The sequence below is a fragment of the Bacterioplanoides sp. genome, from assembly GCF_965219715.1.
Taxonomy (GTDB): domain Bacteria; phylum Pseudomonadota; class Gammaproteobacteria; order Pseudomonadales; family Oceanobacteraceae; genus Bacterioplanoides.
This window is the reverse complement of sequence record NZ_OZ244785.1, coordinates 4,127,394-4,185,064: the sequence shown is the minus strand read 5'-3', so window position 1 is coordinate 4,185,064 and position 57,671 is coordinate 4,127,394. Positions and strand designations below refer to the sequence as shown.

Below are 57,671 nucleotides of genomic sequence, written 5' to 3'. Positions count from 1 at the left end.
ATCCGGAATATGAATAGCAACATCACGATCTCCACTGCGGGTTTTGGTTAATACCAAGTGTTCGCAGCCAGCTGCACGAGCAACGGTTTCAGCCCATTGCTCACTTTCTTCATCCGGCCCAACAACCAATAATTTTTGCTGCGGATTTTTTTCCGCCAGTTTTTTCAGGTATTCACCAATAATCCGGGTAGCGTGTAAAGTTCGTGTAGGAATCGAATAAATTTCATTTAAATGATGATAACGGTGCAGATGTGGATCAATAGTCACCAGATAATCAAATGCGTCACTGATTAATTCAGCAAAATATTTGGAGGTTAAACATTCCCCCGGCTGAAAACGAATATCCTGGCGCATATACGCAAGATACGGCGCCACCAAACCAACACGCCTGGCTCCCATATCCTTAAGGTGGCGTGCCATAAATAACAATCCCATGGCTTTATCATTGGGTTGGTGCAAATGACACAAAACCACTACATCTTCGCCGCGCACATCAGCAGGCAAATTAAAATAGTGTTCACCATCGGGAAAATGTCGGCTTTCCAGTGGCAGAACGTCAGCTTGCAATGCCTTTGACATCGCCTTAGCTAATTGCTGGTGACCATCCAGACACAGAATCAACATCAGACCAGTTCCTCTTCAATGCGGACAACGTCTGTATGTCCATCCAGAAAATCCAACGCATAAGCCAGCTCACCAGCCGCTTCTGCGTATAACGTAAACAGTGCGTCGCCAGGCTTTACTCTGTCACCAAGACGAACATGAATATCGAGTCCGGCTGCCGCGGCATTTGGAGCACCAGCCAGTGACGCCAGGCGTGCAATAAAACGATTATTGAAATAGGCCACGACCCCGTTTTTTTCGGCACGCACACAGTGATTAAATTGCGCAACTGGCGGTTTATTAAATCCGCCCTGAGCTTCACAAATAGCCCGGAACTTTTTCATCGCCAGGCCACTCAGCAACGTTTTTTCAGCCAGTTCATAGCCTTTTCCGGTCTGCGCTTTATCCGCCATTTCCAGCATCTCACCCGCCAGCAACAAGGATTTTTGGCGTAAATCCTGTGGTGCATCGGCTTCGTTGGCCAGTACTTGTAATACATCCCGGGCTTCAAGCGCGGGGCCAATACCACGGCCGACCGGTTGACTGCCATCGGTAATCACAGTGCGGACATCCAGCCCCAGTGCTGCTCCGGTTTGCTCCAGCAAGCCGCGCAGCTTATGCGCCATTTCATCGGAACGGACTTTGGCGGTGGGTCCAACCGGAATATCAATCAACACCTGGCGCGAACCGGCAGCAACCTTCTTCGAAATAACCGACGCCACCAGCTGGCCTTCACTATCCAGATCCAGGGCTCGTTCAACACGGATAACAATATCGTCGGTTGGACTAAGCGATACGGAACCGCCCCAGGCAAGACATGCTCCCTGCTGCTCAACCACTTTGCGCATCTGATCGAATTCCAGCTGCACCGGAGTCATGGTTTCCATGGTGTCGGCGGTTCCGGCAGGAGAGGTAATTGCACGACTCGACGTCTTCGGCATGGTCAGGTCGTTAGCAGCCACAATGACGGTAACAATGGGTGTTGTGCGATTACCCGGCAAACCACCAACACAATGTTTATCGAGGACCTTTTCTTTACCCCAATCAAAGCGCTGACCGCTGGCGACCATCGCCTGAGTTATCGCAATGGTTTCATCAAGATTCAGACGATCTCCGGCGCAAGCAGTCACAAATGCAGACAACTGAATGTCACTAAAGCGGCCACTTTTAATATCATTAATAACCGCCGCCGCAGAAGCTGCGTTTAACCGCTCGCCGTATAATTTTCCCCGGACAAACGACATCGAATCGACGGGCAATGCATGATGAAAGCGAGCCTCACAACCCTCTTCCGGCTCCCCCAACAAGCGCCACGCCGCTTCTGATAATCCGGCTTGCTGATGAGACAAGAGGTCGTTTGAAACCAGCGCTAGCGTCGCAATCGTACGGTATTCACCGGCATGCACCTCAACCCGGCTCTGAGCATTAAAACCTTCGGCAATGGCGACGTGACAATCCTGGCGCATGTACACCACCGGTTCCTGGTGTGTATCAACGCCAAGACGTTTTAATTTAAGGAAATCAAAAGTTGCTTGCATGGCTGCTCTGATCGTCAATGAATCTATATTTGCAACACAGTGTAGAAAGCCTGAGACGGGAATGTATTGCCGTAAATCAACGAGACGCGAGACTTAATCTTCTAAGCTCATCAGGTAATCTTCTGATGGAATAGCCAGGGAGTAACCATTATGCAGGCCCCGTTTCAGGTTCAGTTTATTGGCGCAACCGGTACCGTAACCGGCTCTAAATATCTGCTGAAGTACGATCGTTATAAAATACTGATCGATTGTGGATTATTTCAGGGAATCAAGAATGTTCGCCGTCGCAACTGGAGCGATCTACCCTTCTCCGCCAGCGATATCAATGCCGTATTGTTGACCCATGCCCATATCGATCACTCTGGTTATTTACCGGCTTTGATGAAACGCGGATATCACGGGCCGATTCATTGCTCCGATGCAACCAAAGCACTTTGCAAAGTATTATTGCCCGATGCCGGTTTCTTACAGGAGGAAGATGCAAAATACGCCAACAAAAAACGCTTTTCCAAACACGAACCAGCCGAAGCGTTGTATACCGAAGAAGACGCACGCAAAGTCCTGAAGCAATTTAAATCTCTGCCTTTTCATCAAAAACTGGAATTGCCGGGTGGCATGACAGCGGAGTTTTTTCCGGTTGGTCATATTCTTGGGGCCAGTGCAATCCGACTGGAGTATCGGGGTAAAAGCATCACCTTTACTGGTGATGTCGGGCGCAGCAATGACGTCGTGATGTATCCACCAGAGCCACTGCCACAAACCGATTACCTGGTGGTGGAATCAACCTACGGCGACCGCTTGCATGAAGAAACAGATGAGGAAGCCGTTATTGCAGATGTCGTAAACCGCACAGCACAGCGCGGCGGTATTGTCCTGGTGCCAGCGTTTGCTGTAGGTCGTGCCCAAATGGTTTTACACGTACTGCAAAAACTCCGGGCACAAAATCGCATACCTCATATGCCAATTTACCTGAACAGCCCGATGGCGATTAAAGCCACCGAAATCTTTTACGACTTACATGACCTGCATAAACTCAATAAAGAAGACTGCGAAAAAATTGATTCAATGACCCACTACGTAAAAACTGTGGAAGAATCGATAGAGCTGAATGGCAGGAAATACCCGTCTGTCATTATTTCTGCCAGTGGTATGGCCAGTGGTGGTCGTGTTTTACACCATCTGAAAACCCTCGTTGGCGACCCCAGAAACAGCATTCTGTTTCTTGGATATCAGGCCGCAGGCACCCGTGGTGATGCTATGACGCATGGTGCTGAACGCATAAAAATTCACGGGTTGTATTTCCCGATCAAAGCCGAGGTCCATAACCTCACCGCTCTATCCAGCCACGGCGACTACCGTGAGATTCTCGATTGGCTGAAAGACATGCCGGGCAAGCCAAAAAAAGTATTTGTGACGCACGGCGAGAGCTCGGCGGCAGACTGCATGCGCTTACATATTCAGGACGAATTAGGCTGGCATGCAACGGTCCCAGAGTATCTGGATTGTGAGATTCTGAATTAACCGCTGCACAGTGTTATCTAAGAGCGATCATTTTTCACTGCGAAAAATGATCGTAAATCAGAACGCAACAACGGTTTTCTGATTACCTTAGTCTTGTTCTTTAATACTTGCGGAACATGTTGACCGGGCCATAACAACAGAGACAACTGAATATCATGGCTTAACTGAGCCAAGGGAATCAGTACCTCATCATCAAGGCTGGCATCAACAATCAAATGACTGACTTCAGTTTGTTTGTTGATAACCTCTTCTACAGACGAGAACGGCTCAACATGGGCTGAGCCCAACTCATATTCCAGCCACTGCTGATTAAAATCACTTAACGAACAATATCCGATGTGAAGCTCAGAACTAATGGCAACACGATTGATTACTTCGTCACCAACCGCTGGAACATCCACCGAAAAAGCAAACACTGAACCACTGCTGTCAGAGTGCTGCAACCTCAGTTCACCTTTCATTAACTCGCAGATTTTTTGCGCGATGGATAAGCCCAAACCGCTGCCGTCATGGGTACGGGAGTGAGAAGTATCCAACTGGTGGAATATTTCGAAAATTTCCTGCTGTTTGCTTGGAGGTATACCGATGCCACTGTCCTGTACTTCAGCAGTCAGGCGATTATCTTTCCAGGCTAGCGTCACTTTTACGCCACCGACGCTGGTAAACTTTAACGCGTTGGCAATCAGGTTGATTAACACCTGACGAAAACGTACAACATCAACCGAAATCGTTGCCGGCAAATCGCTGGCCAGATGAAACACCAGATCCAATCGTTTGGCACCAATCTGAGAGCCGAACATTTTGCTGATTTCTTCAATCAACGAAAGCGTATCCACAGGTTCGGGATGAAGCACTAATCCATTGGCCTCAATAGCTGCAGTATCGAGAATCTGATTCACAGTATCGAGCAATACCAGTGCACTTTGTCCAGCCCAGTTAACGTATTCGTCCTGCTCTTCGCTTAGAGGTGTATCAAGTAACAACTGATTCACACCGAGAATACCGTTAATTGGCGTTCGTAACTCGTGGCTCATATTGGATAAAAACTGACTTTTAACCCGGCTGGCCGCTTCTGCAGCACTGGTTGCCTGCTTCAGTTCTTCTTCAAGAATTTTCGCCTGATCAATATCCTGCTGTAACTTGCTATTCAGACCGCGTAACTCACGGTTCATTTCGGAGTAAGTCTTGTGGTACGCCCAGATCAGTGGAGCAACAATAAATGCTAATAGCAGACTCAGTCCGAAAACATACAACATATCGTCGACCAAAGCCTGTTCGATCACGGTGATATCCATATCAGCCGCCGCGACATAAGGTAATCCGGAAGGAGATGTCATCGGCATTAAAATAGTACGGAATAAACCCCAGCGGTCGCCTGCAGTAACGTACATAGGCTCAGTCGCCGTCATTGCATCAAAGTATTTTTGATCGCCTTCCGGGTAGCCGGTCCAATATGTAACTACCTGACCCCTTTTGACATCGTCTTCGGTGTAGTTACAGCTGGTGAAATAGATCTGACCATCAACCATGACATAACTGTAGATATAGGTCATATCCGCACTTTTAGCATGACTGGTTAATAATTCGAGATTATGAAGATCCTGCTCTTCTGAAATGGCATCTGCCGAACGGGCAATATCATGAAAGTCTTTCGGCAGAATCTCACTGAGGTTACTCGCAGCCGCCAGCAAGCGAGCATCAATATCTTCCAGGTAGCGCTGCTTTTCGAACAGATAACTTGCAAAGGCAACAATGGCAATGCCTACCAGGTAAATCAATACCGCAGCAACCAGCCTTCTGGAGGGCGCTTCCATTTTCACTCCTTGTTAACGATCGCTCGAATGTTATAAAAATATTGCATCAATCATAGTTTGTTATTTATTTGCAGCAACTGTTTTTACAGAATGATCAGTACTGATATCACCATATAACCAGCCAGCTGAATACAGACATTCTGATGTCTGCTTAGTAAATAAAACCCACCGATAATATTTACCGGATAAATCGTAACTTTTGATGGTAAATCATTATCTGGATTTACCAACGAAATCACATTTCGTATTCACGTATCCAGAAACAAAAAACGCCCGTTGCATGGCAACAGGCGTTTTGTGATCAGAAGCGACTGCGATAAAGCTTAACGCATCATAGGTGGCATTCCACCAGGCGGCATACCACCACCTGGGCCACCCATTCCGCCAGGGCCGCCCATGCTACCCATAGCACGCATCATTTTGCGCATGCCGCCTTTGGCAGTGACTTTTTTCATCATCTTCTGCATTTGTTTGTGCTGTTTCAGCAGACGATTGATATCCTGAATCTGAGTACCAGAACCACGGGCAATACGCTTTTTACGTGAACCGTTAATTTTGTCTGGGAAACGACGCTCATCCGGGGTCATGGAATAAATAATCGATTCCATTTGTTTAAACTGACCTTCAGCTGCGTCAGTCTGTTTGCCCATCGCACCTAAATTACCCATGCCAGGTAATTTATCCAGCATACCTGTCAGGCCACCCATCTTTTTCATTTGTTGCATCTGGTCGAGGAAATCTTCCAGATCGAAGCCTTTGCCTTTTTTAATCTTCTGAGCCAGCTTGTCGGCTTTGCTCTTATCGATTTTACGTTCGGCTTCTTCAATCAGGGTAAGAATGTCACCCATGTCCAGAATACGGGAAGCAACACGATCCGGGTGGAATGGCTCCAGGGCATCGGTCTTTTCGCCAATACCCATAAATTTGATTGGCTTACCAGTAATCTGACGAACCGATAACGCAGCACCACCACGAGCATCACCGTCCGCTTTGGTTAAAACGACACCGGTTAATGGCAGAGCGTCATTAAAAGCTTTGGCAGTATTAGCAGCATCCTGACCTGTCATGGCATCGACCACAAACAGGGTTTCAGCTGGATTGATGGCTGCGTTTAACGCCTGGATCTCAGCCATCATGGCTTCGTCAACGGCCAGACGACCGGCGGTATCCACCAGCAGCACATCCGCTTGAGCACGCTTCGCCGCTTCAATAGCACCGTTGGCGATATCGATTGGCTTCTCATCCGCGGTAGAAGGATGGAACAAGGCGCCCACTTCGCCCGCCAGTGTTTCCAGCTGTTTGATGGCCGCCGGACGGTAAACGTCAGCAGAAACCACCATCACCTTTTTCTTTTCACGTTCCGCCAGGAACTTGGCCAGCTTACCCACGGTGGTGGTTTTACCGGCCCCCTGTAGACCGGCCATTAATACGACGGCAGGTGGCTGAACTGCCAGGTTCAGAGCTTCGTTCGACGAGCCCATAACTGACTGCAGTTCGTCGTGAACAATCTTCAGGAAGGCCTGGCCCGGGTTCAGGCTTTGCAGAACGTCAGCACCGATGGCGCGTTCTTTTACCTGATTGGTAAATTCCTTAACAACCGGCAGCGCAACGTCCGCTTCCAGTAACGCCATACGTACTTCGCGCATGGTGCCTTTAATGTTTTCTTCGGTTAACTTGGCCTGGCCGGTGATACTTTTTAACGCACCGCCCAGGCGATCGGTAAGGCTCTCAAACATCGTCGATGACTCAAATACAGATAAAAATTGCCGCCAGTATAGCCCGAGCCTGCCTTGATCCCCAACAGTCAGGCTATGAAAAAGCGCGACAAGGTGATGATTTCAAATATAAAAAGTGCGACACTCCGTTGCTTTAGCCTGTACACCTTCGTTCTGTTCAATCTGTTCATCTGAACGAAGCCATGAGGAAGTGATATGTCAGGACTTGCCCTGGCGCTGCCCGCCGCCGCGTTTTATTTGTTCAGCGCCTTTCGTCAATGGTTAACCGTTAGTGGTAAACAGCCAGCCAATCGTGGTCTGGTACTGGCCGCGGCAATGGTTGCTGCGCTGCTGCACCTTGGCTATCTCGGTACCGATATGCTGGTTGGCCAGCACATTAATTTTGCTTTCTTTGAAGTCGGCTCGCTGATCAGCTGGGTAATCACTCTGCTATTGCTGTTCTCAAGCTGGCGCAAACCCATCGATAACCTGCTGATTGGTTTATTGCCAATGGCTGCCATTATTTTGTTGTCAGCCTCGCTGTCCGATCAGCAAGTGCCTCTGGATAAAGTCAGCTACGGTCTGGCCTGGCACATCTTATTAGCCATTCTGGCGTACAGTGTTTTCACCATTGCTGCGGTGCAATCAGTATTGCTTTACCTGCAAGACCAGAGTCTGAAGAAACATCATTTCCGTGGCTTAGTGCAGAACCTGCCGCCGCTACAAACTATGGATCTGCTGCTGTTTGAAATGATCTGGCTCGGCATGATTCTGCTGACTGCCGCCTTTGTTATTGGCATGCCCAGCGTCATCGACCTGAAAGCCCAGTTTCTGATTCACAAAGTCGCGTTTGCAGTGATTGGCTGGTTGGTGTTCGCGACCTTGCTGTTTGGTCGTTATCAGTTTGGCTGGCGAGGTGTCACTGCAAGTCGCTGGACCATTATTGGTACCGGCTTCCTGATTCTGTCGTACTTTGGTTCAAAGTTTGTTGTAGAAGTCCTGCTGGGTAAGGGCTGAAACGAAAAAGATTCCTTGCTTTGCAAAGCAGCAACAGGATGTTGCGGTAGCTCAGCAGGTACAGGGATGTACCTTCTGAGCGGCGGCTGAAAAGTAAGGTTTCTTTGAAGTGCTGCCCTGTGAATTATCCCAGGCCATTGACACCACACCGCTCCTGCCTATGATGGGCACATATCAGTAACCCTTTTTTACAACCACTCCATAACGACAGGACCCCGTCTTGAACGACGTTCCCTTAAGTGTGCTTTTCGGCATACTGGCTCTTCTCCTTGTTTTCTCAGGATTTTTCTCCAGCTCTGAAACCGGCATGATGTCGCTCAACCGCTATCGGCTGCGCCATCTGGCAAAGAATGACCACAAAGGTGCCAAACGTGCCTCCAAGTTACTGGAAAAACCCGACCGCCTGATAGGCACCATTCTTACCGGTAATAACCTGGTTAACTTCGCCGCTGCGGCACTAGCAACTATTATCAGCCAGCGTTTGTGGCCGGATAACCCGGATCTGGCGGTGTTTGTAAATACCATTCTGTTTACCCTGGTCGTTCTGATTTTTGCCGAACTGACACCGAAAACTCTGGCAGCCATTGCGCCAGAAAAAATTGCCTTCCCTGCGTCTCCGATTCTGGCAGGTTTGCAGTGGATTCTTTACCCCTTTGTCTGGTTCGTAAACACCATTGCCAATGCATTACTGAAGCTTGGCCGGGTTGATGTGAATAACCCTACGCCAGACAACTTATCCACCGAAGAACTGCGCACTGTGGTACGTGAAGCTGGCTCCATGATTCCGCAACGCCACCAGCACATGCTACTGAGCATTCTGGACATGGAAAAGATGATGGTAAATGACATCATGGTGCCGCGTAACGAAGTCTATGGCATCGATCTGGATGAAGATCTCGACACCATTCGTAAGCAACTGGAAGGCACTCAGCATACCCGTATCCCGGTGTATCGCAGTGAGCTGAATGAAGTAGTGGGCATTCTGCATACCCGTAATATCAGCCGCTTCCTCGCATCCGGCGGATATATGAAAGAAGAACTGGAAAGTGTTGTGCGTGAGCCTTACTTCATTCCGGAAAGTACGCCACTGCATACCCAGTTGTTTAACTTTCAGAAAAACCAGCGTCGCATGGCTCTGGTAGTCAATGAATACGGCGATGTTCAGGGCATCTGTACACTGGAAGACATCCTGGAAGAAATTGTTGGTGAGTTCACCACCGACGTTGCCACTGCCAGCTCTCCGGATGTTAAACCGATGAAGGATGGTTCCTTTATTGTTGATGGCACCGCGTTTGTTCGCGACGTCAACAAAACCATGGTCTGGTCACTACCCACCGATGGCCCAAAAACCATCAGCGGCATGTTAGTTGAAACGATGGAGCATATTCCGGAAAGCCCGGTGTGTGTGCAGATCGACAACTATCGCTTCGAAACCCTGCAGGTTAAAGACAACACCATTAAAGTGGTGCGGGTTACCTTGGTGCCTGGCAGCAAACCCAAAGCCGACGACTGACCTCCAACAACCGGAGTTCCGACCGTTACATAATAACCACAGGAACTCCGGTTGAACTGCAACCACTCCCCCTCGTACAATGTCGCCCTTTCTTTTTCAGCGCATAGATACGAGTCTCATGACAGATCAATCAAGCAACAACCGCAAAATTCTGGTTACCAGTGCCCTGCCGTACGCCAACGGCTCTATTCACCTGGGCCATTTGCTGGAATATATCCAAACTGATATCTGGGTTCGCTTCCAGAAATCCCGTGGCAACCAGTGTACATACGTCTGCGCTGACGATGCCCACGGTACTGCGATTATGTTGCGTGCAGAAAAAGAAGGCATCAGCCCGGAAGAGCAGATCGCCAAAGTAAAAGCCGAACACGAAACCGACTTTGCCGATTTCCAGATCGCCTTCGACAACTTCCATTCAACGCATTCGGAAGAAAACCGCGAGCTGAGCGCTGCTATCTACAAAGCTTGTCGCGACAAAGGTCATATCAACGTTCGCAAGATCAAGCAGCTGTACGATCCAAAGAAAGAGCTGTTCCTGGCAGACCGTTATGTCAAAGGCGAATGCCCGAAATGTGGCACTGAAGATCAGTACGGCGATAACTGCGAAAGCTGTGGTGCGACCTACAGCCCGGCAGACCTGAAGAACCCGTTCTCCACCATCTCTGGTGCAACACCGGTTGAAAAAGAATCTGAGCACTACTTCTTTAAACTGCCGGACTTCGACGGCTTCCTGAAAGAGTGGACTCGTTCCGGCACCTTACAAGACGAAGTGGCTAACAAGCTGGCTGAGTGGCTGGATGCTGGTCTGCAGGAATGGGATATCAGCCGTGATGCACCTTACTTCGGCTTTGAGATTCCGGATGCGCCAGGCAAATACTTCTATGTGTGGCTGGATGCACCGATTGGCTACATGGCCAGCTTCAAAAACCTGTGTGAGCGTCGTGACGATTTAGACTTCGACGAATACTGGAAGCCAGGTTCAGAAACCGAGGTTTACCACTTCATCGGTAAAGACATCATCAACTTCCACGCGCTGTTCTGGCCATCGATGCTGACCGCGGCAGAATACCGTACTCCGACTGCGGTTAACGCTCACGGTTTTGTCACGGTAAACGGTGCGAAGATGTCGAAGTCACGTGGCACCTTTATTAAGGCACGTACCTTCCTGAACCATTTAAGCCCAACCTACCTGCGTTATTACTTCGCAGCAAAACTGGGCGCCAGCGTTGATGACTTTGATCTGAACCTGGAAGATTTCGTACAGCGTGTTAACACTGACCTGGTGAACAAGCTGGTGAATATCGCCAGCCGTACCGCCAACTTCGTTAAAAAGTCTGGCGGCAAATTAAGCGACAACTGCGTTGAACAGGACATGGTTCAAAGCTTTATCGATCGCGGTGACGTTATTGCTGAACTGTACGAGCAGCGTGAATTCGGCAAAGCTATGAAAGAGATCATGACGCTGGCGGATCGTGCCAACGAATACATTCAGGAAAAAGCCCCGTGGGCAATGAACAAAGAAGAAGGCCGCGAGCAGGAAGTGCTGGAAGTTTGCTCCGTTGCCATCAACCTGTTCCGTCAGCTGATTACCTACCTGGCGCCTGTTCTGCCGGAAATCGCAGAAAAAACCAAAGCCTTCCTGAACCTGGAATCTCTGGATTGGGATGCACGCAGCACCATTTTGGTGGGTCACGAGATCAACAAATTTAAGCCAATGCTGGGCCGCGCTGAAATGGCCAAAGTAGAAGCCATTCTGGAAGAAACCAAAGAAGAGCTGGCCAAAGAAAACGGCGAAGCACCGGCGAAAACTGAAGCTAAAGCGGCTGAGAAGAAGCCTGCGAAAAAAGAGAAAAAGGCCAAGAAAAAAGGCCCTGAGCTGCGTGAAGACGGCAACGAAGTGATCGCGCCGGAAATCCAGTTCGATGATTTCGCAAAAGTTGATTTACGTGTCGCTAAAATCGTCAATGCACAACACGTTGAAGGCGCCGATAAGTTATTACAGCTGACGCTCGATATTGGTAATGGCGACGTGCGTAACGTTTTCTCTGGCATCAAGTCCGCTTACGCACCGGAAGACCTGATTGGCAGCCTGACCGTGATGATTGCTAACCTGGCCCCACGTAAGATGAAGTTTGGCATGTCTGAAGGTATGGTGCTGGCAGCGGGCCCGGGTGGAAAAGATATCTGGCTGTTGGAACCGGATGAAGGTGCTAAGCCAGGAATGCGAATTCTCTAAGGAATCCACAGAAGCCTGCAAAGGATATTTTTCAGCCGCACCCGCCGTAAGGCACATCCATGTGCCTGCGCCGGGCCCGCAACATCCTGTTGCTGCTTTTGAAAAACATCCATTACAAGCTTTCTACCTCCCCTAAAGGGGTAGAAGCAGTGACATCAAAACGCCCGAACAGTATGCTGTTCGGGCGTTTTTTTGTTTAAGCTGTGGTTTCCTGCAATGCGTTATTTACTCTGCCTCCTCCCGTTACTTGCCGCTCTTACTGCTCATGCAGAATCCTTTGTATGGAAAGTCAGCAAAGGAGCCAACCATATTTATCTTGGCGGCACCTTTCACTTATTAAAAGAAGAAGATTACCCACTGCCAAAAGAGTTTGAGCAAGCTTATGAGAAAGTGAACTGGCTGGTGTTTGAAACCGATATTGGCAAGTTGGAAACGGCTGAGTTTCAGCAACAATTTCAAGAAGCGTTTTTGTTACCCGAAGGCCAGACATTAAAATCCAGCCTGTCAGCGGAGGCATTTCGTAAATTAAAGAATTACTGCATGCTGAATGATATCGATATGCAACAATTTATGGCCTTTAAACCACAATTTATTACTCTGATTATTACCGTACAAGAATTGCAAAAATATGGCCTGACTGCTGAAGGCGTCGACAGCTACTTTTATAAAAAGGCAAAAACCGACGGCAAGTTAACCAGTCAGCTGGAGAGCATGCAGAGCCAGATTCAATATCTGGCGAACATGGCGCAGGGCAATGAAGACAATCTGATCGAACAAACTCTGGCCGATGCGCAGGAGCTGGAAGTTATGATGAATGGTATGCGCGATGCCTGGCGTACAGGAAATGAAGAGAAGCTCAATAAGCTCGGTAATGCACCCATGCTGACGGACTACCCTGCAATTTATCAAAGTCTGTTGGTTGAACGTAATAACAATTGGATGCCACGCATCAAAAATCTGATTAATCACCCTGAAGCCAAGTTTGTCTTAGTGGGTGCGTTACACCTGGCTGGCAAAGATGGCTTACTCAGTATGCTGGCCCGGCAGAATTACCAGATCGAACAATTACAATAAGCAGCAGTATGAATAACAATAATCAAAAAGAACTCACCGATGGCCATTCCCCGTATTTATTGTATAAATCGGATATTTCCTATTTTTCCGGGAAAATCGAAGCCTACCTGAAATACAAGGGGATTCCCCATCAGGCTCAGGATATCGACTATTTCAACCTTAATGAAATAGCCCACGCAACCGGGGTTAAAAAAGTTCCGGCAATTAAGACCCACGACAACCTGTGGCTATACGACAGTACGCCGATGATGCAGTGGTTCGAAACTCGTTATCCACAAGTTCCGATATTACCGCAGGACCCGGCACTTCGTTTTTTAACGCTGCTGCTGGAAGACTATGGTGACGAATGGTTATGGCGCCCGGCCATGTGGTGGCGCTGGGTACCTAAAGCGTCGCGCTTATCCGTTGGCTGGGGTTTAGGCAACAGCTTATTTAATCGTTTTATTGCCCGCCCGGTCGGCTGGTATTTTGGTTTTCGCCAGCTCCATGAATGGTTGTGGCATGATGGTGTGGATAAATCGAACGCTGATACCGTTCGCGATATGTTATTCCGTGAATTTGAATTTCTCGAACCGCTACTAGAACAACAGCCGTATTTAATGGGCAGTCATCCTTCTGCGGCTGACTTTGGCTTCTTTGCTTCAATGTTCCGCCACTTTGGTAATGACCCGGTGTCTGCCGAAGTCATGCGCCGCCAGGCACCAAATACTTATGAATGGACGGCCAGATTGTGGAATGCCAAACCTCATAAGCTGGCGTCACAACAACAATGGGCAGAACCTGCTGCTGAATTTTGGCAGCCGTTGTTCAAGCGTATTACTGAAGACTATCTTCCATATCTGCACGCTAACGCCCAGGCCTGGCAACAAGATAAAAAACAGTTCAGTTATCGTGGAAAAACCCTGACGCTGAAGAACACCAAAACCACTCATTACCGGGTGTATTGCTTAGAGGTGCTACAGCAGGAATATGCGAAGCTGGACAATACAGCGAAGCAACGTTTAGAAAGCTGGTTTGGCAATAGTGAATTACAGAAGCAACTTCAAAGACAGGTCATCGAATCCGGCTTAACCCAGGAACTGATTCTTCCGCGTAACCCGGTGACGAATCCGCCCGCCAAACCATCACTAAAAACCTTATTATTTGGCCAGGCCAGGAATTAATCCTGGCCTGAACACCTGATGTCAGTAGGCAATACGTTTAGTGTTTTGCAGATGCTGGTAGCTGACATTATCGCTGACTGAGCCACCACCTAAGGTTCCGCACCCTAACGTCCAGGATAAATTCAGGCCGTTTTCAGCGCCGATACAGCCCTGGGTTCCGGCAGTAGCAACCAATACCCGACTAACCTGAGCAACAATACTGAAGGCATTAATACGCTCTTTGTTCTGACTGTGGATAATAGCGGTATGCCCTTTACCTTCCAGTTCCAGAATTTCATAAACATGATCCAGAGCTTCGCGCTCGGAATTAACGGTCACCAGTGATAACACAGGCGCCAGCTTTTCCCGTACCAGCGGTGACTCAAAATCATAAGCAGCAACGTCAGCAACAATCAGCTTGATGTCATAATCACGCACTACGTTAATCGCCAGACAAATATCTTCTGCCGACTGACCAATAAACTCCGGAGCAATACGACCATTGGCAGAGAATACGATCTCCAGCAATCGTTCTTTCTCTTCTGCGGTTAACAAGGCTGCACCATGCTGGATTGCATGTACTTTAAACTCATCAACAATAGCCTGGTTGACCAGCAGGTTATTTTCACTGCCACACACCACACCATTATCGAACGACTTACTGCTAATGACTTTTTCTGCAGCAACAGCAACATCACAGTCATCACAGATCCATACCGGCGCATTGCCTTTACCCACACCAATTGCCGGTGTACCGGATGAATAGGCACTTTTCACCATCGATGGACCACCCGTCGCGAGAATCATGCTGATGTCATCATGACTCATATAAGCCTGAGTAACTTTGCGATTAGCTGGTAATAAAGGAGTTTGCACCAGGTTTTCAGGAGCACCGGCTTCTTTCAGTACACTGCGAATTAACTGCACCGTGTAATCACCAACATTTCTGCCCTTACGGTGAGAGCTGATCACAATTGCGTTACGGGACTTCAAAGAAATCAGCGTTTTGAAAACAATGGTTTCAACCGGGTTAGTAATTGGAATCATGCCGAATACCACACCAACCGGCATCGTCATCTTTTCAACGCCATTTGCTTCCAGTTCAAGAACACCATTTCCCGGCTTATTAATTAATGACTGAGCCACATCTAATGAACCCAGCTTAATTTTTAACATTTTATGATCAACAACACCCATACCCGATTCTTCGCGGGTTTTTAACGCCAGTTCAGCAGCCTTGTCGTAAATTAATTTAGAAATTTTTTCGATTATTTGATCAACTTTTTCTTCCGGCCAGCTGATAAATTCTTCGTGTGCAGATACGGCTGCAGCAATCTGTTGATCAACCGCGGGCACCTTTGTGCGCAATACCGCTTCATTTTTTATCAGACTTTGATTGTTTTTGAAGCGTTTGATCAGGCTGTTATTGACTAAAGCCAGAAACTCTTTGTGGGCTTCTGTATCGTTTAAAGAAATATTATCGATACAGTCCTGAGTCAGGCAGCGGGTTTTCACCGGAGTGCGCGCAACCGCAGTCACAGAGCGTGTTTCGTTGCTGATAATGCTGATTGCACCAATAACGTCACCCGCTTCATGAGTACTCAGATCGACCATTATTCCCAGGTCGTCATCGTAATATTGTAAGACAACAACGCCCTGTTCGATGTAATAACAATCCGTTGCTTGTTCATTCTGATAAAAAACCACATCGCCATTATCAAATACTTTATCAATAAAATATTTTTTCAGGTTTTCAAAATTATTAATGGTTTCTGATAGGTTTACTGCTGACTCTATCATTTACTACTTTCCTTATAGTCTGGCTTATCAAATAGTTGGTTATTGTGATGAGAACCGTTATCATGCTTACACACATTGAATGTTATTGACAAGAAACTAGTTACAAATTTTTAAAGCTTTGTGACACGCTTAAAATTCATACAGTTTTATTTCACTCAATGCTCACCAGGAAACTTTTTTAGCGGAAGAAATACATGGATAAACTACGTTTAAAGGATGTAGAAAACCTATTAGGGATATATCCTCCTTTCTTCATCAAAGAAATAGGAATCGATGAAAACAAGGAAAGTTGTTTAATCAGAATTGATGAAGAAAACAACAAATCAAAGCTGTCCATAAGGTCAAGATTCAGAGATGACCCAACAGCAAAAACTTATCGATGGAAGCACACTCAATTAGGAAGATTTGCAACTCTGATAGAATTCAGAACAACATCCTCTAATTTCAAACGGTTAACCACTCCCGTTTTCCCCGCCTTTTTAGGCAAACCTGATTCAGAATATACCGCCCAACTTTGTGACTCAGTATTATTAGGACATTCAAAGAAGCTTGATCCGAAAACGATTTCCGAACTGACAGGAAGCCAGGAAGAAATTGTTAAGAAAATAATCCTGTCGGCAGAAAGTGCCAAACTGGACAATCAGGCAAGCAGTTTATTACCACTGGAAACTGATCCGATCTGGATTCGTATTATCAAAAGCGAATTTCCACTTAAAACCAAGTCCAACCCTTTACGTATGTTATTGCATAAGCTCGAGCTGGCTGAGCTTAAAGGTGAAGGATCATTACAGGAATCGGTTTCAACACTGCGTGCATTCTTTATTAAGAATAAGGCACGGTTAAAGTCGGAATATCAGCAAATCGGTGCCAAGACGGATTCTGTGCCACAAGCTCAGTCCCGTCAGAAAGCACTTAAACCCGATCACCCGGTTTGGGAAAGCATTCTTAATGGCAGTGTATCGATTATCTCATCAAACCTGGCATTTAACCTGTACATCACCCGCTTAAAAGATTTGTATAAAGATGACCTTCCGCTTTCAGAGAAGCGCGAAATCGTTATCGATATGATGAAGTATCTGAAAAAGAATATGGCGAATCTGAAAGCAGAACTGCTTTCTATCAAACGCCTTTCTCAGAGCCTGGAACAGGAAAGCCGTGGAGCCGAAATTCCCGATGCCCGTCACAGCATCTGGCTCGACATTCTTGACGATAAAGTCAGCATTAAAACACAACGTATCAACCTGAGTTTATTGCTGGTGAAGATTAAGAGCCAGCGTGGCCAAATCAGCAATGAAAAATGTGCGGAAGAATTACGTCAGTTCTTCGTTGAAAACCAACGCACAATGAAAACGGAAGTTGCACAGATTAACCAACTGGTACGCCAGGCGGTTTAACAGGATTTAGAAGTAATGAGCAAAGTTAGTATCCGTTCCGAGTTATTGGACCTGGAAACCCTGATCGAAAGAATCAATCAACGTGATTACCTGGTAATCGCTGCTGATGAAAAAGTATTATCCCAACTGCCAAGCGGTAACTGGATTGCAGGCACCATCCCATACTTTATGGGAGAAGACGGTGGCGAGGTCAGCCAGAACAAAGCGTTCGTCAATACCATCGAAGGCGTCAGCGGCAATAACCCACCACGCATCACACCTTACGATGTGCATTCTATTGAAAACATTGCCAGTGACGCACCAGACAATGGTTTCACCATTACCATTTTACCGGCGGGCTCCGATATCCATATTAATTATGCTGATAATGCGCCGTCGTTCCCGAATATGTTCTTTACTCCGGTCGTCGGCTGGATTGCTGGCTCTCACCTGGCAGAAGCAGACGCCACCGCCAAAGTTGGCTTTGGTACAGCCAGCATGCTGATGGAAGATAAAGGCATCGCGATGCATGTGCCGCTGCCGGAAAATCAGTTCGCCAATATTAATATTGTGAACTTGTTCCAACAGGGTAGTGGTGCAGAAATCAAATTCCCGCAGAGTGGCTTTAACGTTAACAACTGCGAAGTCGATGGTCAGCCAACCAATCTGGCCAGCTACCTGAAAGAACACAACATCGACACCCGCCTGCCTCTGGTAGCCGATTACAACGGTGTAAATGTGAACGTGTCGATTAAGGAAGCCGGTTCCGATTCCGTGGATTTATACGCTCCGGTATTTGAAGGCGTGAGCTATCGTTTCGCCAACCCGGTTGGTGATTACGTTGCCAGTCTGGAAAGTGCCATTGCCACGGAACAAACTGACCAGGCCGCTTTGTCGTTTAACTGCATTCTTAATTTCCTGTATGGGGAACTGGAGAGCCGTAAAACCTCAACACTGACCGGGCCATTCACCTTCGGTGAAATTGCCTATCAGCTGGTGAATCAGACACTGGTTTACCTGACTCTCGAAGAAGCCTGATTTACCGAGTTCTTTTCGTCAGCTTCTTCTGGCAAAAGTATCACTGCCTGGGTTATCAGGCAGTGATATACTCCCTCCATCAATAACACTAACGATGGATGCCTTGATGAAAGCCTTTCTGACCTTTCTGACTTCCTTTTGTCTGATCTTTGCCTTTGCTGGTGAAGCACACGCCAAACGTTTTGGCGGTGGTGGCGGTTTTGGTAAGAGCCATAAAACCACGCCATTTTTTAAGAAAAAATCTGAGCCACAAAAACAGCAACAGCAAGGCCAGAATGCTGCACAGAAAAAACGCGGTGGCATGATGGGTGGTTTACTCGGTGGCTTGTTGGCCGGCGGTCTGTTTGCAGCCTTGTTAGGAAGCGGAGCATTTGAAGGTATCCAGTTTATGGACATTATTCTGTTCGCCCTGCTGGCCTTTATTGCGCTCAAGATATTCCGTTCAATGGCAGGTGCCCAACGTCAGCCCGCGGTTCAGGGAGCAGGTTATGGCCAGCAACCGCAGCAGCGTCAAAGCTTTGAAATGCCAAAAGATTCTCCGGCAGCAGGTCATGCTTTTGATTCAACACCAGCGCAGGAAGAATCGCCTTACAACCTGCCACAGGGTTTTGATGCCGACGGTTTTGTTCAGGGTGCACTGGAACATTACCGCACCGTTCAGCAAGCCTGGAACGACGGTAAGCTGGAAGTCATCGAAGAATACGTATCTGCACCACTGTTCGCTGGCCTGAAGCAACAACGCGAACGTCTGATGGTGCCGCCACAAACTGAAATCCTCGATTTAAATGCCGAAATTGTACGCGCCGACCAAAACGGTTCGGTGGCGGAAATCAGCGTATTGTTCCGCGGTTTGTGCAAAGACGAGCTGGAGAAATCCGAAGACGGTATTTTTGATACCTGGCACCTGGAACGTGACACTGCAGTTGAAGGTTCAAGCTGGGTGATTGTCGGAATCGAAGCCGAATAAACACTTACGTTCGACGCATCATCACCTGGTCGGCACATCGCAGGCTGGGTGACTTGCGGTTATCAAGTTGAGCTGCCCTGCTACTGTCTACCTCCTTTTACCTGCCTGCTACCTACCTCCTTGTCCTCCTGACTGTTACCCTGTTCTCCCGTCGATTGCGCTGCCCTCTTCTCTTTTTGGTAGCGATACCTTTCTTCCGGCATCCGATACTCCCCAGACAAGCCAAACATCTGGTTTTCCATGGAAAAATCCCTCCCCCGAGTCATGCCTTAATTTCAGCTTTGTAATTCCATAAATTACACAAAAAACACAATTAGTTACATTTTGGCGTAATTCATCCTGACATAATCCGCCACCCTGGCGCTCCATCTACGCCATTTTTATTACAAAAACAGAAATACCCAAGGATCACTTTATGTTGAAGCAAAGCTCAGTATTGGCTGCGGCTGTTATGCTTGCGTCCCAAAGCATGGCATCCGGTTTTAAAATCAATGAACAGGCTGCCAGTGGTGCTGGCCGCGCATTTGCCGGCAGTGCAGCTGTCGCTAAAGATGCCTCTGTTGTCTTCTTTAACCCGGCAGGTATGAGCCGCCTTGAGCGCTCCCAGGCATCATTCGGTTTCACTTATCTGAACCTGGACGGCGAATTCAGCGGTGAGCGCATCGACGGTGCTGGCATGAGCAGCAACCTGCCAAAAACCGCCCAAACACCATTTGGCGAAGCGGGTGTTTACAACGACGGTGGTAACTTCCTCGACAATAAACTGATTCCATTTGGCTACTACGTTCATAAACTCGACGACAAAGCAGCTGTTGGCCTGGGTATTTTTGCTCCGTTTGGCACCTCAACCAATTACGACCAGGGCTCACTGGCCGGTGGTTTTGCCGATGAAACACAACTGTCGGCTATCGACATTCAGCCAACCTTTTCATACCAGGTAACCGACACCTTCTCGTTTGGTGTGGGTATCGACATCGTTTATGCCAAAGGTCTGTTAAGCAAAGAGCTGGATCTGGTGCCATTAGCCGGCGCTTACAAAGCGGCACAAGCAGGCCAGCAGATTAACCCGGAAGACTACCGAGGTTACGAGAACAAGTTTGAAGTATCCGGTGACGACATTGGTTACGGCTGGAACTTCGGTCTGATGTGGGACGTTACACCAAGCACCACACTGGGTTTTGCTTACCGCTCAGATGTGGACTTTGAACTGGAAGGAAAATCGAAGTTCGAGAAATCAGAAGGTGTCGTGGCTTACTCGGCTTCTTCCAACAAAATTGTGCCAGCCGATACTGACGCAGCACAAACCGAACTGAACGCACTGCGCACAGCCATCGCTGGTTCTCCAAGCACCACACCGCTGAATGCCGCAGGTCAGCCAGCAACCGGGAAAATTGAGAAGCAGGATTCCCGCGTACCATTAACCGGTCCACGTTCTGCGACTATCAGTGTTGCTCACGACTTTAACGATCGTCTGCAGTTACTGGCAGGTGCCACCTGGACTGACTGGTCTTCATTTAAGTACTTCGACGTAATTGCTACCGATGAAGGCGTTATTGATGACATCGCGGGCCTGGGTGAAAACTACATCGGCCACATCGTAGAAAAATGGAACGACACCGTTTCTTACTCGGTTGGTGCCGAATACCTGCTGAACGAAGACTGGACGCTGCGTACCGGCTACGCCTTTGATGAGTCGCCGGTTAACAGTGAACACCGTACCGCTCGTGTACCGGATAATGACCGCCAGTGGTTAACAGCCGGTGCAACTTACACGCTGAATAACCACTGGAGCTTCGACGCCGGTATCGCGTATTTATTCATCGATAAAACCAAGATTGATGAATACAACTACGACCTGAATGACCAGCAAAAAGGCAAAGACAACCTGAAGGGCGAATACGATGTTAACGCTCTGGGCCTGTCCTTCCAGATGAATTACCGTCTGTAATTCTGGTTGCCCTTAGTCGTTCAGAAAGCCCGGATTTTTCCGGGCTTTTTTGTCAGCTGTGCCAGGTGCAACGCCAGCATCAGCGTTAGTAACAACACAAGCAACGAGCCAATTACCACGCCACTCCAGCCAAACGGCTGCCAGAATATTCCCAGATAAGCGCCTCCAACACTGGCACCGCAGTAATAGCTGACGAAGTACAAAGCGCCGGCACTGGCACGATGTTGATCACTGCAGCGACTGACCCAACCGCTGGCGGCGGAGTGAGCGGAAAAAAATGCCAGTGCGTTGAGTAATAATCCCGCGATAACCACCACTAATTCAGAACTCAGCGTCAGCAATGTCCCCAACATAAACAACAGAATGGCCAGCGCCATCAATGCCGGAGGAGACCAGCGCCTTAATAAGCGGCCGGAATACGCAGCCCCAGCAGTACCGGATAAATAGGTGAGAAATAACAGTCCCAACCAGCGACTGTCTAACTCATACGGCGTGGCACTCAATCGGAATGTGATATAGCTGTACTGATTCAGAAACACCATAAAGTTAAGCCCACCGATCAGGTAAGCAGGCCACAACAGCGGATTCTGGCAATGACTCAGGTAGTTGCCAATGATCCGGTTAAGGGATTGCGGTTGAGATTGAAAATGACGACTTTCAGGTAGCAGCCAGATAAACAGCAGCAACAGCACAAAGCTGAAGCAGGCCATCAGAGCAAAGGTATCATCCAGCCCGTACAGGTCCGTAATCAGGCCTCCGAATAATCGTCCACCGATACCGCCTAAGCTGTTGCCACTGATGTAGAGCCCAACCGCGGCCGCCAGCGCTGCCGGTGACATTTCTTCCCCCATGTAAGCCATCGCAATAGCTGGTAGTGCCCCTGCGAAAAACCCGGTCATCGCCCGTAATGTCAGCAGCTCAGTGAAACTATCGGCCTGACTGACCAGGCCGGTTGAGGCACAGATTCCAGCCATGCTGACAATCATCAGCCACTTACGCCCAACCGCATCCGATAAAGGCCCAATCATCAACAAAGCCAGCGTTAACGCAGCCGTACTGACACTTAATGCCAGACTCGCCTGGGCGCTGCTCAACGCAAAATCCTGTGCCAGTACCGGCAACAAAGGCTGAGGTAAGTACAGATTGGCAAATACCAATAAAGATCCAATCAGAAGTGCTATCGATGCACGCCAATAGCGGCGACTGCCTGCCTCGATCATAACGCCCTCTTTATCCACAGTTAAAACCGGTTCGAGGGTAGCAATCTCAAATGAATCAGTTAAATATATAGTAATCACTATATCCATATACTTTTCTTATGAATCTGAAACAGCTGAAATATTTCGCCACCATTGCTGAGCTCGGAAGCTTTACCCGGGCCAGCGAACAGCTGCACATCGCCCAACCGGCGTTAAGTATGTTGATCCGAAAACTGGAGGAGCAGTTGCAGCTCACCCTGTTTCACCGTCATGACGAGCGCATTACCCTCACAGATGAAGGACGACGACTGCTGGCTCATGCCCGACGTATTGTTCAGGCAACGGACGATGCATTAATTGAGATGCAGGAATTAAAGGGGCTGGAGAAAGGGGAAGTCCGGGTTGGCATTCCCGGTATGCTGGGATCGTTTTATTTTCCGCCAATACTGATGGCGTTTCGCGAACGTTACCCCAACCTGCGATTGGAGGTCATTGAAGGCGGCGTTTGGGAACTGCAACAATTATTAGAAAAAGGCGATATTGACCTGGCAGTTGTTGCCGAAGCTTTTCTTCGCCCGCAGCTGGAAGCCGAAGTTTTTTTACACGAACAAATGAAAGTAATACTGGCGGAAGATCATCCGTTAGCGAGCAAAAGCAGCATCAGTTACGACGAATTTTTTAGTCAGGAACTGGTGCTTTTTAAGCCCGGTTATTTTCACCGTAAACTGGTCGACCAACTCGCCAGCGATGGCCAATATCAACCGGTAATTGGTTTTGAAACCAACCTGATTGCATTAATCAAAGCTATTGTTCAGCGCGGCTATGCAGCGTCAACACTGTTGGAAATGGTTATTCAACCACAAGACGGCCTGGTCGCCCGACCGTTTTCCAAACCGGTTGAACTGAATCTGGCATTAGCCTGGCGCCGCGACGGTTATCTCAGTAAAGCCAATCGTGCTTTTGCTGAGTTTGTTCTGGAACACGCCAAAAAATAGCGCTCAGACTTCCGCTTCCAGCGAACGCCCCTTCATCTGTTTTTCCTGCAACGCTTTCACCAGATGGGGGTAGGCTTTATCCACAGACTCCACGATAAAATCCATCGGTACATCGGCGAAGGTGCCATGGTCAGCAAGGTATTCCATATGTTGTCCGCCGTTTTCGTCGAATTCCTGGAAGATAGAATCGTTGTAACCATCAAATTCCAGTACATCAACTTTCATTAAACGGCACAATCTTTCATTAAAAGCAGGCGTGGCTTTTACCCAATGCATTTCACCTTGCTGATCCGGTAAATACAATTCAATAAAACCGTGCATCACAAAAATATCGCTACGCAGGAAATCGATTAACTGCTGCGACGATAAATGATTTTTTACATCGGCTAATCCTAAGCGCGATGGAATACTGTATTTACGCGCCAACGCACCTAATAACACCGCTTTTGGAATGCAATAACTCTGGCCGTCTTCAAGACAATAACTGGCCGACAGAGTTTTCGGGATAATCTGGAAAACGTATGGGTTATAAAGAATATCATCGCGCACACCGAGGTACAGTGCTTTGGCTACGGCAATTTTGTCATTCAGATCCACATATTCAAGCAGCTTATCGCCATAAGCACTGACTTGAGGATTATCGAAATCGAAAAATTCCGTCGCTTGCAGGTAGTCGTTCAGAGAGTCGTTTAACTGGTCGCTGGTCATACGTTTTCCAGATCATGGCAGGTGTCAGGCAAACCTTAACAGGCAAAATCCGGGATAAGAATGGCTCAGCAGAGCAAGATAATTGATCTATCTGATCAGCACGATGGCCGATCAGATAGCTTGATTTCAGACGTTAAAACGACTGACCATAGAGGATAACTCACCAGATACACTGCTCAGACTTTCAGCACCCGCTTTTAACTGCTTAGAACTTTCGCTGGCATTCACAGCTTCGTTATTAATGCTGATGATATTTTGATTGATTTCCTCCGCAACCAGATGCTGCTCTTCAGCTGCGGCCGCAATCTGAGTCGCCATATCACGGATGCGAGAAACCGAATCCTGAATCGAAACAAATACATCCCGTGTTTGTTCAGTTGCATCAACCGTTTCGCGTGAATGCTCAAGACTGCTGGCCAATTTATCCGATACGGCACTGGTACGGCTGATCAGGGATGTAATCATAGAATCAATTTCTTCCGTCGATTCTGCTGTACGGCCCGCCAGTGTACGCACTTCATCGGCAACCACAGCAAAACCCCGTCCCTGCTCACCGGCACGTGCGGCTTCGATTGCTGCGTTTAATGCCAATAAATTCGTTTGTTCAGCAATTCCGCGGATAGTATCGAGAATGGTCGTGATATTTTTAGATTCTTCAGCCAGTGCGGTCATAGCCTGGTTTGAATCTTCAATAACCCGTTCAAGCTGCTCAACCGATCCGGTCGTTTTCTGAATAAAGGTTTGCCCCTGCTCCACATGATGCTGGCTCTGGTCTGCTGCCTGCGCCGTTTCGCTGCAGTTTTTTGCCACCTCATTGGAGGTAGCCACCATTTCATTAAATGCCGTTGAAACCTGCTCAATGGCGTTGGATTGTTGGTCGGAAATATTCATCAGCTGATCAGAAATATTACGGCCACCCTGAGACTGTTTCTGAACATCCACTGCACGTTGATTAATATCAGATACCAGTGAATGAATCATGGTGACAAAACGATTAAATGCAGACGCCATTTGCCCCGATTCATCATTGCTGACTACTTTCAGGCGGCGCGTCAGGTCTCCTTCCCCAGAAGCAACTTCTTCCAGGCCTTTGGTCACAACCTGAATCGGGCGAGAAATCAGGTTACTAATCCACATTGCCAGCACAGCAAAAGCCGCCAGCAGCACCAGTGCGATAACAATAATGGTATTACGCAAACGAGCCGCACTGGCAAACACTTCATGCTCAGGAATAACACCCACAAATTTCCAGCCCAACTCTGGCGAGGTATAAACCGTTGCAAACCATAATTCGCCATTCAAAGTCACTTCAAGCAGTCCACTGGCATTAAACAGCTGCTGGTAAACGTCGCTCACCTCGTTCACTTTTTGAAAATTGTTTTCAGGAACACCACCATCGGCTAAAACGGTGCCGGTTTCTTCTATCAGAATCAGATATCCTTGCTCACCAAAATGCACCGATTTCACCATTTCAGTCAGCTTTGCCAATGTAACATCCACACCCACAACGCCCGTCAAACCACCGTCAGTCGTAAAGGTATGCAAATAATCCAATAAGGGAGCACCTGTATTCAAATCTTTATAAGCAGGTGCACGAACTGGCACGCCGGGGCTTTCTTTCGCAGTAATATACCATGGGCGTTTACGATGATCATAATTGCCCATTTCGCCTGCCGGCCACTGTATATAGCCCCCATCATCCAACCCTAGAAAAACATAAGCCAGGTCGGGTCTTGAATTTCCGAAGTCATCCATCAGGGCAAAGGCTAATGCCTCAGGACTACCCTCACGTTGGGCGAATGTCATCTTAGGCGCATCAAGATAGCGAGTAACATTACTGTCAAGCCCTTTGATCGCCTGGGTACTGGCCAGAAAAGCTGCATCCTCAGCAAGGCCATTCAGATAAAGACTGAATGCCTTATCGATATGGCGAATTTCAGCATTACTGCGATTTTCAAACTCTCTGACCGCACTGTCCTGCAGCTCAAGCACAGCCAGCATGGTAATGACCGCTAACGGGATGATGACCGCTGACAACATGGCAGCAGTTAAACGAGTACGAATATTCATAGTGATCTCACACACAACATTTTGATTAAGATTAGTCTGTTTTTTGGTAAACAAAACTATCAATACTGATGAATATTCGACCTCTGGCGTATATTTACAAAGCCCCTTGCCTTCCGTATTATTCGTCCTCCGAGGGCAGCAACAGCTGCCTTTTTGCGTTTTTAAGGATTCAAACCTATGCATGCCATCATGAACACCTACGGGCGTTTACCGGTGACTTTCACTTCTGGCCAGGGCAGCTGGCTGAACGGTGAAGATGGAAAGCAGTATCTGGATGCACTCAGCGGAATCGCTGTGTGTGGTCTGGGCCATGCTCATCCTGCAGTTACCAAAGCGCTGTGCGAACAAGCAGACAAGCTTATTCATACCTCCAACTTATACGGTATTGAACGTCAGCAAGCACTGGCGGAAGCACTGCGACGCGTGTCTGGCATGGACAATGTGTTTTTCTCCAACTCAGGTGCTGAGGCTAACGAAGCGGCGATTAAAATCGCCCGTAAATACGGCCACGATAAAGGCATTCATGAAGCCAAAATCGTGGTGATGACTCAGTCATTCCACGGCCGTACTCTGGCGACTTTGTCGGCCACCGGTAATGCCAAAGTGCATGAAGGTTTTGGCCCGCTGGTCAGCGGTTTTGTCCGTGTACCCTACAACGATATCGCAGCACTGGAAGCTGTGATCAAAGCCGATCCACAAATTGTTGCGGTATTAATGGAACCGGTTCAGGGCGAAGGTGGTTTAGCGACCGCTTCTGCTGACTATTTGCATGCGGTACGTGCACTGTGTGATCAGCACGAACTGTTAATGATGCTGGATGAAATCCAGACCGGTAACGGTCGTACCGGCAGCTACTTCTGCTACCAGCAATTTGGCTTTATGCCGGATGTATTAACCACCGCCAAAGGCCTGGGTAACGGTGTACCGATTGGTGCCTGTTTAGCACGCGGCAAAGCGGCAGAGGTTTTACAGCCAGGTAATCATGGCTCTACCTACGGCGGTAACCCGCTGGCCTGTGCTGCTGCTTTTACAGTGGTTGAAACCATCGAACAGGACAAGCTGAGCGAACACGCCGCAGAAATGGGCGAATATTTACGCGCTCAATTTACTGAAAAACTGCAAGGCACGGGTAAATTAAAAGAAATCCGTGGTCGTGGTCTGATGATTGGTCTGGTGATGAACCAGGATTGTCCACAGCTGATGGCTCAGGCCGTTACCGAACAACAGTTATTAATTAACGTCACGGCGGGCAATGTGATTCGTTTATTGCCGCCATTAAATCTGAATAAAGAAGAAGCCGATCAGATTGTTGAACGTGTCGTAGCTTTAGTTTCGACACTCGGCTAAGAGAGAATTATTGTGAGACATTTTTTAACCCTGCTGGATCTCTCTCCGGAAGAATTAGACTGGGTAATTAATCGCGCGATTGAGCTGAAAAAAATTCACCGCTCCGGCGAGATTCATGAGCCACTAAAAAATAAAGTACTGGGCATGATTTTCGAAAAATCATCGACCCGTACCCGTGTATCCTTTGAAGCGGGCATGGCACAGCTGGGCGGCAGCGCGATTTTCTTATCGCCACGTGACACTCAGTTAGGCCGTGGTGAGCCAATCGAAGACAGCGCACGCGTTTTATCCCGTATGGTCGACGTGGTGATGATCCGTACATTTGATCACGAAACCGTCGAGCGTTTTGCCGCGTTTTCTCAGGTACCGGTAATTAATGCCTTAACCGATGACTTCCACCCATGTCAGCTGTTGGCCGATGTACAGGCCTATGTTGAACACCGTGGCAGCATCAAAGGTAAAACTGTTGCCTGGATTGGTGATGGCAATAACATGTGCCATTCCTACATCAATGCCGCACGCCAGTTTGGCTTCACCTTAAACGTTGCTTGTCCGGAAGGTTTTGAACCTGCCGAGCATCTGGTGAACGAAAACGCTGATCGTGTAAACGTAATGCGTGATCCGAAAGAAGCGGTTAAAAACGCTGACCTGGTAGTGACCGACGTTTGGGCTTCTATGGGTCAGGAAGATGAGCAGGATGATCGTCTGGCTAAGTTCCAGGATTATCAGGTTTCTCCTGCTCTGCTGGATCTGGCGAACGACGACGTTGTCTTTATGCACTGTTTACCAGCACACCGTGGCGAAGAAGTCAGCGAAGATTTGCTGGACGACAAACGCTCTGTTGTTTGGGATGAAGCGGAAAACCGCTTACACGCTCAGAAAGCTCTGCTGGAGTTTTTGCTGTGCCAGGAAGAAGAATAAAATTTCTTACTGCGCTAGTTGATACAGGAAACCGGGCTCTTTAGCCCGGTTTTTTCTAATTGGCTTACTGTTCTTTCCTCGAAAAATGACAAAGAGGGTTAACGACGGATAATGATTATGATGCAAGAAAAATGGAAAGGTCTTGTTTTTTTGGATGTCAAAGAGGATCTAATCGAAAACGACACCGATTTAGGCCATGGCCTTTTACTCAGAAAAGCAACCATGGAAGAGCTATCCAATGAAGGTTCTGAGTGGCATTTTAGATCCTTCTCAGAAAGGAGAGGAACGCTTGGTCTCCTCAATCAGCGCCTTCCCCTAACTGGCAATCGACCAGGTGGGCATCCAATTTCAGACCCAAGCCAGTGGAGGCATGCAGTTATTGAATGCTCCGACCCGAATCTTTTCTACTGGAATGTAAACATCGCTTTTTCAATAGCTGAAGTCGATTTGCGAATGGGTTACGTTACATTAGAAAGCGGCGCAACAAGCACACCATACTTGGAGTTCAGCATGCTGAACATTCGCAATTCTCTTGGAGCGATGTTTGTCGATCATGAATTGCCGTCGGCGTGCAAAGTTAACTTGCTAAAAAAAGATCTTAACTTAATCATCCCAAAACTAAATATGGAATTCCCCAGTGAAGTTAGAAAAATTATTTCACTGTACTTATCCCTAGACAATTTGCCTGACTCTTCACCATTTAAAGTTTTGGGTTACTTTTCAGTAATCGAAGGCTTGCTATCCCACTCCCCTCAACCAGAAGATAGGATGGACTCTATCCAACGTCAGCTAATCAGAAATATAAATCTTCTTAACAATCGTTTGAAACTAATAGATAGGGATATTAACTTTTCTGCATTTGGTGAAACGAATATCACAAAAGTGCTTAAGCTACTTTACGCATATCGCAGTGCTGTTGCTCATGGTGGAAAGATAGAAACTCCTATCAAAGCTATAAGTAAGCTCCGTCAAACCAAAGAAGAAACTGACCACCTGTGGGTTCACGACTGGTTAAGACTTATGACAAAGAGATTGATACTGGCAGCAATCATCGAACCAGAACTGGTCATGGATTTAAAATAGCTAATAAGCATGGTGAAAATCTACTCAGCTATCATAAAAAACAACTTCTTCAGTTCTTCGCCCGGCTCTTCAGCGCGCATAAAGACTTCACCGACCAAAAACTTTCAAGCTGACATTCTCGCTATCCCATCCCACAGACTTGCTCATTTCTTAACCATATGAAATGATCATAATGATCAATTTAATCATTCAGGTTGCACGCATGACCACTTACACCGCTACAGATGCCAAACGCGAGTTTGGCGAGGTACTGCTGAAGTCTCAGAGTGAGCCTGTCAGTATCACCCGTAATAACAAGCCAGTAGCTGTTGTTGTCTCAGAAAAAGACTATCAGGAGCTTAAACGCCAGGCTTTACAGGCTGCACTCATAGAGGGCGAGCAAAGTGGAGATGCAGGAGTGCTTGATATGGAAGCCATCAAGCAAAAAGCCAGACGGAAGGCGGAATTAGTTATAGATGCTCAGGATTCATAAACAAACCAAAGCCGAAGAAGACCTGGTCAACATCTGGCTTTATTCCATGGAGCATTGGGGAGTAGTTCAGGCTGATCAATATCTGGATCAACTGAATACAGCGCTGACCTCTATTTCAATCAATCCTGAGATTGGTATCGATTGCTCCGAATTACGTGCAGGATATCGAAAGTTACACGTCCGGGAACATTACATCTTCTACCGGCTTAACCGAGACTTCATTTCAGTTATTCGTATTTTGGGCGATGAAATGAATTATCAGCCGATTCTGGAAAATGATTAACAGGGTTATGAAATGTCGCGGACAGGGTCCGCTCCTACGGTACAAATATCTTGTAGGAGCGGACCCTGTCCGCGACCATAAAAAATTTAGAAAAACAACTTCTGCAGCTCTTCACCTGGCTCTTCAGCACGCATAAAGGCTTCACCGACCAGGAAAGCATTCACGTTATTATCACGCATCAGCTTCACATCATCCGGAACCAGAATACCGCTTTCAGTGACTAACAAGCGGTCAGAAGGAACCTGATCCAATAAGCCCAGCGTGGTATCCAGCGTCAGCTCAAACGTATGCAGGTTACGGTTATTGATACCCACTAGCGGTGTCGACAGTTTCAGAGCTGATTGCAGCTCTTCGCCGTCGTGTACTTCTACCAGCACATCCATACCCAGCTCTTCTGCCAAACCAGCCAGATCCTGCAGCTGCATATCGCTCAGGGCTGATACGATCAGCAGAATACAATCAGCGTTTAGCAAACGCGCTTCATATACGTGATACGGGTCAATCAGGAAGTCCTTGCGGATAACCGGTAATGAACAGGCATTACGGGCAGCGATTAAATAATCTTCATGGCCTTGAAAATAATCGCGATCGGTTAATACCGATAAACAAGCCGCACCACCCTTTTCGTAGGATTCAGCGATTTGCTCAGGAACGAAGTTTTCACGCAGCACACCTTTGGACGGTGACGCCTTTTTAATTTCAGAAATAACCGCTGGCAAGCCTGCATCTACTTTCGCTTTCATGGAGCGGTAGAAACCGCGCAGCTCGGAGGGATCACGATCAGCCGCCTGTGCCTTAATTTCTACTAAAGGTGCAGTTTTGCTGCGCTCTGCAATTTCCTGTTCTTTGGTCGCCAGGATCTTTTTTAAGATGGTTGGTGTGTTCATTATGTTCTGCTCTGTTTCGGCAGTTAATTTTTAAAGTGTTTCGAAACCTTTTGAGTCGACTCAGGTTTCTGTGGAGGGAAGCTATTTGAATATTTTCACAGCAGCCGCATGGATGCGGCGGTAGGATCGTGGTTCATGGACGAACTTTCGATCCTGCGACTGAAAATAATCAGATGGCTTCGCTCGTTCCGGTCTGACAGGCTAATCAGCCCTGACCGTCTTCAGCAATATATTTCGAGAAGCTTGCCAGCTCTTTAATTTTTTCCAGCGCCATACCGCTATAAATTGCGTCTTCCGCCATATCAACGCCGTCTTTAAAGCTTACCGACAAACCGGCAACATAAATCGCGGCGCCGGCGTTAATCGCCAGCATATCTGCAGCTTTTTTACCGGCATCAGTATCACGCTTGCCTAACGCATTTTTGATCAGGGCTAAACTTTCATCAGCGCTATCAACACTTAAACCGGTTAAGTCCTGACGCTCAAGACCCACATCTTCCGGCTTAATTTCGAACTCGCGAATTTCGCCATTTTTTAATTCACAGGCGTACGTTTCAGTCGCCAGAGAAATTTCATCCAGACCATCTTTGGAGTGAACCACCATAATATGGCCTGCACCCAAACGCTGTAATACTTCAGCAACCGGACGCACCAGCTCTTTACTGAAAACACCAATTAACTGGTTTTTAACACCCGCCGGATTAGTCATAGGACCCAGCACGTTAAAGATGGTACGCAGACCTAATGCTTTACGCGGGCCAATGGCGTGTTTCATCGCGCTGTGATGCTGAGGAGCAAACATAAAGCCCACCCCCAGCTGATTAATGCATTCAGCAACTTGATCAGAGTTTAACGCCAGATTCACACCGGCCGCTTCCAATAAATCAGCACTGCCGGAACTGGAAGAAACACCACGGTTACCGTGTTTAGCGACGTTACCGCCAGCCGCTGCAACAATAAACGAAGACGCAGTAGAGACATTAAACAGGTTAGCGCCGTCACCGCCAGTACCCACGATATCAACCGCATTATCAGCTTCGACTTTTACGCCACTCGCCAGTTCACGCATTACCGTTACCGCACCAACAATTTCGTCGATGGTTTCACCTTTCATTCGCAGTGCAACCAGAAACGCGCCGATTTGAGCATCGTCACATTCACCGGTCATAATCTGGCGCATAACGGCCGTCATTTCTTCGGTGGCTAAATCCTGCTGCTCAACCACACGGGCCAACGCTTGTTTAATATCCATGTTATTCCCCTGTGATCAGATTTTGGTTTTTAAGAAGTTCGCCAATAAATCATGGCCATGTTCGGTCAGAATAGATTCCGGGTGGAACTGCACACCTTCGATGGCCAATTCTTTATGACGTACACCCATAATTTCTTCCATACTGCCGTCTTCATTTTCAGTCCAGGCAGTAATTTCCAGACAATCCGGAATAGTATCTTTATCGATGACCAAAGAGTGATAACGGGTAGCGTTATAACCTTCGGTTAATCCGGCAAACACACCTGAATCTTTATGATGAATCGGCGAGGTTTTACCGTGCATCACCCGACCGGCGCGAATAATATCGCCACCAAATGCCTGGCCAATACTCTGGTGACCTAAACAAATACCAAGAATCGGTAATTTACCGGCAAAGTGTTTAATCGCCGCCATGGAAATACCCGCTTCATTCGGAGTACATGGCCCTGGCGAAATCACTAAATGATCCGGATTTAATGCTTCAATTTCTTCGATGGTAATTTCATCGTTACGGAACACTTTTACATCAGCGCCCAGCTCAGAAAAATACTGAACCACGTTGTAGGTAAAAGAGTCGTAGTTATCGATCATGACTAACATAGTGTGTACTCCTCTGCCTTATTCCTGATCCAGTCCGGCTTCCGCCATGGCAACCGCGCGGAACATCGCACGACCTTTATTCATGGTTTCTTTCCATTCCAGACGCGGCACAGAGTCCGCCACCACACCGGCGCCAGCCTGAATATTCAGCACGCCGTCTTTAATTACCGCAGTACGGATCGCAATTGCGGTATCCATATTGCCATTCCAGCTTAAATAACCCACAGCGCCGCCATAAACACCACGCTTGGTTGATTCAAATTCGTCGATAATTTCCATCGCCCGGATTTTTGGCGCACCGCTTAAGGTGCCCGCCGGATGAACCGCACGTAATACATCCATCGCGGTAATGCCGTCTTTAACTTTGCCTTTGACGTTAGAAACAATGTGCATCACATGGCTGTAGCGTTCCACCACCATCTGGTCCGTCACTTCCACTTCACCGGTTTGCGCAACACGACCCACGTCGTTACGGCCTAAATCGATCAACATTAAATGTTCGGCAATTTCTTTTGGATCACCTAATAATTCGGCTTCCAGCGCCTGATCTTCTTCTTCGGTCTGGCCACGATAACGGGTGCCGGCAATCGGACGAACCGTCACTTCACCATCTTCTAATCGTGCAAGAATTTCCGGAGAAGAACCCACCACGTGGAAATCACCCAAATTCAGGCAATACATATAAGGCGATGGGTTTAAGGTGCGCAGCGCGCGATAAATATTCACCGGGTCACCGGAATACGGCACCTGCATACGCTGTGAAATCACACACTGCATAATGTCACCGGATAACACGTATTCTTTGATGTTATCCACCGCATCCATAAATTCCTGCTCTCCAAACATAGAGCGGAAATCACTTTCAGCGACTTCTTTAGGCTCCGCCAACGGCTGACCTATTTCGCCCTGATATGGCGTGCGGATTTGCTGACGCAGTTGTTCAATGCGCTGCTCAGCGGCTTCTAACGCATTTTCAGCCGCAGGGTTGGCCATCACAATTAAATGCAGCTTGCCGCTGAGGTTATCGAACACCACCACTTCTTCCGACACCATCAATAAAATATCCGGTGTCTGTAAATCGTCTTGCGGGCAAGTGGCTTTTAATTTGGGTTCGATATAACGAATGGTGTCGTAACCAAAGTAGCCCACTAAGCCGCCATCAAATTTTGGCAGACCATCAAGGGTAGGCACTTTAAACTGCTGCTGAAATTCGCTGATGTATTGCAGCGGATCTTCGACATCAAACTGTTCGACAATGTCGCCGTCTTTTTCGATCTGAATCTGCTGACCATAAACCTTTAAAATTTCACGGCATGGCAAACCAATAATGGAGTAACGCCCCCATTTTTCGCCGCCCTGAACCGATTCAAGCAAATAGGTGTAAGGCTGAGCAGCCAGCTTTAAAAACGTCGTTAACGGTGTATCAAGATCAGCCAGTACCTGGCGTGCGACCGGTATACGGTTATAGCCCTGTTCAACCAGGGTATGGAATTGTTGCGGTGTCATATAAAACCTTTGGAGACTCGTTTGGTTAACACTGTGGCAGCCAGTTTTCAGGCACAGGTCCACATCACAGAAAAATTACTGTGTTAACACCATCGCTGGGTCAGATGCTGACCCTGCTGTAACGGGCGGTTATATTGGAAAAACACCGCGATCTCCGATAATCAGGGGAAATGTGATTGGGTAGCCGAACTATACCAGATAAGGGACTGCCGACAAGCATAAGCAGGAATGGAACACTTTATTCGCGCCAATCCAGGCAGGGCCAGCGTTTTTCACGAGCTATCAGACGTAATTCGTCATTCGGATTCAGTACCACAGGCTGAGCAACCGACTCCAGCAACGGCACATCTGAATGACTATCCGTGTAAAAAGCGGCATCGGCAAAGGTCAGATCACGCTCTTGCAGAAACTGGCGGGCCAGCGCCACTTTACCGTCGCCATAGCACATAGGTTGCTGCAAGCCACTGATCTCGCCGTTTTCTTCAACCAAACGGTTACTGATTACGTGGGGAATACCCAGCTCTTTTGCATACGCTTCAGCAACCACGTTGTCAGAGCCGGTAATCATGACCAACTCGGTCCCTTGGCGTTGATAAGCAAACAGTAAGGAAGCAGCCTGAGGATAAATATGAAAATTGCCGCGTTCGAGGAAGAAGTCATCAACCCTCTGGCGGTATTCAGCCAGAGTCATTCCCCGGGTTCGGGTACGGTAGTAATTGGAGAGGCGAGCATGTGTGACGGTGCCCTTTTTATACGCCCGATACAGCGATGCCAAAGCCTGGAGCGCTTCAACCATCGCCCAGCGCTCGTGTTTGAAGCGCCACTTAATCCAAAGACTGTTGGCATCCTTGTTAATCAGAGAATCATCGAGATCAAAAAACACAACCGGAAGGTCAAAAACCTGCATAGCAATGCTCGTTATTGGTCAGACCGACAGCCTATCATAAGGAGTCATCGACCCCCAGCGCTGCCAGGCGCCAATGGGTAATAGTGGCGGTTGATATCGCTTCAGGATTGGCCAGTGCCAGCTGTTGCAAGCCCTGCCACAAAGCAGTGACATGGGTATCGAGACCAAATAGTTTCAGTGATGCCAACATCCGGCTCAGACGTTTGTGATTGTGATTATCCGGCGTCATCCAGTGAAAATCGTGAACATCCTTTGGTGCCAGCAACTCAAAACCCTGTGGCGTCTCTCTTAATACCACGCCGTAAAACTGCAACATACGCAGCAATACACGGTGTACCGTGATCTGAAGCTCATGATCCTGACGAAATTCTACCGCCACCTCATCCGTGACAACCGGCGCCTCCGGGTTGTACGGGCTGGGTTTGCGCAGAGGAAATAACCACTGGATATAATCATGGCAACTCTCTAACTCGCTGTCTGAGAAAGCCAGAATACCGCTGAGCGTTCTGCCGCGGTGATCGGTGCCCGTACCTTTGTAAAAAGCAATGAGTGAATGCATAACACGCTCATTTATTCGTTAACTGAATCAGTATAGGCCTAAATTTCCTCACAGACGGTTACCAAAGTCTCAATCAAAAGGAAGTTGCTTTCCGTTATAAATAGTTGACCTAAGGCATGGTCAGAGTAACCTGAATCATCCATCCTTAGTAGGCAACTAACAAAAGGAGCGACTATGAAAGGTTTGGAAATCAGCTTCCGCGACATCGAACATTCTGCCGGTATTGAACAAACCATTCGGGAGAAGGCCGACAAGCTGACCTCAACATTTGACGGGATCACCGGGGTCAGAGCCGTTGTAGCCATGCCCCACAATCACAGCAACAAAGGAAAACTAGCTCACGTCTCGCTGGAAATCGGTTTACCCGGAGAGACGGTTGCGATCACCAACGACAATCACGACAATACTGACCACGAGGACATGTATGTAGCGGTACGCGATGCATTCGATAAGGCATCACGTAAGATTCGTAAAATCCATGACAAACGTGTCGACAAAAATCGCCGTGCTGGCGTCGCCTGACGTCACCACACAGATATAAAAAAGGCTCCATCAGGAGCCTTTTTACGTTTTCGGGCTGAGTCGAACAGTCAGAATCGACCTTTCAGCATCACCTGCAACAACCCAGGTCGTACCAAATCAGCGTATAGCTGTCCCATTTCCTGCGGCGGGATGGGGAAGTCTTCTTTAATCCAGCGCACAATCACCATAAAGGACGCTCCGGTTAAGAAGTCGACAACGTAGTTAACCTGACTGCGATCCTTAATCAGCGCTTCGTGGGCGTTGATATACCCTTCCATTACCCGGCCAACATACAATTTGAATTCCGCCAGCATCAGCGCCTCAACATCAGCTTCCACCAGCAACTTGGCAAAACGCGCGTTATCCGACCATTGGCGGAACATAATTTCAGCGATCTGTGGGTCAACATTTGGTGATGCCGTCAGCGAAGGCTCAACTTCCGCATAAAATTGCAGAAACATGCGCTCAATATAGCCACGCAACAAATCATCTTTTGAGTGGTAATGCAGGTAGAAGGTTGGTCGTGCAACCCCGGAATGCTGGCAAACATTCGCGACTGAAATTTTTCCATAAGGCTTTTCAGCCATCAGCTCCAGCAGAGAATCCATTAATAAACGTCGGGTGCGCTCCACCCGCTTATCAACGTCTTTAGACATAACTTCAGTTTCTGACAAATTTTAGACACCAGTCTATTACAAGCATGTGACAGATGTCAGCCCCGGCGCATTAGCCTTTTGGCCAACAACACAGTGTTTCACTGTGCAAAACCTGCAATACCGTATCACAGGCATAAAAAAGCCACCCGAAGGTGGCTTTTTTAACGTTCAGAAAACAGCGATTAAGCCGTTTCAAACATGTCTTCTTCCAGCTCGAACAATGGCTCTGCACCACCTTTAACGGCAGCAGTCAGACCAATGTAACGTGGCAGCAGACGCTTAACGAAGAAACGTGCAGTACCCAGTTTCGCTTTGTAGAAAGCTTCGTCAGCGTTGTTCAGAGCAACAGACGCCATCTTCGCCCACATGTAAGCGAATGCGGTGTAACCAAATACCTGCAGGTATTCAACAGAAGCAGCACCCACTTCATTCGGGTTGCCCTGAGCACTGTCGATTACCCACTGAGTCAGGTCATTCAGGTTTTCCAGCGCAGCTTTTAACGGCTCAATGAACTCAGCCATGGCTTCGTTATCCGCCTGAGTCGCGATGAATTCGTTGATGTCCTGCTCGAACAGCTTGTAGAACGCGCCATTGTTACCAACAACTTTACGACCCATCAGATCCAGTGCCTGAATGCCGTTAGTGCCTTCGTAGATCTGGGTGATACGGATATCACGAACGTATTGCTCCTGACCCCATTCACGGATAAAGCCATGACCACCAAATACCTGCTGACCAGCCACTGCAGATTCCAGAGCGTTGTCAGTCAGGAAGGCTTTAGCAACCGGAGTTAACAGTGCCAGCATTGCATCAGCGTGCTTACGGTCTTCTTCGTTGTCGGTGAACTTAGCGATGTCCAGCCACTTAGCAACGTAAGTAGAGAATGCACGACCACCTTCAGTGAACGCACGTGAAGTCATCAGCATACGACGCACATCCGGGTGTACGATGATTGGATCAGCCGCTTTGTCTTTCGCCTGAGCACCGGTTGGCGCACGAGACTGAATACGGTCACGAGCGTATTCAACAGCATTCTGGTAAGACGCTTCAGCCGCGCCAATGCCCTGGATGCCTACACCCAGACGCTCGTAGTTCATCATGGTGAACATAGCCGCCAGGCCTTTGTTCTCTTCACCAACTAACCAACCTTTAGCGCCGTCAAAGTTCATCACACAGGTAGCAGAACCTTTGATACCCATTTTGTGTTCGATAGAACCACAACCCATGGTGTTGCGCTCGCCCAGAGAGCCGTCTTCGTTCACCAGGAACTTAGGAACCAGGAACAGGGAGATGCCTTTAGGGCCAGCTGGTGCATCCGGCAGTTTTGCCAGAACCAAGTGGATGATGTTCTCGGCCATATCATGCTCACCCCAGGTGATGAAGATCTTAGTGCCGGTTACATCGTAAGAACCATCAGCGTTTGGAGTCGCCTTGGTACGGATAATACCCAGGTCGGTACCTGCGTGTGGTTCAGTCAGGTCCATTGCGCCCGACCAAACGCCAGAATACATATTTGGCAGATATTTCTCTTTCAGTTCCTGAGAACCATGAGCATTCAGAGACAGACATGCGCCAGCAGTCAGCATCGGAGCCAGACCGAACGACATGTTAGAGCCCTGAACCATTTCTTCCATCTGACCAACCAGAGTTTTCGGCATACCCATGCCACCAAACTCAGGGTTGCCACCCAGACCGTTCAGGCCGGCTTCGGTGTAAGTCTGATACGCTTCTTTGAAGCCTGGAGCCGCAGTGACTTCACCGTCGTTCCAGGTAGAGCCTTGCTCATCACCTTCGCGGTTCAGTGGTGCCAGAACCTGACTGGCGATCTTGCCGCACTCTTCTAGGATGGCTTCGGCGGTTTCAACATCAACCACGCCTTCTAAACCAGCTAACGAACTCCACAGTTTGTCAGCTTCAAAAACTTCATTCAGGACAAAGCGCATGTCGCGCAATGGGGCCTTATATTCTGCCATGATTCACCTCGTGTATATTGTTCGTTCTGTCATTGGCTCCAGCGACAGACCAATAAACAAAACGCCGCTATTGTAACGGCTGAAATTAAATTGCCTATACCAGAACGCAAAAAACCGCGTCAACACTGTCGTGAAGCGCGGTTCTTTGTGTCAGATCAAATTAGAACGCAAAGTGTTCTTCATCCAGATCCATCAGCGTATCCGCACCAGCAACCATAGTTGCCGCGTGGCCTGCAGTGCGAGGCAGGATACGAGTGTAATAGAAGCGAGCGGTTGTCAGCTTAGCTTTGTAGAAGTCTTCTTCTGTAGTACCTGCAGCCAATGCTTCCTGAGCCGCTTTAGCCATGGTTGCCCACAGGTAAGCCAGCGTCACATAGCCAGAGTACATCAGGTAATCAACAGAAGCAGAGCCAACTTCGTTACGATCCTTCATGGCGTTCATACCAATCTTCATGGTCAGATCGCCCCACTCTTTGTTCAGCTTGGTCAGCGGCTCAATGAACGGCGCCATAGCTTCGTTTTCTGCATTTTCTTTGCAGAAAGTGTGAACAATCTTAGTGAAGTTCTTCAGGCTTTGACCCTGAGTCATCAGTACTTTACGGCCTAACAGGTCAAGTGCCTGAATACCGGTAGTACCTTCATAGATGGTAGAGATCTTAGCGTCACGTACCAGCTGCTCCATGCCCCACTCAGCGATGAAACCATGGCCACCGAATACCTGAACACCCAGGTTAGTAGACTCAACACCCGCTTCAGTCAGGAACGCTTTCGCGATAGGAGTCAGGAAGCCAAGCAGTTCATCTGCAGCTTTCTTCTCTTCGTCAGAGTTACCGTAATGAACAATGTCATTTTGCATCGCAGTCAGGTAAACCAGAGCACGACCACCTTCAGCAAATGCTTTCTGAGTCAGCAGCATTTTACGAACGTCTGGGTGAACGATGATTGGGTCAGCTGCTTTCTCAGGCGCCTTAGGACCAGTCAGAGAGCGCATTGCCAGACGGTCTTTAGCGTATGCCAGAGCGCCCTGGAAAGAACCTTCAGCTGCAGTAACACCCTGCAGAGCAGTACCGATACGAGCGGTGTTCATAAAGGTGAACATGCAGTTCAGACCTTTGTTCTCAGGACCGATCAGGAAGCCTTTTGCACCGTCGAAGTTCATCACACAGGTAGAGTTACCGTGGATACCCATTTTGTGTTCGATAGAACCACAAACAACCGCATTGCGATCGCCAACACTGCCGTCTTCAGCTGCGTTGAACTTAGGAACGATGAACAGAGAAATACCTTTGGTACCTTCTGGTGCACCTGGCAGACGGGCCAGAACGATGTGCACAATGTTCTCAGCCATGTCGTGTTCACCGGCAGAGATAAAGATTTTGGTACCAGAAATAGAGTAAGAACCGTCAGCGTTTGGCTCAGCTTTGGTTTTCAGAATACCCAGGTCAGAACCACAGTGAGGCTCAGTCAGACACATGGTACCAGTCCACTCACCGCTAACCAGCTTGGTCAGGTAAGTGTCTTTCTGCTCCTGAGTACCCCAGGAAGAGATGGTGTTCATTGCACCGTGAGACAGACCCGGGTACATGCCCCAAGACCAGTTCGCAGTACCAACCATTTCAGATACAACACTGCCCAGAGACTCAGGCATGCCCTGACCACCAACTTCTTCGTCGTGAGACAGTGTTGGCCAACCGCCTTCAACGTACTGAGCATAAGCTTCTTTGAAGCCAGTAGGAGTGGTTACAGAACCATCTTCGTGACGAGTACAACCTTCTTCATCACCTACACGGTTCAGTGGTGCAAGAACGTTTTCACAGAACTTAGCACCTTCATTGATGATCGCATCGATCATCTCTGGAGTAGCGTTCTCTGCATAGGCTGGCAGGCTGGCGTAATGGCCTGGCATGTCCAACACTTCGTCCATCACGAACTTCATATCACGTAGGGGAGCTTTATACTCTGGCATAGCGACTGACCTCTTTGCCTTATTGTGTTCGGGCAGCTTCACGGCTGCTGTTTATTAATACGATGGTCTTATCTGACCACCTTTTCAAACAAGTGTTTGAAACATACGTTCGCCTACCGACATTGTCAAGCCTGAGGAGCATAGCAATCACAGGCTTTTTGCTGCGGCATCCGACGAAAAAGGTTGGAGAATAGATTGTCTGACAGGTCAGAAGTGACAATCCGTGCTATTTGGGTAAACGGTATAAAGAATGGATGACTAATGGATAGATCAAGGGGAGCGGCCGATTACAGCCCAGTTCCGGTCAACGTGTCAGACAACATCATCGATCAGATCACCGGCATTGGCCGCCGGTGGTGCAGAGATTTCCAGCAAAAACTCGTTAATGCGGCGTAAGCGCTGGTTCTGCTCAGAAAACACATCGGCTGCCGTTTGGCTGTCTTTCCGCTTCTCCGCATCTTCTGCTTTTTCTTTCTTCTCTTTTTCAGCGGCTGCTTTTTCCTCAGCACTCAACGACTGAGAATCTTTTTCACTCTCTTCCTCTGCCGTGTTACGTCGTTCACTCAGAATTTCAGAACGCGCTTCTGCTGCCTGCTGAGCCGCCAGAGCAGCAACCTGGCGGTCCTGCGTTGAAGGTTCAGCAGGTGCCAGGGCTGCACGTTGCACCCGCTGCATTTTCTCAAGCGTCGCTTGTGGATCGCCACTCACTTTGCTGACATCAATCGGAACTTCACCACCAACGGCGTAACGCACGCCATCCGGGCCTTTCTGGTAAGTAAAGGAAGGACTACCAGCCAGTTCGCCACCAACCGCAGCGTGAGCTGCTTCATGGGCTTTCACCTCAGCGTCACGAGCCTTGAGCTGACGAATTACCGCCAAATCGGCCTGTTGTTGGCGTTGCTCGGCTTTATCCTGAGCTTCTTTGCGCTCTGCAGTTACATCCTGTTGTGCTTCTGATCTGTCCTTTTCACCAGACGCCGTCTGAGCCTGTGCGTCATCTTCGGCAACCGGACTGCCTGAATCACTCTCATCAACCGACTCACGTTCAATCTCCTGCACTGGCTGAATCGGTTGCTCACTGGCACGCCGTCCAGCCTCGCTGATGGACACCGCATCAACCGGAGCAAAGGCTACCGAACCAGCATTTTCAGCATCCTCAACCGCCACGACGCCAGCGCCACCAGCGATATTCGCTGGTGCTGCAGGAGCTGTGATCTGGTTGGTGTTAACTGAAATCTGCATACTGGATTACTCAGTGCGTTTCTGACTCAGGCCAGAATCAGGCTTCAATATCGATGATTGAGCCCAATGTCTTATCAGCGGCCTGAACAACTTTGGCATTGGTTTCGACAGAACGTTCCGCCTGTTTCAGGTCCGTGGTTGCTTCGGCAATCTTGCCACTGCCTTCGACAGGACGAGTGGTGGTTGCATCAACAACCTCCTGCGCGGCACGCTTAACCTGATCGCTGCTCTGATTGATACCAGCAGTTGCGGTGGTGAATGCCGATCCTGCGGTGGAACCAATATTCATACGAACCTCCAGTCTGAAACTGACGACAATGTTTAATGATTGTTTATATTTTAAGCAGCCATAACAACAGAAGCCAGCTTATCGCTGGCTTCTGTTAGATCTGATAATTATATGGTTAAAGTTCTTCGCTAATGGTCGACTAGCCCGCAGTGGCGTCATAGAACTGCGCGTTAGGGTCGTCCTTAGCGGCCACCTTCAACAATTCATCCAGTTCTTTGGGTTGTTTTGTCACTTTGTGGTCTGAATTAATACCCAGCTTACGGAACAGATCCTGATCTTTATTCGCTGCAGGATTTGGTGTGGTCAGCAGACACTCACCGTAGAAAATTGAGTTCGCACCGGCAAAGAAACACATCGACTGCATCTCTTCCGTCATTTCTTCACGACCGGCACTCAGACGAACGTGAGATTTTGGCATCATGATGCGCGCTGCCGCGATGGTACGCACGAAGTCCAGAGGGTCCAGATCACCTTCCGCTTCCAGTGGTGTGCCGGCAACTTTAACCAGCTGGTTAATCGGCACCGAATCCGGGTGTTTGGGCATATTTGCCAGCTGCACTAACAGGCCAGCACGGTCTTTAACCTGCTCGCCCATACCGAGAATACCGCCAGAACATACCTTCATACCGGCATCACGGACATTTTGCAGAGTCTCTAAACGGTCTGAATAAGTACGGGTAGTAATGATATCACCGTAGTATTCCGGAGAGGTGTCCAGGTTGTGGTTGTAATAGTCCAGGCCAGCGTCAGCCAAGCGCTGAGACTTGTCTTCGTCCAGCATGCCTAAGGTCATGCAGGTTTCCATACCCAGATCCTTAACGCCCTTCACCATCGCCAGTACGTAAGGCATGTCTTTTTCACGAGGAGAACGCCATGCAGCTCCCATACAAAAACGATCGGAACCTGCAGCCTGCGCTGCTTTGGCTTTCTCGATCACCGCTTCGACTTCCATCAGGCGCTCTTTTTCCAGCTTGGTGTCGTAACGCGCACTCTGTGGACAATAAGCACAATCTTCCGGGCAAGCACCGGTTTTGATCGACAGCAGGGTACTGACCTGAACCTGGTTAGGGTCGAAATGCTGGCGATGAACACTATGAGCCTCGAACAACAAATCATTCATCGGCTTACTCATCAGTGCCTCAACTTCGGCGACTGTCCAGTCATGACGTGTGCCGGTATTTAATTCAGCCACCTGACCCATAGTTAATCCTCTGCCATCACTACTATATTATTCACGGAATGATACATACTAAGTTTTCACAGGGAGCGGTCAACTTTGTATCGTATAAGAGAGAACATCAGCTCATTTTTCACACAACTGTTAAATTACCACAGCCAGTGCGAACTTTGCCTGGAAGCGGTCGGTTTTACGCCTTTTCTCTGCAAACGTTGTTACAGCAATTTGAGCACGCCGGAGCCGGCCTGCAGCCAATGCTCAGAGCCTATACCTGCGACTCTGAGCACACAAAATCAGATTCGCTGCGGCCGCTGCCAGAAATCACCACCCGCTTTTGATTACAGCCATTGCCACTTTCTATATGCACCTCCGGTCTCGAACTGGTTACACCAACTCAAAGATAAGCGGCAATTTATCTGGTGTAATAAGTTGTCGGCATTAATGCTGAAACAACCGCCAAAGACGCTAGCCGTAGTTGATGGCCTGGTGTTTATCCCTTCATCTTTTGGCCGAACCGTAAAACGAGGTTTCAACACCGCGGAGCTGCTTGCTTACAATTTAAGCCACAGCACTGGTATTCCGGTTATAACCAATGCTCTGATCAAACTCCCGGCAAAGGACCAGCGCACGTTAAACCGCGCGCAAAGAAAACAAAATCTTCGCCATAGCTTGCGGGCCGGGAACCTGGATTTATCCGCACAGCACTTGTTGATCGTTGATGACGTGATGACAACCGGTGCAACCATGGACGTTGCTGCCAGATGCCTGAAGTCTCAAGGAGCCAATATTGTCGGTGGTTGGGCATTTGCGCGAACGCCGCCACCGCAGCAATATTCATCAAGTTAGAGAATTGAATGGCTTTGCGGCATACTGCGCCCAGTTTATTAATGCCTGTGAGACCCTATGACCAGCCACCCTTATAGCGATTTAACGCCAGAAAAAGTGATGGATGCCATCGAAACTCTGGGTTACATCTGTGACGCACGGGTTTTCCCACTGAACAGTTACGAAAATCGCGTTTATCAGGTTGGTATTGAGGAAGAGCAGCCTCTCATCGCCAAATTTTATCGCCCGGGCCGCTGGAGCAAAGAATGCATCCAGGAGGAACATAACTTTCTGCTGGAGCTGCAACAGCAGGAATTACCGGTGATTGCTCCCATCGTTGTTAACGACAAATCGTTGTTCGAGTACTCCGGCTTTTATTTTGCGATTTTCAAACGCCAGGGTGGCCATGCTCCAGAGCTCAGTAGCGACAATGATCTGGAACTGCTTGGCCGTTGGTTAGGACAACTTCACAATATTGGTAGTAGCCGCAATTTTATTCATCGACCCACCATTCGTGGTGCTGACGACCTGGTGTTAGCTGAACAGCAGGTATTGTCTTCTGATCTGATGCCGCCAGATTACAATCCAGCGTACACATCCCTGATGGCAGATCTGACCAAGGAACTGCAACAGCGTTACCAGCCAGACAGCTTCGCCTCTCTGAGATTGCATGGTGATTTACACACCGGAAATTTATTACTGCGTAACGAAGAGCTCTACATGGTCGATTTTGATGACTGCCTACAGGGCCCGGCGATGCAGGATATCTGGATGTTACTCAGCGGTGAGCGGCACGAACAACAACAGCAGTTAATGACGATTGCCGAAGGCTATGAAATGTTTCGCCAGTTTCCATCGCAGGAATTGCAACTGGTTGAAGCATTACGAACGTTACGTATTGCCCGTTATGCTGCCTGGCTGTGTCAACGCTGGCAGGACCCGGCATTTCCTCAAGCATTCCCCTGGTTAGAAAGCCATCAATTCTGGTCGCAACATATTTTATCGCTGCGCGAACAGCTTGCTGCTTTACGCGAACCGGCGATTGAACTTATTCGTTTTAATTAAGGAAACACCCATGAAAAAAATTCTGGCTATCAGCGCTCTGCTCGCCAGTTTCGGCGCAACGGCTAACGACGAGAAAATCCAGATTCAATTAGATAAGCTCTACATTGGTGGTGGCGTATCACAAAATATCATCGACTCTCCGTTTGGTAGCTCAAACCTTGATGCAACCGGCTTTTCAGTTTTTGCCGGTTACGAGCTGAACAATGATATTCCGCAAGTCGACACAAGCGTTGAAGTGGGTTACAGCCAGACAGGCGACTTCATTGGTAACAATGACATCAGCGGATTATGGTTGAGCGCGCTGGCACAAAAACATTTACCGGAAATTGATAATCGCCTTTCGGCACTCGCACGAGCGGGTGTCGATTTTGGCGATGATGATGGTTTATTTATGGGAGTTGGTGCTGCATTTCAGCTGATTCCACAATTTGATATTCGCGCTGAATACATTAATAAAGATGCGTCAACGGTCTATCAGCTTGGCGCTGTATACAAGTTCTGATCAGACAATGACGAATAAAAAAGCCCGCCTTTCGTTATGAACCGCGGGCTTTTTTATTTATTTCAGAACTTCACGACTGATCAGTTCTTTCATAATTTCAGTGGTTCCACCATAAATTCGTTGAATCCTGGCGTCTACATAAGCACGGGCAACTCCGTATTCACGCATGTAACCGTAGCCACCATGGAGTTGCAGACAACCATCAGCAACACGCCCCTGCATCTCCGATGTTGAGTACTTAGCCATACTGACGGTTGCCACATCCAGGTCACCGGTCTCAAATTTGGCAATACATTCATCGACAAACGAGCGGTGAATACGGATATCCGTCGCCATTTCGGCCATGCGGAATTTGGTATTCTGAAAACTCGCAATATCCTGACCAAAAGCTTTACGTTCTTTCACGTAGGTTTTGGTTTCTTCCAATACATTTTCTGCGGCGGCTACCGCTCCTACTGCAAGAGTTAAGCGTTCGCGTTGCAATTCGCTCATCATCACACCAAAGCCTGCGTCGACATTGCCCAATACCGCGGACGCAGGTACACGAACGTCTTCAAAAAATAACTCCGAAGTATCGCTGGCATGCATACCAATTTTTTCCAGGTTACGGCCGCGCTGGAATCCAGGGGTACTGGTATCCAATAAAAATAAGGTTGTACCGCGCGAGCCCGGAGCCTCGAGATTAGTTTTGGCAACAACAACCACCAGGTCACAATGCTGACCGTTAGTGATAAAGGTTTTACTGCCATTAATCACGAATTCATCGCCATCTTTTTTCGCGTAGGTGCGGATTCCCTGTAAATCACTGCCAGCCCCAGGCTCTGTCATTGCCAATGCTGCAACAATTTCACCGCTCACCATTTTCGGCAAATAACGCTGTTTCTGCTCTTCCGTTCCGTGATTCACAATATAGTGAGCAACAATATCAGAGTGAATCGCTACACTTCCGGCAAGGCCACTGCAGTTTGCGCGTTGAATCTCTTCCATAATGATCATGGAGAAATGAAAGCTTGTGCCATAACCGCCGTATTGCTCCGGAACATCAACCGCCAACAGCCCCTGATCTCCCATTTTATTCCAGACTTCCCGCGGGAAAATTTCTTCTTTATCCCACTGCTCGTAATCCGGAGCAATTTCAGTTTGCATAAAACGACGAACATTATCGCGAAACAATTGTAATTCAGCAGTTTGATCAGACATGGAGAAACACCGTGTAATTTTTTATTCGATTGATGCGAGTATCACGAATTTCTCAGTGTTTAGATATGCTGAAACTGCTCAGTCGAACTGACTAAAAAATTCAGTTATTTCTTTTAGGCGAAAAAAAACGGATGCCGAAGCATCCGTTTTTTGTTTGCGCATTTCTGGTGTCGCTTAACGACGGCCTGAACGACGCAGTGCAGCTGGAGTGTAGTCTTTCTGAGTACGTTCGAAGCCGAATTCATAAGAACCGTTTTCTTCGTTATCCAGACCCAGAACCAGGTAACGGCCAGAGTTCAGATCGTACAGAGTTTCTACCGCATACCAAGGTACCAGCGTATCGTAGAACATCATGTTGTGAGCTTCCGCAACACGCCACAGTTGGCCACGACCATCGTAGTGATCGATTTCGGTTGCTTGCCAGGTGTCTTCATCGATATAGAACACACGCTTGCCGTAGATATGACGCTTACCATCTTTCAGGGTTGCTTCAACTTTCCACACACGGTGTAACTCATAACGAGTCAGATCCTGATTAATGTGGCCAGCCTTAACGATATCATCGTACTTAACGTCACCACTGTTCAGCTCATAAGAGTTGTATGGAATGTACATCTCCTGCTTACCGATCAGTTTCCAGTCGTAACGATCTGGCGCACCGTTAAACATATCGAAGTTATCTGAAGTACGCAGACCATCGGACGCAGTACCCGGACCATCATAAGCAACCTGTGGAGCACGACGTACACGACGCTGACCAGCGTTGTATACCCAGGCTTTACGAGGTTCTTTTACCTGGTCCAGTGTTTCGTGTACCAGCAGAACATTACCTGCCAGACGCGCTGGAGAAACAACATCCTGCTTGAAGTAGAACAGTACATTGTTGTCTTTGCTTGGATCGAAATCTTTCAGCTTATTACGGAAAGTAAATTCGTCTTTAAAGCGTACCAGCGTGTAGTCGCCATTTGCCTGCGGGGTTGCCTGGCCCACTACACGGGAAACCGAACCGCCGCGGTAGCGAACGATGTGGTTCCAGATAGCTTCCAGACCATTAGCCGGAATTGGGAAAGGAGTACCTTCTACGTAGTTCTCCAGACCGTTACCACCCTGAACCAGTTTGGTATCCGTTGCGTTTTTCTTAGTTGCATCGTAGATGAACTGAGGGTACGCCGCAGAACGATGAGTTTTAAATACCGGCATACGATAAGTTTCCGGGTATTTTTCGAACAACGCTTTTTGACCATCAGACAGCTTGTCAGCGTATTGTTTGTAGTTAGCCGCAGTAATTACAAACTCAGGCTTTTCACCGGCAAATGGATTAACGTGTTTCTGACCAACAGTGTAACCAGCTGGCGGCTTGGTAATACCACCATTCCAGGCTGGAATTTCACCACCATTGCCGCCCATCTCAGCGCCGTTAGGTGTCAGAGAAGAACCAATCTTTGCTGCATCAGCAGGAGCCACAGCAGCATTCGCAGCACTTACCATCAGGGACAGCGCTAATACGCCGCCCCAGGTTTTATAGTGTTTTTTCAACATGGTTGTTAAACCTCAATATTCCTGATCTTCTCTTATTAGAATGAGTACTTAGCCGACAGGCTAATGTTGTCGCGATCCTTGATCTGGTTGTAATCACCGCCACTGAAGTTAGTGTAGTTGATATCAACAGACGTTTGGTTCTGGTAAACAAAGGTCACACCCAGACCAGTGGTCAGGCGATCATCCAGGAACTGAGCACCTGGCTCAGGACCGTTGCCTTTGTCATACGCGACAGATAATTTTGGAGAAACGTTTACACCAGCAAACGCGTTGTTGAAGTCCATAACTGCACGCAAGCGGATACCACCAGACACTTCGGTTACAAAACCATCGTCGGTACAGTTATCGGTGTTCAGATTTTGACCGCTACCCGGCGCAGTACAGAAGTTGGTAGCCGCGATTTCAGGCGTTGCAGTCCAAACACCATCGTTATTACCAATACCGTAAGCACCTGAACGACCATAACGGGCATCGTCTGTATCAGGCAGATCCGGGATATAAGTAGCACCGATTTCACTTACCAGAGCCAGACGGTCAGCGCCCAGAACACGGTCATAGAACTTGATGAATGTCATCTGTGCTTGCCAGATATCAAACTCGTCATAACCTTGTGCGATTTTGCCGTACAGTTTTTTAGCATCGCCAACTTCTTTGGCACGCTGCTGATACAGACGGCTATATGGCGCGCCAGTACCGGCTAACAGCAGTTCGAATGCATTCCACTGGATAGGCGCATCAGGCTTATAGCTGATTTCACCAGAGATCGAAGCACCGCCTTCGGTAGAAGTCGCGAAGCTGATACCAGAAATCTGCAGATCTTCAGGGTAGGCGATCTGGTAAACCGGATAGCGTGTGTCGAAGTCTGGATTTGGGTTAACGCGATCACCCTGCACCAGACCAGTCTGAGGGTCCGTCGCAGCCGCATAGTTAGTTACACCACCATTAATAAATGGCAGACGGCTATGGATGTTCATGTGATAGAAACCGAATTCAGTGTCACCCAACGCTTCTGAATACCAACGTAAGGCAATACCATATTGACCAGAGTCTTTTGGCTCGTCGTCACGCAGACGCTCAGTAACCGGAGCAGTACGTTGCGAAAGTTTCTTACCGGCATCGATCTCTTTCTGACGCTCAATCAGAATATCGCGTTCGTCGTTGGCGCCGCCCAGGATTACTGGTCCACAGCCGTCACCACCAAAATCATTGGTAGAGAAGAATGTACCACATGGGTCAATACGGGTTTTTTCCCACTCCAACTGGTAGAAGGCTTCTAAGCTCAAATCAGCCGTCAGGCCAACCGAGGTGTAGAACATGTTAACGGGTAACAAACCTTCTTTTACTTCAGCACCTGGCTTACGAAATGCAGACGCATCTACCGGGTTAATGCTGTTAACACCACCCTGGATAAAGGTTGATTCGCCCCAGCTAACAACCTGACGACCTAAACGTAAACTAACAGGGGTATCGCCCAGATAGTAATCTGCCCAAACGTACGCATCCTGCAGCTCAGCACCTTTACCGGCAGCGTCCTTAGTTTCCTGAATCAGTGGCTTAAAGTCAGTATCCTGATCCATGATTGCCGCGTCGTAGTATGCACGAGCACGGAAGAAAGCACCGTAGTTGTCATAGTTGATCTCAAGGTCAGAGCTCCACTTAACAACATGAGTGTAGATATCACCCTTTTTATAGTTCAGGGTGCCGTCGTCGTAGTTATACGATGAACCCTTACCCTTGTTGCCAGTTGCAGCGCCATTGCCAGGGTGGATCTGGTGCGAACCTGGCTCTTCCAAGCGCCAGCCAACACCATAACTCACGGTGTTATCCCACTGTGCACTCAGATCACCAAAATTAAATTCAACTGCATGCGCATTTGCGGCACTTAATACACCAATTGCAACAGCCAGAGGCAGTTTGCGGGCGTTCAATGTGAATGCTTTTCTTTTCATTATTGTCTCCAAATTCCGCTAACTCTGAGACCAGCGCTTATTGCGCTGGCACCTCTAGTACATTCGTATCTTTCACCAGCAGTGACTTGTATTCAGCCCCTGCATTATAAGCATCAAAGAAGGTCACAATCTGCATGTACTCTTCAGCAAAAACGTCTTGCGGGTCTGCTGACGAGAAGGTGCTGTGCGTGCCCTTCGAGATACGAACGTTCTGACGCAATACATCGCTGCTGGTCAGAATACCGGTTCCGTTTGGTCCTGGGTTATTAACCTTAACTGCATCAGCAACTGGCTTAGTCAGCTTATCGGTGATACCAAGTTGAGTGACTAAAGGATCGGTACCAGCAAGCAGAGAACGTGCACTTGGCTGTGATGGATTTAAGGCGTTGTTCGGTACAACCTGGTCAGAAAGCTCCGGAGTGGCATCCGCATTTTCTTTAAATCCACCCACATCTTCATACACCAGAACCGGCATCCCTTCTAATGTAGAGGTAAAGTTGATCGGGTCACCCGAGTCAATAGTTGCCTGGAATACAGTGAAGAATGTTTCCAGAGAAGCGTCACCTTGCTTCAGGCCATTACCGGCCAAGCCCGCAAGAATCTGAGCACCAATACCAGGCGAGTTCTCCAACAGCTTCACGATACCACCACCTGGGTTGCCCAGTGCAGCAGCTTTTACAGGTTTAAGGTTTGTGTTGTATTTTTGAACATCAGGATCGTTGTTAACTGCAAGGAAGGTCGTTCCAACAATGCCACCTAATGAGTGACCAATGAAAAATACCTTGTCAGCGTTGAAGTCATTAGAGTTATCTCCATCAACATCCATGCTACCAATCGAAGCATTTAAGTTCAGTAGATCAACAACAGTCTGGCGGATATGATCGCGGGTACGACCAAAGTTCTGTAGGTTGATATACAAATCAGCAGATTTTCCCACCGACTCAGCTTCAACCAATTTACCTGCATCGTCATATTTAAAGACCATTGCAATACCAGGCTTCGCTTTATCAGCCGCTGCCTTACCTTTAGCAATGTTGTTGTGACGTTCTTTTAAATCTTTCAGAGCATGATCAGGGTTAGCTTTCACTAAAGCATTAACAGCAAAAGCAAATGGGCTGGCTTTTTGTGCGATTTCAGCTGTTTCAGATGCAACCTGCTCGACATTAAACAGAGCTCGGCTATTCACACCAGCGCTGTCCAGAGGAGCAACACCGTGTGCTACATGGTCAATAGCAACCATAGCGATACATTGCTTAGCTAGTGCATTACCTACAAGTAACCCTGCTGTACGGTCAACAGTAATACCATGCTGGTAGATTGCTACAGGCCAACCGTCTGCAGGCTTCGCAATAGCAGGAGCTGGGCCTGCACCATCAGGGTCGCAGCTAGCAGGAGGTAATGTCGCCATCACCGGCAACATTGAATTACCAACCTTGTTTGCGAATGGGAAACGGTAACTAACATTGGCAGTGCCGTCTTTATCACGTGGCGCATCCAGGCCATTTCTCAATGCTTTAGAAATAGCATCGCTACCTCGCCACATTCCCAAAGCACCATCTGCTGTGCCCACTACCGCATCAGGGAGGTAATTCGGCATCGTTAGGCCACCCTGACGGATCGATCCACCCGAGGTCAGAGCATTTACCTGCCCTGTTACAATAGCTGTTCGTAAGCCTGCAAGATATTGTGGAGCTAACTGTTCGCTTGCCTTCAGGATAGGTCGTACTGTCGCACCATCAGTAGTTGGCAGAGTGCCGGCCTGAGCTTCATTAATTTTTACTGCAACCTGACCGGCGATGGCATCAAGTTGAGCCGCCGCTGCCGCTGCACTTCCACCACCGTCAACGACAGATTTAGTAATAGCGCCTTCACCAGTTGCAATATCGGTAATCTGAGCTTCAACACGTGGAGTAATCTGCGATGTCAGTAACGACGTAAATGGAACAGCAACCCCAGGAATTTCGGTATATGTACGCGCTTTAGGGGAGTCTACCAGAGCATTCAGACCAGGCAGCGCTGCTGCAATTTTACCGGTAATTTGACCTCGCAATGCATTCTTGTATGCGTCCGCAGCAATTGCATTGGCTTTTACCAAAGCAATAACATTATCAGCTGTATGATCGATATCGACATCTGGGCGTGCACTAACCGCTTGAGCAACGCCTGCTGCAACCTGTTTCAACGAAGCTTCGGCTCGAGCGGCGACAGCAGCATCAGTTTCGTCATCTGCCTTAGTAGCAATAACACCGGCGCGAACTTTAGCTTCCGCTTCCGCAATGGAACCACCAACAATGAATGTTTCAGGTGCAGCCATCGCTTTCAGTACATCGGTAGTACCACCAGTAGTAAATGCATAAGAAAGAATGATATCCCCTGCGTTACCACCCGGCTTCGACAAGCTATAGAAACCGCCTGCAATGTTTTCGGTTAATTTTACCAAGTCACGAACCGCAGAAAGGCGAGGAGAGAATAAACTTCCGTCACCTGTTAACGATGTGTACTCGGTCGGCTCAGTCAAGGGCTGACCTGATGAGTCACGCAATTCATTAGTAAGCGCAACCACATATTTTGTTTTAGGTAGCAATGGCTTTTTAGGCATAATTCTGAGATGCGGAACAGATTGACCTGTTGGCGTTTTCAGAATCACTTGACTCAAATCGAATTGAGGAAATCCAGGGAGACTTGAGTCTGGATTGCCTTGACTATTGAACATACCTGGATTCAGAGACTTCCTGATAATCCCTGCTGCTGCGGCAGTATTTCCAGCTGCTACAGCAGCCTGTAACCCAGCCACATCGACGATTGTACGAATGTTGAGAGGATCGACGGGGGTGGTTCCGACAGAAGGTTCATTACTGGCATTTCGCAGCGGGATCAATAAAACTTTGCCATTTGCACTTAAATCGGACTCAAGAAGTCCGTTAAGAGGAATGTCAATTGGAGCAATGGTGGAGAAACCATCCAGATCATTAATCGCGGTTTTAACCGGATTAGACTCCGGGTTTGCAATATCAGCAGTACCGTCAGCACCTGGGGTTACGCCTGCAACAACGCCAGTGCCGCTATTGGCTGCGTAAATCAGGTCATTCGCAAGTGGCAGCTGAGATGTTGCCGGCGAGAAAATTGGGCTAACAGTATCAGCGGCTTTGCCACCCAAGGTTGGGTCACCTGCCTGAACTGCTGTCTGATCGACTTTATTATTACCTTCGACACTACTGATTTGACAGCCTGCCATTCCTGCGGCGGTTGCTGCAATTGCAAGGCTGAGAAGCGTTTTCTTCACCATATTGCTACCTGTTCTGTGTTTTTTATGGTTATTGGTGCACCTATCGGAGCAGACCTGCCCCAAAGATATGCACTGACTATAATGTTGCCCTCTAACACCCTCATCACTCGAAAGTATGATTCAGTAGTAGAGGTCAGGTCATTTTGTATCTGTACGTAACACCACTTTAGTCAAAGATGCCAGCCCCGCCAGCCCTGCTGGTACCTTTTTCCCAGACACAGGCACCCATCTGCGAGCAATTGCTCAATCCGTGTACAAATCTTCAGCAACTACAATATTTCAGGACTATTTGCGCCACACTTCCGATCTTCAAACGAGCGTTTTATTTTTCTTATGGCTGTGAATTCATCAGACCTTGATCTAATATGTCGCCACTTTTTTGAGGTCAAATGTCAGGAGAAATCCATGTCTAAGCAAGATTCTGTCGTTATCGTTGGCGGCGCACGTACACCAATGGGCGGCTTTATGGGCAGCCTGAGCTCTGTTCCAGCGGTAGATCTGGGCGCGATTGCTATTGAAGAAGCAATCAACCGCGCAGGTATCGACAAAGCTGACGTTGAAGATGTAACCATGGGCTGCGTATTACCAGCGGGTATGAAGCAAGGCCCAGCCCGTCAGGCCATGCGCAAAGCAGGTCTGCCGGATGCAACCGGTGCTACCACCATCAACAAGTTGTGTGGCTCAGGCATGAAAGCAACCATGTTTGCTCACGATGCGATTAAAGCAGGCACCGTTGATATCGCCGTTGCCGGTGGTATGGAATCTATGTCTAACGCTCCTTACGTTTTAGAAGGCGCCCGTGGCGGCTACCGCATGGGTGCAGGCCCGGCTCCACAAGACCACATGTTCCTGGATGGTCTGCAAGACGCAGAAACCGGCAAACTGATGGGCGCATTTGCCCAGGAAGTTGCCGATAAGAAAGGCTACACACGTGAGCAAATGGACGAATACGCCATCCGCTCTCTGACTCGTGCTAAGAAAGCGATTGAAGAAGGCCTGAACAACGCGGAAATCGTTCCGGTAACCGTTAAAACCCGTAAAGGCGAAACCGTTGTTGATAACGATGAGCAGCCATTCAACGCTAACATCGAGAAGATCCCAACTCTGCGCCCTGCTTTCGCGAAAGACGGTACTGTAACCGCAGCTAACGCCTCATCTATTTCTGATGGTGCATCTGCTCTGGTTCTGATGCGTGAAAGTACTGCTGAAGAAAAAGGCGCGAAGCCAATCGCTCGCATCGTTGCCCACAGCACCAACTCTCAGCACCCATCTGAGTTCACCATTGCTCCGGTTGGCGCAATCGAGAAAGTTCTGGATAAAGCGGGCTGGTCTAAAGACGACGTTGATGTTTTCGAAATCAACGAAGCGTTCGCAATGGTTGCGATGATGCCTATCATCGATCTGGGTCTGGATGCTGAAAAAGTAAACATCTACGGCGGTGCTTGTGCCCAGGGTCACCCGGTTGGATCTACCGGTTCTCGCCTGATCGTTACTCTGATGAACGCGCTGAAAAACACCGGTGGTAAAAAAGGTGTTGCCGCTCTGTGTATTGGTGGTGGTGAAGCAACAGCCGTTGCGATTGAAATGCTGTAATCAGCTTTTCTTCAAAGTCTCAATAAAAAACGGGCACTGTGAAAACAGCGCCCGTTTTTTATTTCACTGAATTTTAGTCTTTGCATAGAACATCAAAATATTTTCAGCCACACCTAACTCAAGGAGCATCCCTGCATCCTGAGTTGGACACGCCGCTCCATGCGGCTGTTTTGAAAATACTTCAATATTCTATGCTGCCAGGCACACAGTCGTGTTTTTTAAAGCAGCAACAGGATGTTGCGGGCACATCTCAGGCACAGGGATGTGCCTTACGATGTGTGCGACTGAAAAATCACGACTGTTTTACTGGCAGCGATAAGCCAAACTCAAAACACAATGGTTTTATTACCGTGTAATAGCACCCGATCTTCGATGTGGCTGCGTACTCCACGTGCAAGAACCATTTTCTCAACGTCTTTACCCAAACGCACCATATCTTCGACAGTGTTGGTGTGACTGATTCGCATCACATCCTGATCAATGATTGGGCCAGCATCCAGCTCCTGCGTTACATAATGGCAGGTTGCACCAATGAGTTTCACTCCACGTTCAGCCGCCTGGTGGTATGGCTTAGCGCCGACAAATGAAGGCAGGAAGCTGTGGTGAATGTTGATTACCTGTCCGGCATAACGCTCACACAACTCCGGTGGGATAATTTGCATATACCGCGCCAGTACAATGGTGTCTGCCTGGTGTTCTTCAACAATGGCATTTACACGACGGAAATGCTCAGCTTTGTTGTCTTTATCAACCGGCACATGGAAGAACGGAATTCCATGCCACTCGACGAGAGAACGCAAAGTATCGTGATTAGAGATAACACAAGGAATATCGAAGATAAGCTCCTTGCTATGCCAGCGGTGCAACAAGTCAACCAGGCAGTGGCTCTCTTTACTCGCCATCAAAATCACTTTTTTCGGCTGGCCGGAATCATTCACGTGCCAGTCCATATCAAATTCCTGAGCAATGGGCTCGAACGCTTGCTTCAGGCCTTCGAGATCAAAAGGCAGGGAATCAGCACGAATACAGTGACGCATAAAAAAGCGTCCGGTTACCGGGTCTGAATAGTGGTTTGCCTCAACAATCCAACCACCATGACCTGAAAAAAACTGACCAACTTTTGCAACAATACCTACCCGATCAGGGCAGGAAATGGTTAAACGGTACACTCGTTCCATACAATTCCAAACTTTCTGACTTACTATATCTGTTTCAACTAACAGGGTTGCAGGATAGCTGCTTTAGTGATTAGCTGATATCAGCAGTAAGAATAATAAATACAAAATCCAAAGAGGGCGCCTATGTTAACCCTTCGGTCAGCTTTTCTCATGCTCTTTATCTGCCTGCCAAGTCATGCAGATCCAGTGCAACTGGAGCAACAGGTATTTAATCTGGGGACTTCGGTCAAATCCCTGCTACTAAAGTATTATCACGTCCAGGCGGATGAAGGTAACGGCGAGTTGATTATGGATCTCGATCGTCGCCTGCAGCAAACCCAACAGAACCACGCTTCCATTCAAAACAGCCTTGGCGGCCGCTACCTCAAACAAAGCCAGAATATTAAGACGCACTGGTCGGCGTTTAACCAGCACCTGAATGCCAACCTATCGGAAATTCGTGAGAGCGCCTTTCCGGAACTTCAGGTGGTAACTCTGATGCGTGAAGCAGCCAATGCCATGGTTGTGGAGCTGGATAGCCTGGCGCTGCTAGTGGCGCAGGACAACGAACTGCAACTCAGTGCCTCGCAAAACTGGGCCAGACAACAAACCCGGTTATTACAGCAAGTTGTCGAACGTTAC

47 protein-coding genes (2 of these 47 cut by a window edge) are annotated in these 57,671 nt (G+C 48.2%); 22 read left to right on the top strand and 25 right to left on the bottom strand.

Annotated elements, in window-relative coordinates; genetic code table 11:
- On the bottom strand, positions 1–624 hold the 5' portion of the coding sequence (locus tag ACOQOZ_RS19405) for a ribose-phosphate diphosphokinase (RefSeq protein ID WP_420589803.1). 306 nt of this gene lie to the left of the window's left edge; the window shows 624 of its 930 coding nt (coding positions 1–624); its start codon is at positions 622–624; its stop codon lies off the left edge, out of view.
- Positions 624–2,141 (bottom strand): thymidine phosphorylase family protein, encoded by a 1,518-nt coding sequence (locus ACOQOZ_RS19400; protein ID WP_420589802.1) that lies wholly within the window; start codon positions 2,139–2,141, stop codon positions 624–626. The genes ACOQOZ_RS19405 and ACOQOZ_RS19400 overlap by 1 nt, the downstream gene beginning before the upstream one ends.
- Before the next feature lie 150 nt (positions 2,142–2,291).
- On the opposite strand from ACOQOZ_RS19400, the gene ACOQOZ_RS19395 reads away from it, so the two are divergent.
- Positions 2,292–3,662, top strand: coding sequence for an MBL fold metallo-hydrolase (locus ACOQOZ_RS19395; protein ID WP_420589801.1), 1,371 nt, complete (start codon positions 2,292–2,294; stop codon positions 3,660–3,662).
- Positions 3,663–3,679: 17 nt separating this feature from the next.
- On the opposite strand, the gene ACOQOZ_RS19390 is transcribed toward ACOQOZ_RS19395, so the two are convergent.
- Positions 3,680–5,476, bottom strand: a complete 1,797-nt coding sequence (locus tag ACOQOZ_RS19390) for a sensor histidine kinase (RefSeq protein WP_420589800.1) — start codon at positions 5,474–5,476, stop codon at positions 3,680–3,682.
- Between the two features lie 323 nt (positions 5,477–5,799).
- On the bottom strand, positions 5,800–7,212 hold the full coding sequence (ffh, locus tag ACOQOZ_RS19385) for a signal recognition particle protein (RefSeq protein WP_420589799.1): 1,413 nt from the start codon (positions 7,210–7,212) through the stop codon (positions 5,800–5,802).
- Positions 7,213–7,407: 195 nt separating this feature from the next.
- Here ffh and ACOQOZ_RS19380 point away from each other — a divergent pair, with 195 nt between their 5' ends.
- The 5 genes from ACOQOZ_RS19380 (at position 7,408) to ACOQOZ_RS19360 (ending at position 14,194) form a co-directional block, all read left to right on the top strand.
- Positions 7,408–8,208: a cytochrome C assembly family protein gene (locus tag ACOQOZ_RS19380; RefSeq protein WP_420589798.1), complete on the top strand. Its 801-nt coding sequence runs from the start codon at positions 7,408–7,410 to the stop codon at positions 8,206–8,208.
- A 220-nt stretch (positions 8,209–8,428) separates the two neighbouring features.
- Positions 8,429–9,721, top strand: coding sequence for an HlyC/CorC family transporter (locus tag ACOQOZ_RS19375; RefSeq protein WP_420589797.1), 1,293 nt, complete (start codon positions 8,429–8,431; stop codon positions 9,719–9,721).
- A 118-nt stretch (positions 9,722–9,839) separates the two neighbouring features.
- On the top strand, positions 9,840–11,957 hold the full coding sequence (metG, locus tag ACOQOZ_RS19370; RefSeq protein WP_420589796.1) for a methionine--tRNA ligase: 2,118 nt from the start codon (positions 9,840–9,842) through the stop codon (positions 11,955–11,957).
- Between the two features lie 216 nt (positions 11,958–12,173).
- On the top strand, positions 12,174–13,031 hold the full coding sequence (locus tag ACOQOZ_RS19365; RefSeq protein ID WP_420589795.1) for a TraB/GumN family protein: 858 nt from the start codon (positions 12,174–12,176) through the stop codon (positions 13,029–13,031).
- An 8-nt stretch (positions 13,032–13,039) separates the two neighbouring features.
- Complete coding sequence (locus ACOQOZ_RS19360) at positions 13,040–14,194, top strand: glutathione S-transferase family protein (RefSeq protein WP_420589794.1); 1,155 nt, start codon at positions 13,040–13,042, stop codon at positions 14,192–14,194.
- Positions 14,195–14,215: 21 nt separating this feature from the next.
- Here ACOQOZ_RS19360 and ACOQOZ_RS19355 read toward each other — a convergent pair whose 3' ends face one another.
- Positions 14,216–15,973 (bottom strand): aldehyde dehydrogenase family protein, encoded by a 1,758-nt coding sequence (locus tag ACOQOZ_RS19355; RefSeq protein ID WP_420589793.1) that lies wholly within the window; start codon positions 15,971–15,973, stop codon positions 14,216–14,218.
- Positions 15,974–16,167: 194 nt separating this feature from the next.
- Here ACOQOZ_RS19355 and ACOQOZ_RS19350 point away from each other — a divergent pair, with 194 nt between their 5' ends.
- The 4 genes from ACOQOZ_RS19350 (at position 16,168) to ACOQOZ_RS19335 (ending at position 21,299) form a co-directional block, all read left to right on the top strand.
- Positions 16,168–17,367 (top strand): hypothetical protein, encoded by a 1,200-nt coding sequence (locus ACOQOZ_RS19350; protein WP_420589792.1) that lies wholly within the window; start codon positions 16,168–16,170, stop codon positions 17,365–17,367.
- Between the two features lie 15 nt (positions 17,368–17,382).
- Positions 17,383–18,384 (top strand): DUF6976 family protein, encoded by a 1,002-nt coding sequence (locus ACOQOZ_RS19345; protein ID WP_420589791.1) that lies wholly within the window; start codon positions 17,383–17,385, stop codon positions 18,382–18,384.
- Positions 18,385–18,490: 106 nt separating this feature from the next.
- The gene (locus tag ACOQOZ_RS19340; protein WP_420589790.1) at positions 18,491–19,351 is read left to right on the top strand and encodes a Tim44 domain-containing protein; all 861 of its coding nucleotides are present in this window, start codon (positions 18,491–18,493) and stop codon (positions 19,349–19,351) included.
- A 415-nt stretch (positions 19,352–19,766) separates the two neighbouring features.
- Complete coding sequence (locus ACOQOZ_RS19335; RefSeq protein ID WP_420589789.1) at positions 19,767–21,299, top strand: OmpP1/FadL family transporter; 1,533 nt, start codon at positions 19,767–19,769, stop codon at positions 21,297–21,299.
- A gap of 20 nt (positions 21,300–21,319) precedes the next feature.
- Here the strand turns inward: ACOQOZ_RS19335 and ACOQOZ_RS19330 are convergent, their stop codons facing one another.
- Complete coding sequence (locus ACOQOZ_RS19330) at positions 21,320–22,519, bottom strand: MFS transporter (RefSeq protein WP_420589788.1); 1,200 nt, start codon at positions 22,517–22,519, stop codon at positions 21,320–21,322.
- Positions 22,520–22,617: 98 nt separating this feature from the next.
- Between ACOQOZ_RS19330 and ACOQOZ_RS19325 the strand changes: the two genes are divergently transcribed.
- Complete coding sequence (locus ACOQOZ_RS19325; RefSeq protein WP_420589787.1) at positions 22,618–23,493, top strand: LysR family transcriptional regulator; 876 nt, start codon at positions 22,618–22,620, stop codon at positions 23,491–23,493.
- A 3-nt stretch (positions 23,494–23,496) separates the two neighbouring features.
- Here ACOQOZ_RS19325 and ACOQOZ_RS19320 read toward each other — a convergent pair whose 3' ends face one another.
- Positions 23,497–24,201 carry a transglutaminase domain-containing protein gene (locus ACOQOZ_RS19320; protein WP_420589786.1) on the bottom strand — a complete coding sequence of 235 codons (705 nt, stop codon included), beginning with the start codon at positions 24,199–24,201 and terminating at the stop codon, positions 23,497–23,499.
- A 126-nt stretch (positions 24,202–24,327) separates the two neighbouring features.
- Positions 24,328–26,271, bottom strand: a complete 1,944-nt coding sequence (locus tag ACOQOZ_RS19315) for a methyl-accepting chemotaxis protein (RefSeq protein ID WP_420589785.1) — start codon at positions 26,269–26,271, stop codon at positions 24,328–24,330.
- Between the two features lie 177 nt (positions 26,272–26,448).
- Between ACOQOZ_RS19315 and ACOQOZ_RS19310 the strand changes: the two genes are divergently transcribed.
- The 5 genes from ACOQOZ_RS19310 to ACOQOZ_RS19290 all read left to right on the top strand — a co-directional run bounded on the left by ACOQOZ_RS19310 (position 26,449) and on the right by ACOQOZ_RS19290 (position 30,377).
- Positions 26,449–27,618, top strand: coding sequence for an aspartate aminotransferase family protein (locus tag ACOQOZ_RS19310; protein ID WP_420589784.1), 1,170 nt, complete (start codon positions 26,449–26,451; stop codon positions 27,616–27,618).
- A gap of 6 nt (positions 27,619–27,624) precedes the next feature.
- On the top strand, positions 27,625–28,539 hold the full coding sequence (argF, locus tag ACOQOZ_RS19305) for an ornithine carbamoyltransferase (protein ID WP_420592435.1): 915 nt from the start codon (positions 27,625–27,627) through the stop codon (positions 28,537–28,539).
- 117 nt (positions 28,540–28,656) lie between these two features.
- Positions 28,657–29,622: a hypothetical protein gene (locus ACOQOZ_RS19300; protein WP_420589783.1), complete on the top strand. Its 966-nt coding sequence runs from the start codon at positions 28,657–28,659 to the stop codon at positions 29,620–29,622.
- A 172-nt stretch (positions 29,623–29,794) separates the two neighbouring features.
- Positions 29,795–30,094 carry a type II toxin-antitoxin system prevent-host-death family antitoxin gene (locus ACOQOZ_RS19295; protein ID WP_420589782.1) on the top strand — a complete coding sequence of 100 codons (300 nt, stop codon included), beginning with the start codon at positions 29,795–29,797 and terminating at the stop codon, positions 30,092–30,094.
- Positions 30,078–30,377, top strand: coding sequence for a type II toxin-antitoxin system RelE/ParE family toxin (locus tag ACOQOZ_RS19290; RefSeq protein WP_420589781.1), 300 nt, complete (start codon positions 30,078–30,080; stop codon positions 30,375–30,377). Before ACOQOZ_RS19295 ends, ACOQOZ_RS19290 begins: the two co-directional genes overlap by 17 nt.
- An 86-nt stretch (positions 30,378–30,463) precedes the next feature.
- On the opposite strand, the gene trpC is transcribed toward ACOQOZ_RS19290, so the two are convergent.
- The 6 genes from trpC to ACOQOZ_RS19260 all read right to left on the bottom strand — a co-directional run bounded on the left by trpC (position 30,464) and on the right by ACOQOZ_RS19260 (position 36,088).
- A complete protein-coding gene (trpC, locus tag ACOQOZ_RS19285; RefSeq protein WP_420589780.1) occupies positions 30,464–31,264 on the bottom strand; it encodes an indole-3-glycerol phosphate synthase TrpC in 801 nt (266 codons plus the stop codon).
- Positions 31,265–31,469: 205 nt separating this feature from the next.
- On the bottom strand, positions 31,470–32,516 hold the full coding sequence (trpD, locus tag ACOQOZ_RS19280; protein WP_420589779.1) for an anthranilate phosphoribosyltransferase: 1,047 nt from the start codon (positions 32,514–32,516) through the stop codon (positions 31,470–31,472).
- A 15-nt stretch (positions 32,517–32,531) separates the two neighbouring features.
- Positions 32,532–33,116 carry an anthranilate synthase component II gene (locus ACOQOZ_RS19275; protein ID WP_420589778.1) on the bottom strand — a complete coding sequence of 195 codons (585 nt, stop codon included), beginning with the start codon at positions 33,114–33,116 and terminating at the stop codon, positions 32,532–32,534.
- Between the two features lie 18 nt (positions 33,117–33,134).
- Entirely contained in the window at positions 33,135–34,622 is a 1,488-nt protein-coding gene (trpE, locus tag ACOQOZ_RS19270; RefSeq protein ID WP_420589777.1) for an anthranilate synthase component I, read from the bottom strand.
- Positions 34,623–34,860: 238 nt separating this feature from the next.
- The gene (locus ACOQOZ_RS19265; protein WP_420589776.1) at positions 34,861–35,529 is read right to left on the bottom strand and encodes an HAD family hydrolase; all 669 of its coding nucleotides are present in this window, start codon (positions 35,527–35,529) and stop codon (positions 34,861–34,863) included.
- 34 nt (positions 35,530–35,563) lie between these two features.
- Positions 35,564–36,088 (bottom strand): opioid growth factor receptor-related protein, encoded by a 525-nt coding sequence (locus ACOQOZ_RS19260; protein ID WP_420589775.1) that lies wholly within the window; start codon positions 36,086–36,088, stop codon positions 35,564–35,566.
- Between the two features lie 174 nt (positions 36,089–36,262).
- Here ACOQOZ_RS19260 and ACOQOZ_RS19255 point away from each other — a divergent pair, with 174 nt between their 5' ends.
- Positions 36,263–36,610, top strand: a complete 348-nt coding sequence (locus tag ACOQOZ_RS19255; RefSeq protein WP_420589774.1) for an HPF/RaiA family ribosome-associated protein — start codon at positions 36,263–36,265, stop codon at positions 36,608–36,610.
- Positions 36,611–36,678: 68 nt separating this feature from the next.
- Here the strand turns inward: ACOQOZ_RS19255 and ACOQOZ_RS19250 are convergent, their stop codons facing one another.
- From ACOQOZ_RS19250 to bioB, 6 genes are all read right to left on the bottom strand, one after another.
- Positions 36,679–37,266, bottom strand: coding sequence for a TetR/AcrR family transcriptional regulator (locus ACOQOZ_RS19250; RefSeq protein ID WP_420589773.1), 588 nt, complete (start codon positions 37,264–37,266; stop codon positions 36,679–36,681).
- 182 nt (positions 37,267–37,448) lie between these two features.
- Positions 37,449–39,239 carry an acyl-CoA dehydrogenase C-terminal domain-containing protein gene (locus tag ACOQOZ_RS19245; RefSeq protein ID WP_420589772.1) on the bottom strand — a complete coding sequence of 597 codons (1,791 nt, stop codon included), beginning with the start codon at positions 39,237–39,239 and terminating at the stop codon, positions 37,449–37,451.
- Between the two features lie 160 nt (positions 39,240–39,399).
- Complete coding sequence (locus ACOQOZ_RS19240; RefSeq protein WP_420589771.1) at positions 39,400–41,205, bottom strand: acyl-CoA dehydrogenase C-terminal domain-containing protein; 1,806 nt, start codon at positions 41,203–41,205, stop codon at positions 39,400–39,402.
- Positions 41,206–41,517: 312 nt separating this feature from the next.
- Positions 41,518–42,447, bottom strand: a complete 930-nt coding sequence (locus tag ACOQOZ_RS19235) for a putative metalloprotease CJM1_0395 family protein (RefSeq protein ID WP_420589770.1) — start codon at positions 42,445–42,447, stop codon at positions 41,518–41,520.
- 37 nt (positions 42,448–42,484) lie between these two features.
- On the bottom strand, positions 42,485–42,736 hold the full coding sequence (locus tag ACOQOZ_RS19230; RefSeq protein ID WP_420589769.1) for a flagellar basal body rod C-terminal domain-containing protein: 252 nt from the start codon (positions 42,734–42,736) through the stop codon (positions 42,485–42,487).
- A gap of 139 nt (positions 42,737–42,875) precedes the next feature.
- A complete protein-coding gene (bioB, locus tag ACOQOZ_RS19225; protein WP_420589768.1) occupies positions 42,876–43,937 on the bottom strand; it encodes a biotin synthase BioB in 1,062 nt (353 codons plus the stop codon).
- A gap of 405 nt (positions 43,938–44,342) precedes the next feature.
- Between bioB and ACOQOZ_RS19220 the strand changes: the two genes are divergently transcribed.
- From ACOQOZ_RS19220 to ACOQOZ_RS19210, 3 genes are read left to right on the top strand one after another with little or no spacing between them, the layout of a single operon-like run.
- The gene (locus ACOQOZ_RS19220) at positions 44,343–44,759 is read left to right on the top strand and encodes a ComF family protein (protein WP_420589767.1); all 417 of its coding nucleotides are present in this window, start codon (positions 44,343–44,345) and stop codon (positions 44,757–44,759) included.
- 57 nt (positions 44,760–44,816) lie between these two features.
- A complete protein-coding gene (locus tag ACOQOZ_RS19215; protein ID WP_420589766.1) occupies positions 44,817–45,803 on the top strand; it encodes a serine/threonine protein kinase in 987 nt (328 codons plus the stop codon).
- 10 nt (positions 45,804–45,813) lie between these two features.
- The gene (locus tag ACOQOZ_RS19210) at positions 45,814–46,305 is read left to right on the top strand and encodes an outer membrane beta-barrel protein (protein WP_420589765.1); all 492 of its coding nucleotides are present in this window, start codon (positions 45,814–45,816) and stop codon (positions 46,303–46,305) included.
- Between the two features lie 57 nt (positions 46,306–46,362).
- Here the strand turns inward: ACOQOZ_RS19210 and ACOQOZ_RS19205 are convergent, their stop codons facing one another.
- From ACOQOZ_RS19205 to ACOQOZ_RS19190, 4 genes are all read right to left on the bottom strand, one after another.
- Entirely contained in the window at positions 46,363–47,505 is a 1,143-nt protein-coding gene (locus ACOQOZ_RS19205) for an acyl-CoA dehydrogenase family protein (RefSeq protein ID WP_420589764.1), read from the bottom strand.
- Positions 47,506–47,679: 174 nt separating this feature from the next.
- Complete coding sequence (locus ACOQOZ_RS19200; RefSeq protein ID WP_420589763.1) at positions 47,680–49,044, bottom strand: DUF1329 domain-containing protein; 1,365 nt, start codon at positions 49,042–49,044, stop codon at positions 47,680–47,682.
- Positions 49,045–49,079: 35 nt separating this feature from the next.
- Positions 49,080–50,993 carry a DUF1302 domain-containing protein gene (locus tag ACOQOZ_RS19195; protein WP_420589762.1) on the bottom strand — a complete coding sequence of 638 codons (1,914 nt, stop codon included), beginning with the start codon at positions 50,991–50,993 and terminating at the stop codon, positions 49,080–49,082.
- A 37-nt stretch (positions 50,994–51,030) separates the two neighbouring features.
- Positions 51,031–54,279: a hypothetical protein gene (locus ACOQOZ_RS19190; protein ID WP_420589761.1), complete on the bottom strand. Its 3,249-nt coding sequence runs from the start codon at positions 54,277–54,279 to the stop codon at positions 51,031–51,033.
- 405 nt (positions 54,280–54,684) lie between these two features.
- Between ACOQOZ_RS19190 and ACOQOZ_RS19185 the strand changes: the two genes are divergently transcribed.
- Positions 54,685–55,872: a thiolase family protein gene (locus ACOQOZ_RS19185; protein ID WP_420589760.1), complete on the top strand. Its 1,188-nt coding sequence runs from the start codon at positions 54,685–54,687 to the stop codon at positions 55,870–55,872.
- Between the two features lie 326 nt (positions 55,873–56,198).
- Here the strand turns inward: ACOQOZ_RS19185 and purU are convergent, their stop codons facing one another.
- Positions 56,199–57,050, bottom strand: a complete 852-nt coding sequence (purU, locus tag ACOQOZ_RS19180; protein ID WP_420589759.1) for a formyltetrahydrofolate deformylase — start codon at positions 57,048–57,050, stop codon at positions 56,199–56,201.
- A 150-nt stretch (positions 57,051–57,200) separates the two neighbouring features.
- Between purU and ACOQOZ_RS19175 the strand changes: the two genes are divergently transcribed.
- Positions 57,201–57,671: the 5' portion of a hypothetical protein gene (locus tag ACOQOZ_RS19175; RefSeq protein ID WP_420589758.1), read on the top strand. It continues 267 nt past the right edge of the window; the window shows 471 of its 738 coding nt (coding positions 1–471); its start codon is at positions 57,201–57,203; its stop codon lies off the right edge, out of view.

Excerpts from the sequence above, each read along its gene's own strand:
- ACOQOZ_RS19210 (WP_420589765.1), top strand. The coding sequence starts at position 45,814 with ATGAAAAAAATTCTGGCTATCAGCGCTCTGCTCGCCAGTTTCGGCGCA.
- metG (WP_420589796.1), top strand. The coding sequence starts at position 9,840 with ATGACAGATCAATCAAGCAACAACCGCAAAATTCTGGTTACCAGTGCC.
- ACOQOZ_RS19400 (WP_420589802.1), bottom strand. The coding sequence starts at position 2,141 with ATGCAAGCAACTTTTGATTTCCTTAAATTAAAACGTCTTGGCGTTGAT.
- ACOQOZ_RS19345 (WP_420589791.1), top strand. The coding sequence starts at position 17,383 with ATGAGCAAAGTTAGTATCCGTTCCGAGTTATTGGACCTGGAAACCCTG.
- ACOQOZ_RS19190 (WP_420589761.1), bottom strand. The coding sequence starts at position 54,279 with ATGGTGAAGAAAACGCTTCTCAGCCTTGCAATTGCAGCAACCGCCGCA.
- ACOQOZ_RS19390 (WP_420589800.1), bottom strand. The coding sequence starts at position 5,476 with ATGGAAGCGCCCTCCAGAAGGCTGGTTGCTGCGGTATTGATTTACCTG.
- ACOQOZ_RS19195 (WP_420589762.1), bottom strand. The coding sequence starts at position 50,993 with ATGAAAAGAAAAGCATTCACATTGAACGCCCGCAAACTGCCTCTGGCT.
- ACOQOZ_RS19325 (WP_420589787.1), top strand. The coding sequence starts at position 22,618 with ATGAATCTGAAACAGCTGAAATATTTCGCCACCATTGCTGAGCTCGGA.
- ACOQOZ_RS19295 (WP_420589782.1), top strand. The coding sequence starts at position 29,795 with ATGATCAATTTAATCATTCAGGTTGCACGCATGACCACTTACACCGCT.
- ACOQOZ_RS19365 (WP_420589795.1), top strand. The coding sequence starts at position 12,174 with ATGCGTTATTTACTCTGCCTCCTCCCGTTACTTGCCGCTCTTACTGCT.
- ACOQOZ_RS19360 (WP_420589794.1), top strand. The coding sequence starts at position 13,040 with ATGAATAACAATAATCAAAAAGAACTCACCGATGGCCATTCCCCGTAT.
- ACOQOZ_RS19250 (WP_420589773.1), bottom strand. The coding sequence starts at position 37,266 with ATGTCTAAAGACGTTGATAAGCGGGTGGAGCGCACCCGACGTTTATTA.
- ACOQOZ_RS19330 (WP_420589788.1), bottom strand. The coding sequence starts at position 22,519 with ATGATCGAGGCAGGCAGTCGCCGCTATTGGCGTGCATCGATAGCACTT.
- ACOQOZ_RS19230 (WP_420589769.1), bottom strand. The coding sequence starts at position 42,736 with ATGAATATTGGTTCCACCGCAGGATCGGCATTCACCACCGCAACTGCT.
- ACOQOZ_RS19355 (WP_420589793.1), bottom strand. The coding sequence starts at position 15,973 with ATGATAGAGTCAGCAGTAAACCTATCAGAAACCATTAATAATTTTGAA.
- ACOQOZ_RS19350 (WP_420589792.1), top strand. The coding sequence starts at position 16,168 with ATGGATAAACTACGTTTAAAGGATGTAGAAAACCTATTAGGGATATAT.
- ACOQOZ_RS19315 (WP_420589785.1), bottom strand. The coding sequence starts at position 26,271 with ATGAATATTCGTACTCGTTTAACTGCTGCCATGTTGTCAGCGGTCATC.
- trpD (WP_420589779.1), bottom strand. The coding sequence starts at position 32,516 with ATGGATATTAAACAAGCGTTGGCCCGTGTGGTTGAGCAGCAGGATTTA.
- purU (WP_420589759.1), bottom strand. The coding sequence starts at position 57,050 with ATGGAACGAGTGTACCGTTTAACCATTTCCTGCCCTGATCGGGTAGGT.
- ACOQOZ_RS19290 (WP_420589781.1), top strand. The coding sequence starts at position 30,078 with ATGCTCAGGATTCATAAACAAACCAAAGCCGAAGAAGACCTGGTCAAC.
- trpE (WP_420589777.1), bottom strand. The coding sequence starts at position 34,622 with ATGACACCGCAACAATTCCATACCCTGGTTGAACAGGGCTATAACCGT.
- ACOQOZ_RS19310 (WP_420589784.1), top strand. The coding sequence starts at position 26,449 with ATGCATGCCATCATGAACACCTACGGGCGTTTACCGGTGACTTTCACT.
- ACOQOZ_RS19300 (WP_420589783.1), top strand. The coding sequence starts at position 28,657 with ATGATGCAAGAAAAATGGAAAGGTCTTGTTTTTTTGGATGTCAAAGAG.
- ACOQOZ_RS19255 (WP_420589774.1), top strand. The coding sequence starts at position 36,263 with ATGAAAGGTTTGGAAATCAGCTTCCGCGACATCGAACATTCTGCCGGT.
- ACOQOZ_RS19265 (WP_420589776.1), bottom strand. The coding sequence starts at position 35,529 with ATGCAGGTTTTTGACCTTCCGGTTGTGTTTTTTGATCTCGATGATTCT.
- ACOQOZ_RS19275 (WP_420589778.1), bottom strand. The coding sequence starts at position 33,116 with ATGTTAGTCATGATCGATAACTACGACTCTTTTACCTACAACGTGGTT.
- ACOQOZ_RS19240 (WP_420589771.1), bottom strand. The coding sequence starts at position 41,205 with ATGCCAGAGTATAAAGCTCCCCTACGTGATATGAAGTTCGTGATGGAC.
- ffh (WP_420589799.1), bottom strand. The coding sequence starts at position 7,212 with ATGTTTGAGAGCCTTACCGATCGCCTGGGCGGTGCGTTAAAAAGTATC.
- ACOQOZ_RS19235 (WP_420589770.1), bottom strand. The coding sequence starts at position 42,447 with ATGCAGATTTCAGTTAACACCAACCAGATCACAGCTCCTGCAGCACCA.
- ACOQOZ_RS19395 (WP_420589801.1), top strand. The coding sequence starts at position 2,292 with ATGCAGGCCCCGTTTCAGGTTCAGTTTATTGGCGCAACCGGTACCGTA.
- ACOQOZ_RS19245 (WP_420589772.1), bottom strand. The coding sequence starts at position 39,239 with ATGGCAGAATATAAGGCCCCATTGCGCGACATGCGCTTTGTCCTGAAT.
- ACOQOZ_RS19340 (WP_420589790.1), top strand. The coding sequence starts at position 18,491 with ATGAAAGCCTTTCTGACCTTTCTGACTTCCTTTTGTCTGATCTTTGCC.
- ACOQOZ_RS19260 (WP_420589775.1), bottom strand. The coding sequence starts at position 36,088 with ATGCATTCACTCATTGCTTTTTACAAAGGTACGGGCACCGATCACCGC.
- trpC (WP_420589780.1), bottom strand. The coding sequence starts at position 31,264 with ATGAACACACCAACCATCTTAAAAAAGATCCTGGCGACCAAAGAACAG.
- ACOQOZ_RS19205 (WP_420589764.1), bottom strand. The coding sequence starts at position 47,505 with ATGTCTGATCAAACTGCTGAATTACAATTGTTTCGCGATAATGTTCGT.
- ACOQOZ_RS19215 (WP_420589766.1), top strand. The coding sequence starts at position 44,817 with ATGACCAGCCACCCTTATAGCGATTTAACGCCAGAAAAAGTGATGGAT.
- bioB (WP_420589768.1), bottom strand. The coding sequence starts at position 43,937 with ATGGGTCAGGTGGCTGAATTAAATACCGGCACACGTCATGACTGGACA.
- ACOQOZ_RS19185 (WP_420589760.1), top strand. The coding sequence starts at position 54,685 with ATGTCTAAGCAAGATTCTGTCGTTATCGTTGGCGGCGCACGTACACCA.
- ACOQOZ_RS19200 (WP_420589763.1), bottom strand. The coding sequence starts at position 49,044 with ATGTTGAAAAAACACTATAAAACCTGGGGCGGCGTATTAGCGCTGTCC.
- ACOQOZ_RS19380 (WP_420589798.1), top strand. The coding sequence starts at position 7,408 with ATGTCAGGACTTGCCCTGGCGCTGCCCGCCGCCGCGTTTTATTTGTTC.
- ACOQOZ_RS19320 (WP_420589786.1), bottom strand. The coding sequence starts at position 24,201 with ATGACCAGCGACCAGTTAAACGACTCTCTGAACGACTACCTGCAAGCG.
- ACOQOZ_RS19335 (WP_420589789.1), top strand. The coding sequence starts at position 19,767 with ATGTTGAAGCAAAGCTCAGTATTGGCTGCGGCTGTTATGCTTGCGTCC.